This is a genomic window from Flavobacterium sp. (genome assembly GCF_046293665.1).
Classification (GTDB): domain Bacteria; phylum Bacteroidota; class Bacteroidia; order Flavobacteriales; family Flavobacteriaceae; genus Flavobacterium.
The window spans coordinates 115,344-173,014 of the sequence record NZ_JBKBOL010000001.1 but is presented as its reverse complement, the minus strand read 5'-3'; the positions used below and the strand labels follow the sequence as shown (position 1 = coordinate 173,014).

The 57,671-nt window shown below is 36.7% G+C and carries 54 protein-coding genes and 1 pseudogene (2 of these 55 cut by a window edge); 43 read left to right on the top strand and 12 right to left on the bottom strand.

Annotated elements, in window-relative coordinates:
* On the top strand, positions 1 to 702 hold the 3' end of the coding sequence (locus tag ACK4R1_RS00730) for a site-specific DNA-methyltransferase (RefSeq protein ID WP_409682251.1). 1,284 nt of this gene lie to the left of the window's left edge; 702 of the gene's 1,986 nt are visible here — the last part of the coding sequence; the start codon falls outside the window, past its left edge; the stop codon is at positions 700 to 702.
* 1 nt (position 703) lies between these two features.
* Positions 704 to 3,301 carry a DEAD/DEAH box helicase gene (locus ACK4R1_RS00725; RefSeq protein ID WP_409682248.1) on the top strand — a complete coding sequence of 866 codons (2,598 nt, stop codon included), beginning with the start codon at positions 704 to 706 and terminating at the stop codon, positions 3,299 to 3,301.
* Between the two features lie 212 nt (positions 3,302 to 3,513).
* On the opposite strand, the gene ACK4R1_RS00720 is transcribed toward ACK4R1_RS00725, so the two are convergent.
* Positions 3,514 to 3,855: a hypothetical protein gene (locus tag ACK4R1_RS00720; RefSeq protein WP_409682246.1), complete on the bottom strand. Its 342-nt coding sequence runs from the start codon at positions 3,853 to 3,855 to the stop codon at positions 3,514 to 3,516.
* Positions 3,856 to 3,858: 3 nt separating this feature from the next.
* Positions 3,859 to 5,556 carry a hypothetical protein gene (locus ACK4R1_RS00715; RefSeq protein ID WP_409682243.1) on the bottom strand — a complete coding sequence of 566 codons (1,698 nt, stop codon included), beginning with the start codon at positions 5,554 to 5,556 and terminating at the stop codon, positions 3,859 to 3,861.
* Between the two features lie 428 nt (positions 5,557 to 5,984).
* Between ACK4R1_RS00715 and ACK4R1_RS00710 the strand changes: the two genes are divergently transcribed.
* The 22 genes and pseudogenes from ACK4R1_RS00710 to ACK4R1_RS00605 all read left to right on the top strand — a co-directional run bounded on the left by ACK4R1_RS00710 (position 5,985) and on the right by ACK4R1_RS00605 (position 28,767).
* A complete protein-coding gene (locus ACK4R1_RS00710) occupies positions 5,985 to 6,368 on the top strand; it encodes a helix-turn-helix domain-containing protein (RefSeq protein ID WP_409682240.1) in 384 nt (127 codons plus the stop codon).
* A gap of 210 nt (positions 6,369 to 6,578) precedes the next feature.
* The gene (locus ACK4R1_RS00705) at positions 6,579 to 6,956 is read left to right on the top strand and encodes a hypothetical protein (RefSeq protein ID WP_409682237.1); all 378 of its coding nucleotides are present in this window, start codon (positions 6,579 to 6,581) and stop codon (positions 6,954 to 6,956) included.
* A gap of 191 nt (positions 6,957 to 7,147) precedes the next feature.
* The gene (locus tag ACK4R1_RS00700) at positions 7,148 to 8,020 is read left to right on the top strand and encodes a DUF3347 domain-containing protein (RefSeq protein WP_409682235.1); all 873 of its coding nucleotides are present in this window, start codon (positions 7,148 to 7,150) and stop codon (positions 8,018 to 8,020) included.
* A 6-nt stretch (positions 8,021 to 8,026) separates the two neighbouring features.
* Positions 8,027 to 8,497, top strand: a complete 471-nt coding sequence (locus ACK4R1_RS00695) for a TlpA family protein disulfide reductase (protein WP_409682232.1) — start codon at positions 8,027 to 8,029, stop codon at positions 8,495 to 8,497.
* Between the two features lies 1 nt (position 8,498).
* Positions 8,499 to 8,996 carry a heavy-metal-associated domain-containing protein gene (locus ACK4R1_RS00690; RefSeq protein WP_409682230.1) on the top strand — a complete coding sequence of 166 codons (498 nt, stop codon included), beginning with the start codon at positions 8,499 to 8,501 and terminating at the stop codon, positions 8,994 to 8,996.
* A complete protein-coding gene (locus ACK4R1_RS00685; RefSeq protein WP_409682227.1) occupies positions 8,996 to 9,820 on the top strand; it encodes a hypothetical protein in 825 nt (274 codons plus the stop codon). Before ACK4R1_RS00690 ends, ACK4R1_RS00685 begins: the two co-directional genes overlap by 1 nt.
* A gap of 16 nt (positions 9,821 to 9,836) precedes the next feature.
* Positions 9,837 to 10,091: a heavy metal-binding domain-containing protein gene (locus ACK4R1_RS00680; RefSeq protein ID WP_409682224.1), complete on the top strand. Its 255-nt coding sequence runs from the start codon at positions 9,837 to 9,839 to the stop codon at positions 10,089 to 10,091.
* 86 nt (positions 10,092 to 10,177) lie between these two features.
* Positions 10,178 to 10,738, top strand: coding sequence for a helix-turn-helix domain-containing protein (locus ACK4R1_RS00675; protein WP_409682222.1), 561 nt, complete (start codon positions 10,178 to 10,180; stop codon positions 10,736 to 10,738).
* Positions 10,739 to 10,816: 78 nt separating this feature from the next.
* The gene (locus ACK4R1_RS00670; protein WP_409682219.1) at positions 10,817 to 13,354 is read left to right on the top strand and encodes a heavy metal translocating P-type ATPase; all 2,538 of its coding nucleotides are present in this window, start codon (positions 10,817 to 10,819) and stop codon (positions 13,352 to 13,354) included.
* Positions 13,355 to 13,372: 18 nt separating this feature from the next.
* A pseudogene (locus ACK4R1_RS00665) lies at positions 13,373 to 13,711 on the top strand (MerC domain-containing protein); the annotation flags it as partial.
* A gap of 51 nt (positions 13,712 to 13,762) precedes the next feature.
* On the top strand, positions 13,763 to 13,981 hold the full coding sequence (locus ACK4R1_RS00660; protein ID WP_409684031.1) for a GDCCVxC domain-containing (seleno)protein: 219 nt from the start codon (positions 13,763 to 13,765) through the stop codon (positions 13,979 to 13,981).
* Positions 13,982 to 13,999: 18 nt separating this feature from the next.
* A complete protein-coding gene (locus ACK4R1_RS00655; protein WP_409682216.1) occupies positions 14,000 to 16,582 on the top strand; it encodes a multicopper oxidase domain-containing protein in 2,583 nt (860 codons plus the stop codon).
* A gap of 50 nt (positions 16,583 to 16,632) precedes the next feature.
* A complete protein-coding gene (locus ACK4R1_RS00650) occupies positions 16,633 to 16,983 on the top strand; it encodes a hypothetical protein (RefSeq protein ID WP_409682213.1) in 351 nt (116 codons plus the stop codon).
* A 73-nt stretch (positions 16,984 to 17,056) separates the two neighbouring features.
* On the top strand, positions 17,057 to 17,383 hold the full coding sequence (locus tag ACK4R1_RS00645) for a DUF6660 family protein (protein ID WP_409682210.1): 327 nt from the start codon (positions 17,057 to 17,059) through the stop codon (positions 17,381 to 17,383).
* A 94-nt stretch (positions 17,384 to 17,477) separates the two neighbouring features.
* Complete coding sequence (locus tag ACK4R1_RS00640) at positions 17,478 to 21,797, top strand: CusA/CzcA family heavy metal efflux RND transporter (protein ID WP_409682208.1); 4,320 nt, start codon at positions 17,478 to 17,480, stop codon at positions 21,795 to 21,797.
* An 11-nt stretch (positions 21,798 to 21,808) separates the two neighbouring features.
* Positions 21,809 to 23,008: an efflux RND transporter periplasmic adaptor subunit gene (locus ACK4R1_RS00635; RefSeq protein ID WP_409682206.1), complete on the top strand. Its 1,200-nt coding sequence runs from the start codon at positions 21,809 to 21,811 to the stop codon at positions 23,006 to 23,008.
* Between the two features lie 32 nt (positions 23,009 to 23,040).
* Positions 23,041 to 23,394 carry a heavy-metal-associated domain-containing protein gene (locus ACK4R1_RS00630; protein WP_409682204.1) on the top strand — a complete coding sequence of 118 codons (354 nt, stop codon included), beginning with the start codon at positions 23,041 to 23,043 and terminating at the stop codon, positions 23,392 to 23,394.
* A gap of 4 nt (positions 23,395 to 23,398) precedes the next feature.
* Positions 23,399 to 24,013 carry a class I SAM-dependent methyltransferase gene (locus ACK4R1_RS00625; protein WP_409682201.1) on the top strand — a complete coding sequence of 205 codons (615 nt, stop codon included), beginning with the start codon at positions 23,399 to 23,401 and terminating at the stop codon, positions 24,011 to 24,013.
* Positions 24,014 to 24,027: 14 nt separating this feature from the next.
* A complete protein-coding gene (locus ACK4R1_RS00620; protein ID WP_409682198.1) occupies positions 24,028 to 24,801 on the top strand; it encodes a TSUP family transporter in 774 nt (257 codons plus the stop codon).
* Positions 24,802 to 24,811: 10 nt separating this feature from the next.
* The gene (locus tag ACK4R1_RS00615; RefSeq protein WP_409682195.1) at positions 24,812 to 26,830 is read left to right on the top strand and encodes a heavy metal translocating P-type ATPase; all 2,019 of its coding nucleotides are present in this window, start codon (positions 24,812 to 24,814) and stop codon (positions 26,828 to 26,830) included.
* A 1,315-nt stretch (positions 26,831 to 28,145) separates the two neighbouring features.
* Entirely contained in the window at positions 28,146 to 28,565 is a 420-nt protein-coding gene (locus ACK4R1_RS00610) for a DUF6943 family protein (protein ID WP_409682192.1), read from the top strand.
* A 19-nt stretch (positions 28,566 to 28,584) separates the two neighbouring features.
* Positions 28,585 to 28,767, top strand: a complete 183-nt coding sequence (locus ACK4R1_RS00605; protein WP_162128031.1) for a hypothetical protein — start codon at positions 28,585 to 28,587, stop codon at positions 28,765 to 28,767.
* A 68-nt stretch (positions 28,768 to 28,835) separates the two neighbouring features.
* On the opposite strand, the gene ACK4R1_RS00600 is transcribed toward ACK4R1_RS00605, so the two are convergent.
* The 5 genes from ACK4R1_RS00600 to ACK4R1_RS00580 form a co-directional block, all read right to left on the bottom strand.
* Positions 28,836 to 29,012, bottom strand: coding sequence for a hypothetical protein (locus ACK4R1_RS00600; protein WP_202924450.1), 177 nt, complete (start codon positions 29,010 to 29,012; stop codon positions 28,836 to 28,838).
* Positions 28,999 to 29,187: a hypothetical protein gene (locus tag ACK4R1_RS00595; RefSeq protein WP_162128711.1), complete on the bottom strand. Its 189-nt coding sequence runs from the start codon at positions 29,185 to 29,187 to the stop codon at positions 28,999 to 29,001. The genes ACK4R1_RS00600 and ACK4R1_RS00595 overlap by 14 nt, the downstream gene beginning before the upstream one ends.
* Before the next feature lie 59 nt (positions 29,188 to 29,246).
* Complete coding sequence (locus ACK4R1_RS00590) at positions 29,247 to 29,642, bottom strand: DUF5675 family protein (RefSeq protein ID WP_409682188.1); 396 nt, start codon at positions 29,640 to 29,642, stop codon at positions 29,247 to 29,249.
* On the bottom strand, positions 29,642 to 30,403 hold the full coding sequence (locus tag ACK4R1_RS00585) for a hypothetical protein (RefSeq protein ID WP_162128028.1): 762 nt from the start codon (positions 30,401 to 30,403) through the stop codon (positions 29,642 to 29,644). The genes ACK4R1_RS00590 and ACK4R1_RS00585 overlap by 1 nt, the downstream gene beginning before the upstream one ends.
* 808 nt (positions 30,404 to 31,211) lie before the next feature.
* Positions 31,212 to 31,784 (bottom strand): DUF3109 family protein, encoded by a 573-nt coding sequence (locus ACK4R1_RS00580; protein WP_409682184.1) that lies wholly within the window; start codon positions 31,782 to 31,784, stop codon positions 31,212 to 31,214.
* Positions 31,785 to 31,869: 85 nt separating this feature from the next.
* Between ACK4R1_RS00580 and ACK4R1_RS00575 the strand changes: the two genes are divergently transcribed.
* The 3 genes from ACK4R1_RS00575 (at position 31,870) to ACK4R1_RS00565 (ending at position 33,402) form a co-directional block, all read left to right on the top strand.
* Complete coding sequence (locus ACK4R1_RS00575) at positions 31,870 to 32,445, top strand: MarC family protein (protein ID WP_409682182.1); 576 nt, start codon at positions 31,870 to 31,872, stop codon at positions 32,443 to 32,445.
* A gap of 38 nt (positions 32,446 to 32,483) precedes the next feature.
* Positions 32,484 to 32,681, top strand: a complete 198-nt coding sequence (locus tag ACK4R1_RS00570; RefSeq protein ID WP_409682179.1) for a hypothetical protein — start codon at positions 32,484 to 32,486, stop codon at positions 32,679 to 32,681.
* A gap of 112 nt (positions 32,682 to 32,793) precedes the next feature.
* On the top strand, positions 32,794 to 33,402 hold the full coding sequence (locus tag ACK4R1_RS00565; RefSeq protein WP_409682176.1) for an FAD-dependent oxidoreductase: 609 nt from the start codon (positions 32,794 to 32,796) through the stop codon (positions 33,400 to 33,402).
* A 2-nt stretch (positions 33,403 to 33,404) separates the two neighbouring features.
* Here the strand turns inward: ACK4R1_RS00565 and ACK4R1_RS00560 are convergent, their stop codons facing one another.
* The 3 genes from ACK4R1_RS00560 to ACK4R1_RS00550 form a co-directional block, all read right to left on the bottom strand.
* Positions 33,405 to 34,973 (bottom strand): S41 family peptidase, encoded by a 1,569-nt coding sequence (locus ACK4R1_RS00560; RefSeq protein ID WP_409682174.1) that lies wholly within the window; start codon positions 34,971 to 34,973, stop codon positions 33,405 to 33,407.
* Between the two features lie 18 nt (positions 34,974 to 34,991).
* A complete protein-coding gene (locus ACK4R1_RS00555; protein ID WP_409682171.1) occupies positions 34,992 to 35,420 on the bottom strand; it encodes a deoxycytidylate deaminase in 429 nt (142 codons plus the stop codon).
* A 200-nt stretch (positions 35,421 to 35,620) separates the two neighbouring features.
* Complete coding sequence (locus tag ACK4R1_RS00550; protein ID WP_409682168.1) at positions 35,621 to 36,214, bottom strand: HupE/UreJ family protein; 594 nt, start codon at positions 36,212 to 36,214, stop codon at positions 35,621 to 35,623.
* Between the two features lie 161 nt (positions 36,215 to 36,375).
* On the opposite strand from ACK4R1_RS00550, the gene ACK4R1_RS00545 reads away from it, so the two are divergent.
* On the top strand, positions 36,376 to 36,807 hold the full coding sequence (locus ACK4R1_RS00545; protein ID WP_409682165.1) for a TerB family tellurite resistance protein: 432 nt from the start codon (positions 36,376 to 36,378) through the stop codon (positions 36,805 to 36,807).
* 107 nt (positions 36,808 to 36,914) lie between these two features.
* On the opposite strand, the gene fbp is transcribed toward ACK4R1_RS00545, so the two are convergent.
* Complete coding sequence (fbp, locus tag ACK4R1_RS00540) at positions 36,915 to 37,922, bottom strand: class 1 fructose-bisphosphatase (RefSeq protein WP_409682162.1); 1,008 nt, start codon at positions 37,920 to 37,922, stop codon at positions 36,915 to 36,917.
* Between the two features lie 107 nt (positions 37,923 to 38,029).
* On the opposite strand from fbp, the gene ACK4R1_RS00535 reads away from it, so the two are divergent.
* The 13 genes from ACK4R1_RS00535 (at position 38,030) to ACK4R1_RS00475 (ending at position 52,182) form a co-directional block, all read left to right on the top strand.
* Entirely contained in the window at positions 38,030 to 38,530 is a 501-nt protein-coding gene (locus tag ACK4R1_RS00535) for an N-acetyltransferase family protein (RefSeq protein WP_409682159.1), read from the top strand.
* Positions 38,530 to 39,783, top strand: a complete 1,254-nt coding sequence (locus ACK4R1_RS00530) for an aspartate kinase (RefSeq protein WP_409682156.1) — start codon at positions 38,530 to 38,532, stop codon at positions 39,781 to 39,783. Before ACK4R1_RS00535 ends, ACK4R1_RS00530 begins: the two co-directional genes overlap by 1 nt.
* 35 nt (positions 39,784 to 39,818) lie before the next feature.
* Positions 39,819 to 40,028: an addiction module protein gene (locus ACK4R1_RS00525; protein ID WP_409682153.1), complete on the top strand. Its 210-nt coding sequence runs from the start codon at positions 39,819 to 39,821 to the stop codon at positions 40,026 to 40,028.
* A 2-nt stretch (positions 40,029 to 40,030) separates the two neighbouring features.
* Entirely contained in the window at positions 40,031 to 40,324 is a 294-nt protein-coding gene (locus tag ACK4R1_RS00520; protein ID WP_409682150.1) for a type II toxin-antitoxin system RelE/ParE family toxin, read from the top strand.
* A 47-nt stretch (positions 40,325 to 40,371) separates the two neighbouring features.
* The gene (locus ACK4R1_RS00515; protein WP_409682147.1) at positions 40,372 to 43,770 is read left to right on the top strand and encodes a hypothetical protein; all 3,399 of its coding nucleotides are present in this window, start codon (positions 40,372 to 40,374) and stop codon (positions 43,768 to 43,770) included.
* 68 nt (positions 43,771 to 43,838) lie between these two features.
* Complete coding sequence (locus tag ACK4R1_RS00510; RefSeq protein ID WP_409682144.1) at positions 43,839 to 44,360, top strand: hypothetical protein; 522 nt, start codon at positions 43,839 to 43,841, stop codon at positions 44,358 to 44,360.
* Positions 44,361 to 44,705: 345 nt separating this feature from the next.
* A complete protein-coding gene (locus ACK4R1_RS00505; protein ID WP_409682141.1) occupies positions 44,706 to 45,683 on the top strand; it encodes a ribonucleotide-diphosphate reductase subunit beta in 978 nt (325 codons plus the stop codon).
* 219 nt (positions 45,684 to 45,902) lie between these two features.
* Complete coding sequence (locus tag ACK4R1_RS00500) at positions 45,903 to 48,335, top strand: ribonucleoside-diphosphate reductase subunit alpha (RefSeq protein ID WP_409682138.1); 2,433 nt, start codon at positions 45,903 to 45,905, stop codon at positions 48,333 to 48,335.
* Between the two features lie 357 nt (positions 48,336 to 48,692).
* On the top strand, positions 48,693 to 49,535 hold the full coding sequence (dinD, locus tag ACK4R1_RS00495; protein WP_409682135.1) for a DNA damage-inducible protein D: 843 nt from the start codon (positions 48,693 to 48,695) through the stop codon (positions 49,533 to 49,535).
* A 76-nt stretch (positions 49,536 to 49,611) separates the two neighbouring features.
* Positions 49,612 to 49,833, top strand: coding sequence for a hypothetical protein (locus ACK4R1_RS00490; RefSeq protein WP_409682133.1), 222 nt, complete (start codon positions 49,612 to 49,614; stop codon positions 49,831 to 49,833).
* On the top strand, positions 49,834 to 50,334 hold the full coding sequence (locus ACK4R1_RS00485) for an RDD family protein (protein ID WP_409682130.1): 501 nt from the start codon (positions 49,834 to 49,836) through the stop codon (positions 50,332 to 50,334).
* 1 nt (position 50,335) lies between these two features.
* Positions 50,336 to 50,785 carry a GNAT family N-acetyltransferase gene (locus ACK4R1_RS00480; RefSeq protein ID WP_409682127.1) on the top strand — a complete coding sequence of 150 codons (450 nt, stop codon included), beginning with the start codon at positions 50,336 to 50,338 and terminating at the stop codon, positions 50,783 to 50,785.
* 62 nt (positions 50,786 to 50,847) lie between these two features.
* Positions 50,848 to 52,182 (top strand): deoxyguanosinetriphosphate triphosphohydrolase, encoded by a 1,335-nt coding sequence (locus ACK4R1_RS00475; protein ID WP_409682124.1) that lies wholly within the window; start codon positions 50,848 to 50,850, stop codon positions 52,180 to 52,182.
* 109 nt (positions 52,183 to 52,291) lie between these two features.
* On the opposite strand, the gene ACK4R1_RS00470 is transcribed toward ACK4R1_RS00475, so the two are convergent.
* Positions 52,292 to 54,085 carry a 1-deoxy-D-xylulose-5-phosphate synthase gene (locus ACK4R1_RS00470; RefSeq protein WP_409682121.1) on the bottom strand — a complete coding sequence of 598 codons (1,794 nt, stop codon included), beginning with the start codon at positions 54,083 to 54,085 and terminating at the stop codon, positions 52,292 to 52,294.
* 37 nt (positions 54,086 to 54,122) lie between these two features.
* Between ACK4R1_RS00470 and ACK4R1_RS00465 the strand changes: the two genes are divergently transcribed.
* Both ACK4R1_RS00465 and ACK4R1_RS00460 read left to right on the top strand, forming a co-directional pair.
* A complete protein-coding gene (locus ACK4R1_RS00465) occupies positions 54,123 to 54,566 on the top strand; it encodes a nucleoside deaminase (RefSeq protein WP_409682118.1) in 444 nt (147 codons plus the stop codon).
* 130 nt (positions 54,567 to 54,696) lie between these two features.
* Positions 54,697 to 57,671: the 5' portion of an alpha-2-macroglobulin family protein gene (locus ACK4R1_RS00460; protein WP_409682115.1), read on the top strand. 2,695 nt of this gene lie beyond the right edge of the window; the window shows 2,975 of its 5,670 coding nt (coding positions 1-2,975); the start codon lies at positions 54,697 to 54,699; the stop codon falls past the right edge of the window.

Genomic DNA, 57,671 nt, shown 5'->3' with positions numbered 1-57,671 from the left:
AAAGGTTATCAAATTAGCGGTGAGAGAAATGGTTCATATTGTTTTGTATGGGAGTTTTGGAAGTATCGTGAGGAGGCTAATGTAGATATCGATTTTTTGGAAGAATTACATTCAACCCTAAAAAATAGCATTGGTAAGCGATTTTATATTATTGCTCCTGCAAATGCAATTGATTTTATATCTGATTATTACGAAATTGAAGATGTTCGATATTACTTCCTAAAAGTGCCCTACCAAGTTATTCAGGAATTACATAAGGAGCAATTTAAGAAATTTAGACAGCCACAAAGTAAGAAAAAGATAAATGATGTTGAAGATTCCGTTGGATTTCATTTCACAAGACAACCTGAAGTAAAATCAAGTTTTAGTAATCAAATCTTAATGCTTCACGAATTTAAAAGTAATTATCCAGAAGAAGGTACTGAACGAGAAATGGAGAACTTTGAAAGTCTATCTATGATTCTAGTAGATAAAAATTTTGACGGTAAAGAATTTGTAATGTCTGACTTCTATTTTGCTGCCGATTTATTGGGCAAAGGAAAAAAAGATGATAACGAAGACGATGATGAGATTCAAGAGAAATTAAAACTACAAAGTGACTTACACATCAAATTAGAAAATTGCGGTGAAAAGATTTGTGTCAAATACATAGATATTTACGGAAATGAATTTACCGAAGATTTGAAAACTAATATCGAATAGTATGCAGGAAAAACTCACGTTTAACACGCAATCATTAGTCCTAAAAGTAAATCCAGCAGGATATAATCCTCTAACACTTAAACTTGATGATTGGGATCGCTATTTGGATATTTTATGTAAAAATAGACACTACCAGAAAGAAGCAATTAGGACTGCCATTATTTACCTTTTTGGAGGTCGGTATGAAAATATTGAGAAGCTTATACTAGAAAATTATAATATAAATAACGAACTCCGGGAGCGATATAAAACGGTAGAAGATTACTATAAAAAAGTCCAATTACCGAACCATATAGCTGCGACGATAGATTTAGCAACTGGAACTGGTAAAAGCTACGTTATGTTTGGCATAGCACAAATTGCCCTTGGCTTAGGATTGATTGACAAAGTACTAGTAATGTGTCCATCACTTACAATAGAAAGTGGCTTGAAAGATAAATTTCATACGTTAAATAATGATGCAATATTGGCAGCAGCGATTCCGAATTCGGCAATTATTAGAAATCCAAATATAATAGATGCTAATAACACTATAGCAGTTGGTGACATATGTGTGGAAAACATACATGCTGCATATTCAAAATCCCAATCGTCAATTGTGGACAGCCTGGGCTTTGGAAAGGGAGATAGATGTTTGGTTCTAAGCGATGAAGTCCATCATGCTTACAATCCAATGTCCGGTAACAGTGAAGATTCGAAGTATATAAAAAAATGGAAAGATTTTTTAATTAACGATGGTTATGGTTTCAAATATTTAATTGGTCTGACAGGAACTTGTTACGTTGACAATGAATATTTTAATGACGTGATATATAGGTACTCTTTGAAAGATGCTATGCAGGCAGGGGTTGTTAAAATGATTTATTATACCTCGAAAGACGAGATACAAAATGAAGCTAGTATAAAACTCCAAAAAATTTATCAAAATCACGAAGAGAATAGAGCAGTATATAATACATTAAAGCCACTAACACTTCTAGTTACTAAGGATATTCGTTTTGCAAAACAGCAATTCGAAATATTCTGCGAGTTTTTAGCAAAGCAGGAAAATATTAGTGAAGATGAGGCCGCAAAAAAAATATTAATAGTTACTTCGGCGAAGGAGCATACAAAAAACGTTCAAATATATTTACCGACTGTTGATCAATTGGATAATCCGTTTGAATGGATAATCTCAGTATCAATGTTAACTGAGGGTTGGGATGTAAAAAACGTTTTCCAGATTGTTCCAATGGAAGAACGGGCATTTAATTCTAAATTATTAATTGCGCAAGTTCTAGGGCGTGGTCTCAGGATTCCAGGAGGTTATCAAACTGCGCAAGTCACGATATATAATCACGATAGCTGGAGTAGCAAAATTAAATCGCTTGTAAATGAAATTTTAGAAATTGAATTAAAAATTGTTAGTTCAATTTTAAATACAGGTAATAGAGCTGATAATTACAATTTTGACTTATATAATATCGATTACGATCGGGAAGAAACTTTAAAAGAAACTCGGGAAACAGAAGTTTTTAAATATGAGAAAGAAGTAATAAAACTACAGTCGCAAACAGCAGAATTTACTACGTTTACGGAATTTGAAAACATAAATGGAAAAATAATTACAAAAAATTATCAAGTTTCGAAAGATACTGAAAGTGTAAGCAAAGTAGTTTCTAAAATTCATCAAGAATTCGTTAGTCGTAAGTTTGAAGGTATTGCTTTAAAACTAAAAGATGGTGAGTATACAGTGAATTCAATACCAAAGGAAACTATTGAAAGAATTATCAGAAATTCCATGGCCGAAGCTAAAATTGATGGTGATGAGTTAACACTTGCTAATAAACAAAATATTTTATCTTCATTTAATACGTTACTTAGAAAAAAACCTAAAAGTGTTACATTCACTCGTAAGCCGACTCCATATTTTATTGCGAATACTAATCATAGAGGCATAGAAACAATTTCGTTAGGATCTCTAAGGAGAGATGCTTCCGTTTTTTATTCCACAAACTACAATAGTGAAATTGTGAATGACGATACTCGAAGTATTTTTGATGAAATTAAAGATGATCGTGATTTCCGTGGGGCATTTAGAGAAATTAATGAACATCTATATAAAACGCCAGTTGACTTAGTATTTTCAAGCAGTGGTCCCGAAGAGTCGTTTATTATAGCACTTTGTAAACCCGAAAATGCCCAAATTATAACGTCCTGGCTAAAGTCGAGAAATCAAAGTTTTTATTTCATAGAATATAGTTTGACTAGGCAAGACAGTACACATACAAAAAAACAACAGCAATTTAATCCAGACTTCTTTATTTCTATTCATAATTCAGGAGTAAATTATATTGTTGTCGTGGAAATAAAAGCTGACGGTGATGATAGCGATGAAAACAAAGCCAAATCTAAATATGCAAAACAACATTTTGCCGATTTAAATCAAATTTTAAAAGATGCCGATATTCCACAAGAGTATATTTTCCATTTCTTAAGTCCGGGAAATTATACCGAATTTTTTGATCATTTAAGAAATGGTAAATTGATAAAAAGCGAGTTTACTAGTGAACTTGATAATTTGTTAGATAGCGATGAAACTATTGGCTCTTCGAATTGAAGACTTTTAAACACTTAGGTTGTACAACATAATATCACAATCAAGCAGTGCATGACTCGTTCCGTTCCACAGCACATACGAAAAGGCAATTGCAAACAGCTTTAAGAATGAGCACTTTTTGCAATTGCCTTTTTCGTCGAGGTCTTTACATGGCTCACCGTGCTTCAATGAAATACGCATGTTGTCCTTTACAAATATTTTAAAGGAGTAAATTAATCTTTCTTTTCTTCTTCCGGAACTTCCAAAATCATTTGGTGAATCTTATCCAAAAGGTCCATTTCCTCAAAAGGTATAATTTCAATTAACTTCTCAAGCACACCGCTTACAGCATTAGGAACATTCCGAACCGTACCCACACCTTCGCTATCTGCTTCAAGAGCAACGACTGACACCTTGATTACATCAATTAAAAAATAACTCAATTCTGCGTAGCTGTTTACAGGAATTTCTACTGTCGCTTTTCCTTTTCGATTTTTACAAGGCTTCAACACCTGAAAACTATTCTTTGCGAAGTCTTTTAATTCTTCAATCGATTTTATTTTATCATTTTCCATAATTCAAGTAGTTTCGTTTATAGCTTCATTTAGTAATTCTTGTCTTTCCAACTCCTTAGCCGCCAATTTATCAGCACGCTCCACAAACTCAAGGTAACGGTTATTTAACACTTCATAATCAAAATATTGCACATCATCAATAAACCCGTAACGTAGCGAAGTAGTATGCCCGGAAAGTATTTTTAGTAACTCTCTGTCTTTCTTGGTGACACGCGGAAATATTTCAGCCGTTAGTGGTGAAAAATATTCACACAATTCAAATAAATATTGCAAAGCAAATTGATTTGGCGAGTAACCAAGAAACAACCGTATCAATCCAAGACAAGTTTGCTCAATTACCAAATGCATCAAATACACATGTAATTTTGTAGCACCGCCGCCATCCAATCCTTCTGCATCCATCAAAAATGCTTTAGTTCGGTCTCTTTGCATGACATACATTTTAGCCGACTTTAAGTTCCGAGTTGGCGTTTCTTCAAAAGGTAAAAATGGTGGGTTGGTTGTCTCCTGATACAGTAATGTACCGCGTTGCAAAATCTGATAAAAAAAGTGCTGTTGGTCTCCTGCCTTTTGATGGAGTGACTTTTTGGTATGCATCAATATTGTAACTGTAGAACCACCGCCAGTGTTTTCCTTTATCATTTGAGCAACGTTGCCAAGTACATCATTTTGAAACTGCTTCACTATCAAAAACAGGTAATAGTGGGTACTTTCGAATTTCTCATTGTTATCAACCATTATTGAAATCTCCGTTGAGGTATGTCTAGTTTTTTGCCCAAAACAATACAGGGCTGATGTTTCAATTGTATCAGTAATAATCTTAGTAATCAACTTCAAAGGATTCCTATCTTCAATAGTAATCAAAGGACTTTTGCTTCTAGCAAATTCATAGCGGCATCTACAAGTACATTCTTTAAAAAGCCGGTTGACTTCAGTACGCAGCCGTTCTTTTTTAGCTTCAGCTGATTCGATAATTTCAGTAGAGAGTTCCGGAATATCATAGCCACTTTGTACTGCATAGCACGCAGCATTGAGTAGTTCTAAAAGCTGCATTTCCTCGTCAACTTCACTATTAAAAGTCTTGGCCAGTTCTTTAGAAAACATGCCTACATGCCGCTGATGAATTTTCAGGTCGTGTTCAACAAGCCATTCACCCGTTAGGAAATTTTCCGCAGCAATAAAAAGCCACCGGATATTTTGGTGTATGTTGTAGGCTGCTTGTAAATGATCCTCACGCCGTTGGTAATATTTAAGATTGATTCCCAAAACAAAAGCCGAATAATCCGCACTCTCAAATTTACTTTTCGCCTTTTTTAAAAAACGTTTAGGTTTGAGCCGCTCGACAAAATTAAATTCCGTACTTCCCTCAGTGCTGTAAACCAAACTGTTTTTGGTACAATGCATTGCAAAAAAGGGATTACCATCTTTCAATTCATCCTTTACCCAGTTGGCATCAAAAATCCGAAATGAGAATTGCGGAAAAGCTTCAAAAACTTTCCAATAATTATCGTTGAGGTCGTCCCACGAATGTGGGCTATCCTCTCCAATTATTACCATAATTATTCCGGCATTAAGGTCTTCTTCTATGTGAGGCGAAAAATAAATAGTATTGGCGTTTGAAAACGCCAACATAAGCTCAATAGCTTTTTCAAGTTCTGCCTGTTGCGGATGGTCTTTTTTGATTAAAGTGTTGTGATACATAATTTTAAAATTGAATGTTACTAAATTGATTTTAAATTTCCACTCTTTGTTTGTCTGGAATTTATATTGAGTTTTTTTTTATTAATAGCTTGATTGTCTGTTCATTTCGATTAGCAATTTAGAAATCCCTATAGTGCAAAAAAAACAACCATGTATTCAATTCCCGAATTACACATGTCTAATTCGCGAATTACATACCTTTAAAAATTTATTGATTTTCAAGTTTCGCCTGCTTTACTAATTAATCTGTTTTGATACATAATTCTTGATTTTTAGTGTGAAACATATCTGAAAAATTGTACTTTTGTTATAGCATCAAAGTAAAAAAGACTGTTTTATGTACCGAATCATTTTTTACTGTATTGCACATTAAAATTTTATGTTTTTTACATTTACAACGTTTCAATCACAATTAATATCTTTGAAGTATGACACCAACCAAAAATCACATAGGCCGAAAAATCAGTCGCATCCGCGAACTAAGAGATATGAAACAGGAAGCTTTAGCACAAGCTATGGGAACAAATCAACAAGCTATTTCTATTATGGAAAATAGCGAAACTATTGATGAAGAAAAATTAGTGGAAGTAGCAAAAGCACTTGGTGTCACACCCGAGGCTATCAAAAATTTCTCCGAAGATGCTGTGATTAATTATTTCAATAATATTTACGATAATGATTTCAGCCATAGTAGTGGTGCATTCGGCCATTATTGCACATTTAATCCTCTTGATAAGTTAATTGAAGCTTACGAGGAAAATAAAAAACTTTATGAGCGCCTATTGGAAGCTGAAAAGCGTAATAATAATTAATTTGTACTATATACAAATACCACAAGATTAAGGCCGCTAAGCGGCCTTTTTTGTTTGGGAGAGGACTGCACTTTAACAGTTTCAATAGTAACAAACCCAATTAGAGTATGCTACATTATTGAGTATCCACGGTAAAGCACAAGCATTTAACAAATTTTTAATGAAGAATTGATGCCATTTGATTATTTTTGTATTGTTTTAAATTTGTAAATGAAAAAATACCACTTTATATTAATTGTATTATTAGGCATATTCCTTATGCCTGATAATGCTATAGCCTGTGGTAGTGGAAAAGAAAAAAAATCCTGCAAAAAAGAAATGTCTGCTGCTAAATCATGTAAAAAGAGTTGTTGCGGTTCCGATGATTCCAAGGATAAAGACAACAAAGGTTGTGAAGGCAATTGCGGTCATTCAAAATGTGGATGTTCTTCAACCTGCCCACCCTCTTCAGTGAGTTTTCTATCAGAAATTAATTTTAAAGTCACCATGTTTAACTATTCTTCAATCGGGAAAGTTAAATTTTTATATGCAACACCATCAATCTCAGATGGTTTTTATTCCATTTGGCTGATACCTAAAATAAGCTAAATCCCCTTTTTGACAGCCATAAGTGTGTCAAATTCATAGCGTTTGCTATACAATTTACAACAGTTTTAGAATACCCATTACCACACCATAATTTGGTTTGTAATACCATTTCTTTCACAACTGTTATTCATTCAAATTTATTTTATCAATCAATCAAGGTAAATCACTTTGATTACTTAACATTATTTAAAATGAAAAACTCATTTATAAAAATAATGGTAGCAGCTGTAATGTTGCTATCAACTTCAATTCATGCACAAATTAAAAACGCCAAAACCGAGACGGTTAAAATTTATGGTAATTGCGGAATGTGCGAAACCAAAATCGAAAAAGCAGGAAACATCAAAAAAATAGCTAATGTCGATTGGAACCATGATACTCAAATGGCAACGATAACTTATGATGCTACCAAAACAAATCAAGACGAGATACTCAAAAGAATTGCATTAGTAGGTTATGATAGTGACAAGTTTCTTGCTCCGGATGATGTATATAATAATCTTCACGGTTGTTGTCAATATGATAGAGTAGCAAAAGTTCCTGTAAAAGAAGAAAACAAAACTACTGCTGGCAACGATGACCATTCCAATCATGGAAATCATTCTGAAACAACTACGGCAGTAATTCAAAATGAAAATCAATTAAAAGCGGTATTTGATAATTATTTCTTATTGAAAGATGCTTTGATAACCTCCGAAGGGACTAAAGCTGCTGCAGCGTCAAAAGAACTTTTAACAGCCGTAAATAATGTCAAAATGGAAAAACTTGATATGGAAGTGCACATGGTTTGGATGAAAGTTTTAAATCCGATAAAAGAAGATGCAGAACACATCGCCGATACAAAAGATGTAAAACACCAACGTGATCACTTCACTACATTATCCAAAGACATTTACGCGTTGATCAAGGTTTCTAAATATGAAACTCCGGTTTACTATCAATTCTGTCCTATGTTCAACGATGGTAAAGGTGCCAATTGGTTAAGCAAAGAAAACGCTGTAAAAAATCCATACTATGGGGCAATGATGTTAAACTGTGGAAAAACAATAGAAACAATTAAATAATTAAAAATGAGAAAAGTTGTTTTCGCGCTTTTTCTTCTGGTGAATATCATTAATGCTACTGCACAGATTAAAATTGGTGATACAATACCATCAATTATACTAAAAAGTAATAGTAACAACAATGTAAACACCTCATCTTTTAAAGGGAAATATGTGCTTGTCGATTTTTGGGCATCTTGGTGCGCACCTTGCCGATTGGGTAATAAAAAATTAGTGAAGCTGTACAACGAAGTTAGTTCAGGTAAAATTGAAATAATTGGAATATCAATCGATACCGATGCCAATAAATGGCTAAAAGCAATTGAAAAGGATAAAATAAAATTCACTCAATTGATAGACCCAAAGGGATTTGATGCCAATGCAGCATTACTATTCGGTGTAGAGGAATTACCATCCAAATACCTATTTAATCCCGAAGGGATCCTAATAGCAAAAAATCCAACTGAAGAAGAAATAATAAAATTAATAAAACTGTAAAATGAAGATAATTAATAAAGCGCATATAATAGTGGCATCAATCGTTTTGATGTTCTCAATAAAAAGTAATGCACAAATAGTAAAAGCCGAGATCAGGGCAACAGGTTTGACCTGTTCTATGTGCTCGAATGCCATAAACAAACAGCTAAAAACCCTGCCTGAAGTCGTTAATGTAGAAACCGATTTAAATAGCAATACGTTTACTGTAACACTAACTGAAGGAAATACATTAAGCCCGAAAGTGTTTAAGGAGAAAGTGGAAAAAGCAGGTTTTTTTATTGGAACATTAGTATTGACAGCAAAACCCAAAACCTTAACGCAAAGCTCTTACATTTTGGTTAATGACAACTCGGTAAACGGCAACGAAATACAATTTCAGGTAGTAGACAAAGGCTATGTGACAGAAAAGGAATTCAAAAAATTATCCAAATCATATAAGAATGTCGAAACTTACGCTTCAGGCAATGAAGATGATTTCCACATTAAAATTCTAAATTAATGAGAAAGGTTATTTTAATTCTTATTGCATTAAGTTACCAAAATATTTTTAGCCAGGAGTTATTCGTAGTAACTGATCCGGCTAGTAATGTTCCGGCGAATTCTTTGGCTGTTAATGTGATGCAGTCACTTTTCAAGGAAGAAATGAAATCAGGCTATAATTACCATTTCATGCCCGAAGTAACTTATGGCCTTAACAAGAATATTATGTTTCGGGCTTCTGCTTTTATAAGTAACCGAAGCAATAACCTCGTTACTGAGGGAGGTAGTTTTTATACAAAATATCGCTTCTATTCCTCCGATGACCTCAACAGTCATTTCCGAATGGCAGCTTTTGGTAGGTATAGTTTCAATAATGCTGACATTCACCAGGAACAAATAGAAATCTTAGGACACAATACTGGTTTCGAAGGAGGGTTTGTAGCCACAAAGTTGATAAAAAAACTGGCAATAAGTTCGTCCGTAAGCTTTGAAAAAGCATTGGATAACAAACCAGATTATCCATTTCCCGATAATATGGGCGACAATGCTACCAATTATACGTTATCATTTGGTAAACTGATGTATCCTAAAAAATATACCAGTTTCAAACAAACAAATATTAATCTAATGGTAGAATTTGTCGGACAGACCATTAATGAAAACGGCAAGTCGTATCTTGACGTTGTGCCGGCAATACAATTTATTTTCAACAGTCAGGCGCGATTAGACCTGGCATATCGCCAAGAACTAATCAGTTCAATGGTACGTTCAGCACCAAATGGCTTTTACTTCAATCTGTACTACACTTTCTTTGATTTAACCAATAAAACGAACAAAAAATAATTAAAAACAATATATCATGAAAACACTTTTTTTAACAGCTCTTTTAGCGATAACAATAGTATCGTGCAACAATAAAGCTAAAGAAACAGAAACCAACTCAACAGAGACCAACTCAACAGAGACCAACTCAACAGAGACCAAAGCAAATTCAAACGAATTATTTGCCTGTCCTATGCACCCCGAGGTACAAGGCAAACTGAATGATAAATGTTCTAAGTGTGGCATGGATTTAACCGAACCTGTTCCAGAAAAAAAGGAAGAAAGTAAATAATACCTAATTTTGGGTAAAAGCTAAAATTAACCTTGTTATCTGTTTAGCAAGGTTAGTTTACATTTTTAAATAAAAAACACTTTACTATGAAACTCTACGTCAAGAATATGGTATGCAGTCGCTGCAAGATGGTAGTAAAATCTGTATTTGAAAATATGGGCATTAGCCCTATGACAGTTGAATTGGGTGAGGTCGAATTGAAAAATGATATTCAGGAAAGTCAAAAAAATGAATTACTGAAAAATCTTCGGGCGGTTGGCTTTGATTTAATTGATGATAGGAAGAGCAAAACAATCGAAAAGATTAAAACATTGATCATTGATTTGGTTCAGAATAAAAACAATGATTTAAAAATAAATCTTTCAGAGTTTCTATTCCAACAGCTTCATCAGGACTATAATACTTTGAGCAATCTTTTTTCCGAGGTAGAAAACACAACAATTGAAAAGTACTTTATCAACCTAAAAATTGAGAAAGTAAAAGAATTGATTATTTATGATGAACTCTCATTAAGCGAGATTGCCTATTCTTTAAACTACAGCAGTGTTTCTCATTTAAGCAACCAGTTCAAGAAGATAACCGGATTTTCCCCAACCTATTTCAAGAATTTAAAAACTATAAAACGCAAACAAATCGACGATTTGTAAATCTTGCAAATCAAACCCAAAATTGTGCAAATGAAACAAGCAGTTATGACAGAAATTTGTATTAAAATAATATAAAAGATGATACATACTTACAGCATTACTGGGATGACTTGCGATGGTTGTCGCTCTAAAGTCGAGAAAGCATTGAATACTATTGATGGTATTGAGGCAACAGTTTCATTAAATCCATCCATAGCAACCATAACAATGGATAAGCACATTCCAACAACACAGATGCAGGAAGCATTAACCGCCGTTGGAAAATACACCATAGAGATGACTACCGGTAAAATCAACGAGCATGCAGCAACCGGCGAGACCTCCGAAAAATCCTGTTGCTCAATGCATTCCCATGATCATAAAAAAGAAACTATTATACCAGGCAATGCACAAGGAAAATATTATTGTCCAATGCATTGCGAAGGCGAAAAAGTATATGACAAAGCAGGTGACTGTCCGGTCTGCGGCATGGATTTAGTCAAAGCACCGGAGCTAACGGTTAGTAAAGCATTATATACTTGCCCAATGCATCCCGAAGTAATTAGCGAAACTCCAGGTTCATGTCCTATTTGCGGAATGGATTTAGTACCTATGGAACCCAGTGACACCGAAGACCAAAAGACCTATAAGGATTTGGTAAAAAAAATGAAAATTGCGGTTGTATTTACTGCTCCCATTTTCGCCATTGCAATGATAGAAATGGCACACAACAATCCTTTATTGCAACTAATGGATGCGGGTAAATGGAATTGGGTGCAACTACTACTATCACTTCCTGTGGTTTTTTATGCCTGTTGGATATTCTTTGTCCGCGCATGGAAATCAATTATTACTTGGAATCTGAATATGTTTACCCTTATCGGAATTGGTACGGGAGTAGCATTTTTATTCAGTCTGGTCGGAATGTTTTTTCCGGATATTTTTCCAAGTGAATTTAAGACCGAACACGGAACAGTACTTTTATACTTCGAAGCGACAACAGTTATTCTGACTTTGGTTTTGTTAGGACAATTACTGGAAGCAAGAGCACACAGTCAAACCAGCGGAGCTATAAAGGAATTATTAAAACTCGCACCTACCGAAGCTACCTTGGTTATTGATGGTGGTGACAAAGTAATCTCAATCCACGACATCAAAAAAGGCGATTTATTAAGGGTAAAACCGGGAGATAAAATTCCCGTTGACGGAAAAATAACCGATGGTGAAAGCAGCATCGATGAAGCAATGATTACCGGAGAACCAATTCCGGTAGATAAAAAGAAAGACGATACGGTTATTGCAGGAACAATTAACGGTAACAAATCTTTTGTGATGGTAGCCGAAAAAGTAGGTTCCGAAACCTTACTTTCGCAAATCGTACAAATGGTAAATGATGCTTCTCGTTCACGTGCTCCTATTCAGAAATTAGCCGACAGCATAGCCAAATATTTTGTCCCAATCGTTGTGATTATTTCGGTAATCACCTTTTTAGTTTGGGCAAAGTTTGGTACGGAACCGGCATTAGTATATGGGTTCATAAATGCCATAGCAGTATTAATAATAGCATGTCCTTGCGCTTTAGGTTTGGCAACGCCTATGTCGGTTATGGTTGGCGTGGGCAAAGGCGCACAATCGGGAATTTTGATAAAAAATGCCGAAGCTTTAGAAAATATGAATAAGGTCAATGTGCTAATTACAGATAAGACCGGAACCATTACGGAAGGGAAACCATCTGTCGAAAAAATTTATGCAGCTAATAACAACGAAGATGATTTGTTACAGAGCATTGCTTCTTTAAACCAACACAGCGAACACCCATTAGCACAGGCTGTAGTCAATTATGCTAAATCAAAATCCATTGCTGCAATCGAGGCAAAAGATTTTGAAGCCGTTGCCGGAAAAGGGGTTACAGGAATTGTAAATAATAAAAAAGTAGCATTAGGAAATAAAAAACTAATGGAGCAAGTCAAAGCAACCGTTTCTGACGATTTGGAAAGCAAAATCATTGCCGAACAAAAGCTCGGAAAAACAGTGTCATACATTGCCGTTGATGGTATTGCAGTGGGCTTTATATCCATTTCCGATGCCATTAAAAAATCAAGTGCTGCAGCCATTAAAGAGTTGATGGAACAAGGTGTCGAAGTAATTATGCTCACCGGTGACAATGAAAACACAGCCAAAGCAGTTGCGGATCAATTGGGGCTAACATCATACAAAGCAGGATGCCTGCCCGAAGACAAACTCAACGAAATTAAAAAATTACAGGAACAAGGCAAAATTGTAGCCATGGCAGGCGATGGCATAAACGATGCTCCGGCTTTAGCACAAGCCAACATAGGAATAGCTATGGGAACCGGAACAGATGTAGCTATAGAAAGTGCCAAAATCACTTTAGTAAAAGGAGATTTACAGGGTATAGTAAAAGCCAAGAATCTAAGCCATGCCGTTATGAAAAACATTAAGCAAAACCTGTTTTTCGCTTTTTTCTATAATGTGCTTGGGGTGCCAATAGCAGCAGGGGTTTTATATCCGTTTTTTGGAATATTACTTTCACCAATGATTGCCGCTTTAGCAATGTCTTTCAGTTCAGTATCTGTGATAGTAAATGCATTAAGATTAAGAAGTTTAAAACTCTAACAATTAATAATAACACGAATGAAGCTAACAAATAATATAGATAAATTAGGAACAATAGGAATGTTCTTTACAGCAGTGCTTTCTCCTTGCTGTTTCCCACTTTTTGCATTTGCAGCATCTGCTTTAGGTTTAGGCAGCTTTGAACTTTTTGGAGGCTGGACAATGTGGATTTTTCAAGGCATGGTTCTAATTTCCATTATTGGCTTTTTTCTTTCCTATCGCATCCATAGATGCTTATATCCTTTGTTGATAGCTATTCCGAGTACATTAATCATTTTTTACAGCTATTACTTTTGTGATAATGATTATCAGTCCTATTTTTTATATACTGGTATGTTTGGGTTGCTGATAGCTACAATAGTCAATTATTATAGAAACAAACTTCACTATGGTTGTAATACATGCACTATATACAACGGTAAATCAGTAGAGCTGAAATCAAAAATAACATGCCCACATTGCGGCCACAAAAAAGAAGAAATGATGCCTACTGATGCTTGCCAATTCTTCTATGAATGTGAAAACTGTAAAAAAATAATAAAACCTAAACAAGGCGATTGTTGCGTTTACTGTAGCTATGGTACTGTAAAATGCCCTCCAATCCAATCAGGTGATAAATGCTGTTAAAATATAAAGCCGTTTAAAATGAAAAAAATAACATTACTATTCATTCTCGCAATGTATTCTTTTGTCGAGGCAAAGGATATCAAAAGTGTAGGTTTACAAAATGTACAAACTTTTTACACTTGTGTTATGCATCCCGAAATCCATTCACCCAAACCGGGTAAGTGCCCAAAATGCGGAATGGCTTTGATAAAAGAAAAACCAAAAGCGGTTAAGCCAAAAGCAACTACAAAACCAAAAGCCGTCGTTCCCATTAAAAAGGAAACACCTAAAAAGGTTAAGTCCGATTCCATAGGTAAAATAGATTTGCATCAGGGTCATGACATGAAAAATATGGAAAAGGCAGCGGCTAATCCTCCTGCAAAAAAGAGAGTGATAAAAGATGAACCTCCAAAAATAGTCCGGTACGATTTATATGTTCGGGATACTGTGGTAAATTTCTCCGGCAAATCAAGAAGAGCGATAGCAGTAAATGGTCAGATACCAATGCCAACGTTAACTTTTACTGAAGGAGATACCGCAGAGATTTATGTCCATAACGAACTCGATGAAGAAACATCATTACACTGGCATGGATTGTTTTTGCCCAATAAGGAAGATGGTGTGCCCAATCTTACCCAAATGCCCATAAAGCCACACAGCACCTATAAATATTCCTTTCCAATCCGCCAGCATGGCACGCACTGGTACCATAGTCATTCCGGATTGCAGGAACAAATCGGTATGTATGGATCGTTTGTAATGAATAAAAGAAACTCCGATCCCAATTTTCGGGAAGGAATCGATGACCTTCCAACCATTCCAATTGTGTTAAGCGAATGGACCGATATCAATCCCGAGAATGTCCACAGGATGCTGCACAATGCCTCAGATTGGTTTGCCATAAAAAAGGGCACAACACAAAGTTATGGGGAGGCCATCAAACAAGGTTATTTCAAAACTAAGATTGTCAACGAATGGAAACGTATGAACGCCATGGATGTGAGCGATGTGTATTATGAGAAATTTTTAATCAATGGAAAAAATGAGAGCCAACTTTCACAGTTTAAAGCAGGTGATAAAGTAAGATTGCGCGTGTCTAACGGCGGCGCTTCCAGCAATTTTTGGTTGACCTACGCAGGAGGCAAAATTACCGTCGTCGCCAGTGATGGTAATGATGTTGCTCCTGTTGAGGTAGATCGTTTGCTAATCGCCGTTTCTGAAACTTATGATGTTGTCCTGACCATTCCTGCAGAAAACACATCCTATGAATTTTTAGCAACACCCGAAGACCGAACAAAATCCACTTCCCTATACATTGGTAGCGGTATCAAACAACTTATTTCACCATTACCAAAACTCAAATATTTTGAAGGGATGCAAATGATGAATGATATGATGAAGATGAATGGAGATTTGGATGACATGGGAATGAAGATGTCCTTGAACCAAATGGACATGAACGCCGTAATGTATCCCGAAATTACAGGCCCGCAAGAAAAGAGTTCCGAAGAAATGCCTATGGATAGGAATGATAAAAACGAACCTTCCACCGGGCATGATAGTCACAATATGGCAAACAAGTACAATCCCAATGAACTTGCCGATATCGTAACATTAAATTATGCGATGCTAAAATCACCAACAAGCACTGCACTATCAAAAGATGCTCCGGTAAGGGAACTCAAATTTGAGCTTACAGGGAATATGAATCGCTATGTTTGGAGCTTGGATAACAAAGTCGTTTCGGAATCTGACAAAATCCTGATTAAAAAAGGAGAAATTCTACGCATTGTTTTGCATAACAATTCCATGATGCGGCACCCAATGCACCTGCACGGTCACGATTTTAGGGTAATTAACGGACATGGTGATTATGCGCCTTTGAAAAATATCATCGATATCATGCCAATGGAGACAGATACTATTGAATTCGCCGCAAGCGAAGACGGAGGCGATTGGTTCTTTCACTGTCATATTCTATACCACATGATGTCCGGTATGGGAAGGGTTTTCTCTTATGAAAATTCACCTCCAAACCCCGAAATACCAAATCCAAAATTGGCACAGCGAAAATTATTTGCCGATGACAGAAAGTTTCATTTCATGGCGGAAAATGATTTTGCCACTAACGGAAATGACGGTATGATGATGCTTGCCAACACACGTTGGAGCATTGGCACAGAATGGAGGTTGGGATATAATAACATGCACGGTTATGAAACTGAAACCCATATTGGGCGCTATATTGATAAAATGCAATGGATTATGCCATTTATAGGCTTCGATTGGCGCTACAGGGAAATGGAAGATGGTGAAATGGAAAGAAATGTATTTGGACAATCCAACACAAAAGACAAACGTTCTGTTTTCAGTACCGGTTTAGAGTACACTCTGCCGATGCTTATAAAAGCACAAGCTGAGGTGTTTACCGATGGTAATTTCCGGTTTCAGTTAGAACGAATGGACATTCCGGTTTCCAAAAGAATACGAATGGATCTAATGTGGAATACCGATAAAGAATACATGGCAGGCCTACGGTATATAATTGCAAGAAATTTTAGTGCCAGAACTCATTACGACAGCGATATGGGATTTGGCGTGGGCTTAAACTTAAATTACTAAAAAAATCAATATATTAGCTAACTGTTTAATAATCAATTAAAAATAAAATTATGAAATATAAAGTAACCTCAATTATTTTGCCAGCCGTTACAGGCTTGTTTATTGCTAGTTGCAATAATTCTGATGATGCAGAAACTGAAAATTTAGAGGCAGCAAATGCCATGACAGAATCCGTAAATAAAATGGTTGATGCGAACGCTATGCTGACTACCCATCATTCCGGTCCTTTATACCATCATCACGACAGTATTTACCACCATCATGATTCAATATATATTCATCACCATACAATTTACCATCATGGCGATACAATTCATCATCATTCTGATGGGCACCATAATGAAGCACACCACCATCAGCATGATTCTATAGCAGTCTCACATCATAATATTGCGCATTAGTATGATGATATTTTTCAATAACGTTTTATTGGAAATTTAGCCGCAATAACAATTTTTTCCTATTTTTACAATCGTGAAACTCGTAAACTACATATTATCAATCTACTTGGTAGCATTATCATGCTTGCCTTGTGCTGATATTGAAGTAAGCAGTGCAGCGCATAAAGCTGCTGAAATTGCTTCCAATCACGATGAGCACTCACACGATAAGGAAAATGATTTGTGTTCTCCTTTTTGTAGTTGCAATTGTTGTGGATCACAAATAGTAACCTATTTTAAAACAACAATAATCAATTGTACTGTAGTTTCAAAAGGCATTAAAACCCAACTGCCGTCTTATACCTCTAAATTTACTTCTAATTTCTTCGGAAGTATTTGGCAACCACCTCAGATAGCTTAATGAAGCCCGAGTAATTTCGGGTTAGAGAGTTGTGGCTATCCACAACGTTTGAAGGACATCTACGTCCATTTTTCTCATTCATTATTCTATTAAAATGTTAGATAAAATTATACAATTCAGTATAAAGAACAAGTTCATTATACTACTGTTTACCCTGGTACTTATAGCTTGGGGCGGCTATTCTGTAAAAAATTTACCTTTAGATGCCTTACCGGATGTTACCAATAATCAGGTCCAGATTATCACTACCGCTCCAACATTGGCAAGTCAGGAAGTAGAGCAATTAATTACATACCCGTTAGAGCAATCCGTAAAAACCATTCCAAAAGTAATTGAGCTTCGCAGTATCTCACGATTTGGATTATCAGTAGTAACAGTGGTTTTCAAAGACGATGTAGACATTTATTGGGCAAGAGAACAAATTTTTCAGCGGCTTAATGAAGCCAAAGAAAATATTCCGGCTTATGCAGGTTCACCGGAATTAGCACCTATTACAACCGGACTTGGTGAAATATACCAATATGATGTTTATGCCAAAAAAGGTTATGAGGATAAATATGATGCTGTCAAATTAAGAACCATTCAGGATTGGATTATTATTCCACAATTACAAGGTATTGAAGGAGTTGCTGAAGTGAGTACCTGGGGCGGAAAGTTAAAGCAATATGAGATTGCCGTAAATCCAAACAAACTCAACAGTCTGGGCGTAACCATCACTGATATTTTTGATGCACTCGAAAAGAACAATCAAAATACAGGCGGTGCCTATATAGAAAAAGACCAATATGCCTATTTTATTAGGGGTGTTGGTATGGCTTCCGGGATTAAGGATTTAGAAAACGTGGTAGTTACCAATAGAAATGGTTCTCCAGTCTTGGTTCGCAATGTAGCCGAAGTCAGGGAAGGAATAGCACTGCGGTATGGTGCATCAACCAAAGATGGTAAGGGAGAAATAGTTTCCGGATTGGCATTAATGCTTAAAGGTGAAAATTCAAGTGCAGTTGTAGATCGGGTTCATGAACGAATGATCCAAATCAATAAAACATTGCCCGAAGGTGTTGTAGCTGAAGCCTTTATCGACAGAGGGAAATTGGTAGACAGTGCCATTGGAACCGTTACTACAAACCTACTTGAGGGAGCACTAATAGTAATCTTTGTATTAATATTATTCCTTGGAAATCTTCGCGCAGGATTGATAGTAGCCTCAGTTATTCCATTGTCAATGCTCTTTGCTGTAATTCTCATGAACTATTTCGGGGTAAGTGGCAATCTGATGAGTTTAGGGGCAATCGACTTCGGAATTATTGTCGATGGCGCAGTAATCATAGTCGAAGCCACTATGCACCATTTACAAAAACTCAAACGGCAAAAGAATTTAACCCAGGCCGAAATGGATAGTGAAGTATATAAATCAGCTTCAAAAATCCGTAACAGTGCAGCGTTTGGTGAAATTATAATCTTGATTGTTTACCTGCCAATACTAGCATTAGTAGGCACAGAAGGAAAAATGTTCAAACCAATGGCAATGACTGTTGGTTTTGCTGTTATCGGAGCATTTATTTTATCCTTGACCTATGTACCTATGATGAGCGCAATGTTCTTGTCAAAGAATACCAAACACAAAACCAATTTTAGTGATAGAATGATGGCATGGTTTGAAAAAATATACATCCCGTTTTTAGATAAGGCATTGAAATTAAAAAAGACTGTACTGGCAATTTCACTAGGGTTGTTTGTTTTGGCCCTAGTCGTTTTCCAAAATATGGGCGGCGAATTTATTCCAACCATTGAAGAGGGGGATTTAGCCATCAATGCAACTATTATGACAGGAAGTTCTCTTTCTCAAATGGTAAAAACCACGACCGAATACGAAAAAATTCTAAAAGCCAAATTCCCTGAAATAAAAACGATAGTAACCAAAATCGGTAGCGGTGAGATTCCAACCGACCCAATGCCAATTGAAAGTGGTGATTTGATTATCGTTTTGAAAGATAAAAGCGAATGGTCAGATGACTATGATAATTGGGAAGATTTAGCCAATGCAATGAAAGAGGAAATGGAAGCCATTCCCGGTGCCAACATCGAAATATCACAACCTATCCAAATGCGATTTAACGAATTGATGACAGGCAGCAGAAGTGATATTGCCATTAAAATTTTTGGTGACGACTTGGATGTCCTTGATACTAAAGCCACGGAACTGATTTCAAAAATCAATAAAATAGAAGGAATAGGTGATTTAAAAGCCGATAAGGTTACGGGATTACCACAAATAACTGTAAAATACGACTACAATAAAATAGCATTGTACGGTTTAAACATATCCGACATTAACCAAATCATTCGCTCCTCTTTTGCAGGTGAAAGTGCCGGCAAGATTTATGAAGAAAGCAAGCGATTTGACATAGTGGTTCGAATGGATGCAGAAAATAGAACTGATATTACCGATGTGAGTAATCTTTTCATACCATTACCAAACGGGCAACAAGTCCCACTTTCTCAGGTCGCTACGATTGAATATGAGCAAGGCCCGGTGCAAGTAACCCGCGAAGATGGTAAACGTAGGATTTCTGTAGGTTTAAATGTGCGTGGGCGCGATGTAAAAAGTGTTGTTGAAGAGATTCAGGAAAAACTCGACAAAGATTTTAAACTTCCGGCGGGCTATTATTTAACCTATGGTGGACAGTTCGAAAACTTGGTGGAGGCCAACAAAAGATTATCTGTCGCTTTGCCAATTGCATTGGGTTTAATAATCATACTATTGTTTTTTACTTTTAATAGTTTCAAACAGGCAGCCTTAATTTTTACAGCCATTCCATTATCAGCTATCGGGGGTGTGTTTGCTTTGTGGCTACGTGGTATGCCTTTTAGTATTTCTGCCGGAATTGGATTTATTGCGCTCTTTGGTATTGCAGTGCTAAATGGAATTGTATTGATTTCTTATTTCAACCAGCTAAAGGCAGAAGGAATGAATGACCCATTGCAAAGAGTCATTACAGGAACAAAGGTTAGACTTCGTCCCGTTTTAATGACGGCGGCAGTAGCATCGTTTGGTTTTTTACCAATGGCTTTATCTACCAGTGGCGGTGCCGAAGTGCAAAAACCATTAGCAACGGTAGTTATTGGCGGATTATTGTCAGCAACCTTACTAACATTAATTGTATTACCTATTTTGTATTTGTTATTTGAAAAAGGAATTAAAATGAAAAAAGGCGTTTCAAAACCCATAGCAACATTGATTATTGTACTTATCAGCACATTTTCGTTTGCTCAAAACGGTCAAACTGTGACCTTAGAACAAGCCATTGATTTGGCCAAAAAGAACAATATTGATTTAAAAATTGCCGATAAAGAAATTGAGAAACAAACAGTATTGAAAAAGACTGCTTTTCAGGCTGATCCCTTACAAGTGCAATACCAAGGTGGTCAATTTAATAGTGATGCCTATGACCACAATGTTTCTGTGCAACAATATTTCCCTATCGGTAAAATTACAAGAGCCAATCGCCAGTTGCAGGAAGAGTTAGCTAAACTCGCTGAAAAGCGAAAAGCACTATCCGAATATGAATTGGAAAAAGCGGTGGCTATTGCCTATTACCAGTACCTATACGGTGTTTCTATTCAAAAACTCAATAATGAGTTAAATGACATTTACACTAAGTTTCTAAAAAATGCTGAGCTTCGTTTTCAAACGGGTGAAAGTGGTAACATAGAAGTAATTAGTGCCAAAGCCAAAGTCAAGGAAATCGAAACACAGAAAGCACAGTTAGAGTATGATTTGGCAATTTATCAAAAGCAATTGCAGTTCTTTATCCAAACCGATGAAAATATCATTCCTGATGCCACAACAGCATTGCAATATCAAATGGCAAAAAAAGAGGATAACACTAAAATAGAAAGTTTGATAAACAGCTATTACGAACAACAGATTGCTGTCCATCAGAAAGAAGCCAATACATTTAAGGCTATGAGAACACCAAAAGTGGGTTTGGGTTACTTTGCGCAAACCATAGACACTAAATCGTATTTTCAGGGCTTCACAGCTGGGCTGCAAATTCCACTGTTTGGAGGTGTTAACTCTGCTAAGGCAAAAGCTTCTGCTATTAGTATTTCACAATCACAATTGGAATTAGACAAGAGTAAATTGACTTTAAAATTGCAAAGAGAGCAATTGCAAAATGATTTCGACAAACAAGAAAAAGCTTTATCCTATTACCAAAACGAAGGTTTGCAATATGCCAATCAAATCATAACGACAGCACAAAAAAGTTATGCTAACGGTGATATGAGTTATTGGTCCTACATCAGTTTTCTAAATCAGGCCATTGATATCAAAAAGCAAAATGCAGAAGCGATACATACTTTTAATCAAAGTGCTATTCAATTGCAATTTCCATCCATTTCTAACAACTAAAATTTCTTAAAATGAAACATATTAAAAATAGAGTAGCTTATTACATACTGCCTGTTGTGCTTTGCATGATAATTACTTCTTGCAATGACAAAAAAACCGAAGAAACCCACGAAGAAGAAAAAGCAGAAAATGAAGTAGCTTTAACCGCTGCCCAGTTCAAAACAGTCGGGATTGAATTCGGCAAACTAGAAAGCCGAAACCTGAATACTGTTATAAAAGCCAATGGTTATACTGCGGTTCCGCCACAAAATATGGCTAACATATCAACCTTAATTGGCGGAACTGTTAAAGATATTTTAGTTTTGGAAGGTACTTTTGTAAACAAGGGCAAAGTATTGGCGACTATTCAAAATTTAGAAGTCGTTGAAATGCAGGAAGATTATAATTCAGCTATAGCCAACATCGAATACCTGCAATTGGAATATAACCGCCAGAAGACATTAAGTGATGAAAATGTAAATCCGCGAAAAACATTTCAGGAAGTGAAATCTAAATTAGCTGTAGAAAGAGCAAGAGCACAGGCAGCTAAAAACAAATTACAGGCTTTGCATGTAAGCACTAATGGAGCCAATGCTTTAGTCCCTATAGTTTCACCTATTTCGGGCTATGTAGGGAAAATTAGTGTTGCCAAAGGCGCTTATGCCGAAACCGGAACTATTCTTTTTGAAGTCGTAGATAACAGCCAAATGCATTTGGATTTAAATGTATATGAAAAAGATTTAGGCTCAATCTCAATCGGCCAGGAAGTTGATTTTGTACTAACCAATCAATCCAACAAAGCTATTAAAGGCAAGATATTCGGTATCAATAAATCGTTTTCTAATGAAAGTAAAACGGTAGCGGTTCATGCCAAAATTAATCCGGGCGATGCCAAAGATTTAATTTCAGGGATGTACGTTTCTGCCAATATCAATATTACCAATGCAACGGTTCCGGCTTTACCCAAAGATGCTGTTGTCAGAAATGGAGATAAATATTATGTTTACATCCAGGAAGAAGTACATGAAGAAAAAGAAGAACAGAATGTTAAAAAAGAAGAAGCCCATAATGAAATACATTTCAAAGCCATTGAAGTAATTCCCGGAACAACCGATTTGGGCTATACTGAAGTAAAATTTGTAGAGGAAATTCCTTCCGAAGCAAAAATTGTTATCAAGGGGGCATTTTATTTACTTTCCGCTATGAAAGGCGGAGGCGAACACGAACATTAATAAACAAACATAAATTTTTAAATTCTATCAAAATGAAAAATGCATTAAAATCAGCACTATTAGTATTTACTCTATTTTTAATTTCCAATGCTGCAATGGCACAAAAAACCAATCAGAAAGCAGTAATAAAAACTACTTTAAACTGTGACCACTGCAAACAATGTGAAACCTGCGGTTTGAAATTCAAAACCGAAATGCTTAAAATCAAAGGCGTAAAAATGTATGAACTCGACGATAAGAAAATGACATTTACAGTCTATTACAATCCAAAAAAAACCGATTTACAAGCTATCAAAGTAGCTATTTCTAAACTAGGTTATGATGCCGATGAAGTAAAAGCAACTGAAGATGGTATTGCATCGTTAGACGGATGTTGTAAAATTTAAATTTATGCAAAACAATAAATCACATTGGGAAAATGTATTTGCAAATAAAAACCCAAATGAAGTGAGTTGGACACAAAAATATCCAACAACTTCAATGAATTATTTAGAGAGTTTAAACCTGTCAAAAACCGCCAATATTATTGATATTGGTGGTGGAGACAGTAAATTGGTCGATGCCTTGCTTGAAAAAGGGTATCAAAATATTTGGGTGTTGGATATTTCCGAATTTGCATTGGAAAAATCTAAAAAGCGTCTAGGCGATAAAGCCAGTTTAGTGCATTGGATTGTTTCCGACATAACAGAGTTCCAACCCGAAGTAACATTTGATTTTTGGCACGACAGAGCTGTTTTTCATTTCCTAACAGAACAGGAAAGCATCAATAAATATGTTACAATCATTAATAAGGCAATGGCTGATAATGGAAACTTTCTGTTAGGCACCTTTTCCGAAAATGGCCCTTTAAAATGTAGCGGATTGGAAATAAAGCAATATTCAGAAACTACAATGGAACAAACTTTTCAGGAAAACTTTGAAGTTATAAAATGCTTTACTGAAAACCATACAACACCATTTAACACAACACAAAACTTCCAGTTTTGTGGATTTAGAAAAAAATAAAATTATTACGTTCCATGGAAATAGTTATAATTTCAATAGTGGCGTTTTTTGTTTCAATACTCACATTCTTTTCAGGATTTGGTTTAGGCACGATACTTACCCCAATTTTTATGCTGTTTTTCCCTGTTGAATTAGCTATCGCTTTAACAGGTATAGTTCATTTTTTAAATAATATTTTTAAGCTGTTTTTAGTTGGCAAAAATGCAGATAAGGAAGTCCTTATTCGATTTGGCATTCCTGCTGTAATCGCTGCCTTTATTGGCTCATACATTTTGTTGAATATTGTTGATTTAAAACCATTGTTTACTTATCAAATCTCCAATAATACCTATGTAGTTTATCCTGTAAAGTTTATTATTTCAATTATTCTGATTGTTTTTGCCAGTTTGGACTTAATTCCTTATTTCCAAAAATTGGAATTCAGTAAAAGTAAACTCCCGATTGGCGGAATTTTTAGTGGTTTTTTTGGTGGTTTATCAGGAAACCAAGGCGCATTGCGAACTGCATTTTTAATCAAGGCAGGACTTTCCAAAGAAGCCTTTGTGGCAACTGCCGTTGTAGTGTCCACTTTTGTAGATTTTACAAGGTTATCCATTTATGCTACAAGACTGTCGGCAATTGATTTTTATGAAAATAAAATTTTAATAATTTCTGCTACACTGTCTGCCATTGCTGGCGCGTACATTGGTAACAAACTGCTCAAAAAAGTAACTTTAAAATCGCTTCAGATCTTTGTTGCAGTTATGGTGATAATCATTGCAATCGGTTTAGGAAGTGGAATTTTATAATACACAGTCTATGGCACATCAGCACAAATACGATGCAAACGGCAAACAGCTTTGTTGCACATTAGAGCAAAAAATAAATCATAAAACCGATAAACAATCAGGCTGTTGTTCAGTTCATAATGATAATGAACATTCAGACGATGATGGACATGATCATTCAGGCGGTAGCCAAACTATGATTCAAATGTTCCTGCCCGCCATCATAAGCTTTATTTTATTACTGCTTGCCATTGGCTTTGACAATTATTTTCCTCAAACTTGGTTTACGGGTTGGGTGAGAATTGTTTGGTATGCAGTGGCTTATATTCCTGTTGGGTTTCCCGTAATAAAAGAGGCATTTGAAAGCATAAAGCAAGGAGAAATATTTTCTGAATTTCTTTTGATGGTAATAGCTACTGCCGGAGCATTTGCCATTGGCGAATATCCCGAAGGAGTAGCCGTAATGTTATTTTATGCTGTCGGAGAAGTATTCCAGACTTTAGCAGTACAAAGAGCAAAATCCAATATAAAATTATTGTTAGACCAACGACCAGATGAAGCGATAGTAATAAAAGAAAAAATTGCTATTCTCAAAAAAGCTTCTGATATTACTATTGGTGAAATCATCCAATTAAAACCTGGAGAAAAATTAGCGTTAGACGGAAAATTACTGTCAGATAATGCCACGTTCAACACTGCGGCATTAACAGGCGAAAGTAAACCGGATAGCAAGCTAAAAGGGGAAACTGTCTTAGCAGGAATGATAAACTTAAACACCGTTGCTCAGGTAGAGGTTACAACTGCTTATACAGATAGTAAACTATCAAAAATTTTCGAAATGGTGCAGGAAGCAACCGCCAAAAAAGCACCAACCGAATTGTTTATCAGGAAATTTGCCAAAATCTACACACCCATTGTAGTGCTTCTTGCCGTTGCAATTTGTTTACTTCCTATGCTTTTCGTTGATAATTATATATTCAGGGATTTGTTATACAGAGCATTAGTATTCTTGGTTATTTCTTGTCCGTGTGCTTTAGTTATCAGTATTCCGTTAGGCTATTTTGGAGGTATCGGAGCAGCAAGCAAAAACGGAATTCTATTCAAGGGCTCAAGTTTTCTCGATATAATGGCATCCATTCAGGTAGTTGTTATGGACAAAACAGGAACACTAACCAAAGGGGTTTTCAAAGTTCAGAAAGTCGTCGCAGTTGATGTTTCAGAAGCCGATTTAGTAAAATGGGTTGCAGCACTCGAAACCAAATCAACACATCCGGTCGGAACGGCCATCATAGAATACGCAAAAGGAACTGAGAAAAATGCAACAGTTACCGATGTGGAAGAAATTGCAGGACATGGATTAAAAGGAAAAGTCGATGGAAACGAAATCCTGGCAGGAAACGTAAAAATGATGAACAAATTTAATATTAATTACGATGTTGAAATTGAGAATACTCCGTTTACTATCATCATCATTGCAATTAATCAAAAATATGCCGGTTATTTTCTAATTGCTGACGAAATTAAGGAAGATGCTAAAGAAGCTATTGAAAGTTTACACAAAATAAATGTGAAGACAGTAATGCTATCGGGCGATAAACAGGCTGTAGTAAATGCCGTAGCCAAAGAATTAAATATAGATTTAGCACACGGTGATTTATTACCGGAACACAAGGTTGAAAAAGTAGAGGAATTGAAATTGCAAAACCTCAAAATTGCCTTTGTTGGTGATGGTGTAAATGATGCGCCGGTAGTAGCCCTTGCCGATGCCGGAATTGCAATGGGCGGTTTAGGAAGCGATGCCACTATCGAAACTGCAGATATCGTAATTCAAAACGACCAACCTCATAAAATATTCACTGCCATAAACATTGGCAAGCAAACCAAGAAAATTGTATGGCAAAACATCACTTTGGCATTTGTAGTTAAAGGAATTGTTCTAATTCTTGGAGCCGGAGGTTTGGCCACTATGTGGGAAGCCGTTTTTGCCGATGTTGGCGTAGCTTTACTAGCTATTTTAAATGCAGTAAGAATACAGAGAATGAAATTTTAGAGTTAATTATTATTCGATAATCAAAGGGTGTTTGTTTTCATTAACAAGCATCCTTTTTTATTTGACGGTAGAAGACACTATGATTTTCTGTTGCATCTCCTTCCCAACGCTCCTAAAAAAATTACCGTCAAAGTTATTGATGCAATAACACGTACACTCCGTGACTTGCGCCGGTAATTTTTTCTCCCAAGCTTCTTTACATAATGTGGCGTTATAGTTCATAAAGAAACTCCCTGCATCTGTAGAACCCCTATCATGAACTATAACAACATTATGTAAAAAAGCCGCGCACCCAACGCTCTCGTCGGCGGTTCAGCGGCAACTTTTTTAATAGCTCCCATCGCATCACCCAGCTATTAAAAAAACCACCACTTCACCGCCGCCACCAACAACGTTAGCCTTTTCAATAGAAGCATTCCCGTTATCTCTATTTCTAATAACTTTCTCGTTAACTGTCTTTATCAGCTAACCGCTTAAATCGGTAGTATTTGCATTGCTTTTATAAGTGCCTTCCCGAATACCATTCAACACCCTTGCTACAATCTACATTCTGTCTTCTGCAGACTATTCAAGGCACCCATAAAACCAAACACCATGCAAGAGTATCATTTTTTATTTGCCTAGAACCTCAGTATAAATTGTTTTCACAATAGCCGATGCCACGCCGTTACAAAGCACATTTATTCTGATTACTAAACACTGCAATCTAAACACTATTTGTTGGCATCAGCTATTCATAAAAGCAATCACAAAATCCCGTTAAGCAAATAAAAAATGATACCCTTGCCAGAACGTCCGCTAATAAAAATAGGAACTATTTGCATTGCTTTTATAACTGCCTTCACGAATAATTTACAACCCACTAACTGAACACTGCCACCTGTAAACTGAACACTATCTCCGGCACCCATAAAACCAAACCAAAGAAAGAGTATAAAATCCGTTCCGGAATTTTATACCCTTTCCGACACGACCGCTATTCGATTGCACCAAGATTATCTAACAACAAGTGGATTTGGAAATCAAAATAAAAAAAAATAAAAAAAGAGAGCAAAGGTAAGTTCCGGGTATTCAAAAAAGCAAGTTCAAGCCCTTCGGGTTTTGAAAAAAATCTCCACCCATACCATTCCATAAAACATTTTTTTTTAGCTCGATGCCTAGCGTTCTTTAGAATTTATCGGGTAGTATTTTTTTCAAAAAACTTGCTTTTTTGAAACCCTCCACTTGGACGACCGGCTTTCTTTTTTTCTCTTTTTTCTTTTGAAAAATTTTGTGTGCGAAGCATAGCGGAGCACTAGACTTTAAAGCCGAAGCCATGACGAATTTCATCATCAAATCCCACCGTATAGGCACTTGTTATGCAAGTCCTCATATTTTTATTCTTAACAAAGGGCTGAACAGCGGTAAGCCTAATAAAGAGTCATATACAAACAGTTTTGCAATAATCTTCCAAAATGAAGAGGATTGCGAAAACTTCTATTTTGTTGCTTTCAGTCTATGGCAAACAAGATTTTGGCATAAATATCTAACCGGTTCAGTAATTCCGTATTTAAGGCTGCAGGATTTTAAAAAAGAATTCAATCCAAGAGCCAAAGCAATAATGGAAGAACACGAGCAACATCTTAAGCATGTAGCAGCCTTAAGGCTTCTGGAACAAAAAGAAAAACAATTCCAAGAAAATATAAACCTTATTAATGAAATGCGAAGAGTAATTCTTTACCGCTATTGCAAATAATCAACTAAAAGCAAATACTATGACACTTTTCATCCTTTACCAAACGGATATTTGGAAATCGAAAGCCTCACGCGTTTTCTTTGGCGTTTTTGACTGTCGAAAAAAAGCAACAGACTGCGCAAAATATCATGGACTTGTTACCAATACTTCTGCAGTAGTAGTCGAAGAAGTAATTCTGAACTTGTGTGAGGAATGCCAATAAAAAAAGCCTGGTCTAACGACTAGGCTTTCATCTTGTTTAACCCAAAGGTCACCACAACTAAGGTTAAACTATTCTTTGTGCTTCTTTAAAATTCTCTTTAGTACTAACGACACTATAAAACTGACTACAGCGCCTAATCCGGCCAAAACAACTGTTTTAAGAACATCCGCAGAGTGTATATTTGGCACTATGCTTAAAAATGTTCCTCCGGCAGTACCAATCAGAGTTGAATTATTTGTTGTCATTCTGAACATCTTGAGGATGGTCCTCTTTTGTGGTCAGCTGACTCACTGCAGAGAGAACTCCACCGGCTACTGCTACATAACCACCAACAGTAACTACTGCCACTGGTAAGGATATTGGTGCAGTTAAAATCGTACCGCCAACCGCTGCCAACACTAATCCAATATTTCGAAGCACTTTAAAAAATTTCGGTGTGGGTGATTTTGCTCTTTTAATTACATTCATATCAAATGGAATTAAGATTTAACAATTAACTCGACACTTTCCTTTCGTTTTAAAGATTTATAAACCATGTCCTTTAAACTTTTAAAAGCTTTTCGAGACATTAACCCTAAACCTGGTCCGGAAAGTTTCGTTACAGGAGCAATACAGCCATTCAATTCCTTTTGTGCATTATTCGCAGGGTGAAACAAAATCAAGCTTCTATTTTCAACACCTAAGATTTCCAAATGCCAACCAAATTTGACACTGTACCGCTTTTTAATAAAATATTTCCCCTCCGGAATACAGGAAACTCTCCTCACATTTTTCTTCCAAGGCAATTCAATTGTATTACAAATCTTCTTGCCCTCACATTCGAGTTTCCCATTGGTTCCTTCGGGGAAATAAGTTCTGGTCAATTCAAGAACCATTACACACCGCTATCAACTTTCACGATAGAAAGCGGATTGAATGCACCATTTTTCAATGGATACATTTGCCCGTTGATTTCCTGATAGAATTCAACACCCAAAGCCAAAAACAATGGCTTAGTACTTGCAGCGGTTACAGCGTTGGTTTGGCTGATAACTGCTGTTGCAGTGGCATCCCATGGCAAAATTGCTGTTTCAGAAGTTGCAACCACATACGTTTCAGCTTCAAAATCCACTTCGGCACCGGCAGAAATGATTTTAAAATGAGTGGTTCCACTCGGTGCTGCAAGCATATTTGATGGTACAAATGATGCTAAATCAACTGTGATTTCACCCGATACGCGGTCAATAGCTCCAACAAATGGTGCATACAAACTGGTACCCAGTTTACCTCTGATATTGAATTCAAAACCGAATAACAATTCAGCTTCTCCATCAATTACATTTCGTAATCCTCTGTCGCTAACCGTGTCAGCTTGGATTACTTTTACCATGGCTTGCGTCAATCGGCTTACCATTCTGCCATCGGCAGAATTTAGCAACAATGGGCGCAGCGCTGTTCTCAAAAGTTTACCGGCTTTTCCGGCTCTTCCGAACTCCGAACCATTCTCTCTGGTTCTCTGAAAAGCAGGATCGCTGTCGATTCTGCTTTTCTCAATTCCGCCTTTTTCACGAACTAAATGTCCATCTGCGGAAGTCTTGTAAAAGGTCATACCTCCGATAGTACCTTTCAACTTAATTATGCCTGTCTGTCTAGCCATAATTTCTACATTTTACGATTAATACTCCTTTTCATTTTCACTCCTCATTTCGATTATCGTTGCAACATAATTTCGACTGATTCAAGAACAAAATTTAGACAAACACAGCACATATAAAAGCTCACCCCATACCAGAAATACCAATGCGACAAAATTGTCAGCATTCGACAAAATTGTCACCTAATACAAGCAATAAAAGCCGGTAATTTGCCTTTGTCGAAGCAATTACAATTTTTATTAACTTTAGTCAGTTCTTAGAAAAAATTACTAGCACTTTGAAGGCAGTGAAAGACTAGTTAAAGGTATGGTTAGAGTATGAAAGCGATGAAAAGGCGTATATGCATCACCACAAACGACGTAGAGCTCGTTACAGGTCAAAGCTACCGCCAAAGTCTTAGATTATTGCATGAGATAGCAAAGAGCCATAATAAAGCCCTAAAGTTTGTTACAATTGAAGAATTCTGTAATCATACAGGATTGAATATTGAACAAGTTGAAAAAGCAATATTTGGATGATTATGCAAATGCAGAAAGTGGAGAAATATTAGTCTCCCGACTCTTTAACCACTTTAAAAACCACTTCATTTTTTAGTGTAGTTTTGCCCCAAATGTTTTGAATTTCAATAAGGATTTTGTAAATTTACAATTCACAAATTAATGCAATCTACTAGGATTAATTAATAGGGGATAAATTCGGTTACCCGGATTATATTAAATTTACAAAGCTACTGTTTACACCATATTGAGAGGTAAGTTACAAACCCTCTTTCTCCACAAAAAAGCCGAAATCATTTGATTTCGGCTTTTTTTATTTTCCGTTTTTCAAGTCTTCCGCTACTTTTTCCAATTCAGCATACCAATCTTCTCCGAATTTTCGAATCAATGCTTCTTTTACGAATTTGTAAACCGGCACTTGAAGTTCTTTTCCTAAGGTACAAGCATCGTTACAAATGTCCCAACGGTCGTAATTCACGGCAGCAAATTCACTGAAATCTTTGACTCTAATTGGGTATAAATGACACGAAACCGGCTTTTTCCAGTTGATGATACCTTGATTATAAGCTTGTTCAATGCCGCAAAGTGCAGTTTTCCCATCGAAAATTACATACGCACAATCTTTATTGTCAATTAGTGGCGTTTCTAAATCTTGGTCGGTTCCGACAACCCAAGTGCCTAATTTTTCTATGGCTTCAATGCCTTCTTTTCTTAGAAACGGTTTTACTTTCGGATAGATTTCTTCCAAAATTTTGGTTTCCTCTTGACTCAAAGGTGCACCGGCATCACCATCAACACAACAAGCGCCGTGACAAGCCGAAAGATTGCACACAAAATCTTTTTCGAGTATGTCTTCTGAAACGATGGTTTTACCTAATTGGAACATGGTCTTGTTTTAAGAATGCAAAAGTACAAATGAAATTTGGCTTAAGTGAATTATTAAAAACCTAATTTTGCAAAAAATAAACGTCATGAATTTAGATTTTAGAGAAATAGCCACAGCGACCATGGTGCTTTTTGCGGTGATAGACATCGTTGGAAGTATTCCGGTGATTATTGATTTGAGGACAAAATTTGGTCATATCCAATCAGAGAAAGCGTCGTTAGTTTCGGCCGGAATCATGATTGCTTTTCTTTTTGTGGGTGAAGAAATTCTGAAGCTAATTGGTATTGATGTGAATTCATTTGCGGTTGCCGGTTCGTTTGTGCTGTTCTTTTTGGCTTTGGAAATGATTTTGGGCATTAGACTATACCGCGATGAAGCCGCCACTTCTGCTTCGATTGTACCGATAGCATTTCCTTTGATTGCCGGTGCGGGAACGATGACCACCTTACTTTCTTTGCGTGCCGAGTTTCAATCGATTAATATAATCATAGCTATTTTGTTGAACATTGTACTGGTTTATGCGGTATTAAAATCGTCTTCAAAAATTGAAAGAATGTTGAGTAAAAACGGCTTGAGTATCATTAGAAAAGTTTTTGGAGTAGTTTTACTGGCAATAGCTGTTAAATTATTTGCGGCTAATGTTAAAGGGTTATTTGCCTAAACTTAAAAATTAGTATTTTTGTTCCATAAATTAATTTCATGAAAATTTTCACCAACATACTTATAATTTTGGCCGTTGCGTTAATCTTGGTCAATATTTATTTACTAGATTTTAATAATCCTTTTGAAGGTGACAGCATAGTGGCTTTGATCGGTATTGCCGCGTCTTTTTGTGCGGTCTTGATCCTTTTGATTTTTAGAATGTCTAAAAAAATTGAAGACAAACTAAAAAACTAAGGGTTTCTCAAATTCCAAAGAGGAAATGTCTAAAATCAAATGTTCGGGACTTTATATTTGATTTTGGTTCTTTTTTGGAATTTGCCATTTTATAATTTCTAATTTTTCTTCTATGTATGATGTTTTGATTATTGGCGGCGGTGTTTCAGGCATGTCTTGTGCTTTGATTTTAGGATCGGCAAAAAACAAATCTTTTGTTACAGATAAAAAAATAGGTATCATCACGCATCAAAAAGCTTCCTCATTGCAAGATGCTGTTTTTAATAACGCTTACGGAATTCATGCCGGAACGTTAGGATCGGAACTTTTGATGTACAGCGTTGAACACTTACATAATGTCTATCCGCACGTTCAGCAAATCCCAAACGAAAAAGTGATGAAGATAGAAGGTGAAGCAGGAAATTTTAGCGTAATCACCAATAAAAATACTTACCAAACTAAAATTGTTGTCATCGGAATTGGCGCAGGAAATCCATTCACTATTGAAGGTTTAGAAGACTATATCATGCCGCATCAAAAAGTGATTCCCGAGAAAAACAGAATCCAACTCAGAAACATCGACCACAAAGTAACTGAAGGAATCTACGCCACCGGAACTTTAGCCGGTTGGCGAAGCCAATTAGCGATTGCTGCCGGAAGTGGCGCTTCTGTGGCTACCGATATTTTGACTTTATGGAATAATGGCATTCATGTACAAGTGCATGATAGTATCAAAAAGTAAATTTACTTCAAAATCGCTTTTAACATCGCATCATCCTTTAACAGGATTTGGTAGTATTGGTTTTCACCAAAAAGTTGTCGGGCAAATTCAGCAGTTAGGTATTTTTTAACCAAAGCATCATTATTCGCCAAAGACATTTTTAGACCGGCATCTTTTAAATAACCTTCGAATAAGTTTACATAACTTTTGTCTTGTTGCATTTTGGTCAAAAACGCCTCAAATTTTTGTCCTTTAAACGAATCGCGGTTTTTATCTAATTGTTCGAAAACAAAATGACTCACCAAACCGGAGCTTAAAATATAGGCCAAACTTTCCTCACCTTTTTTCACTTCCAATGGCACAAAAACATCCGGAACGATGCCGCCACCGCCATAAACGATTCGGCCTTTTTTTGTTTTGAATTTTAAAGAATCAGCGACTTTGATTTTGTTTTTGGCATACAATTCTCCGTTTTCATATCGGGTTTCGAAATCATGACTGTAGGCTTCGCCTTGGCCTTTCACATAAGGCTTTTGGATAGAACGACCGCTTGGCGTGTAATATCGGGAAGTGGTTAATCGAACAGCCGAACCGTCAGCAAAATCGATTTCGCGTTGTACTAATCCTTTTCCGAAAGAACGTCTTCCGACAATAGTTCCGCGGTCATTATCTTGAATGGCACCGGCCAAAATTTCGCTCGCAGAAGCTGAGTTTTCATCGATTAAAACGAAGACTTTTCCGGTTTCAAAAATGCCTTCTTCCGTAGCAAAAGTTTTGTTGATTTCGCCTTTTTTGTTTTTGGTGAAAACGATTAATTCTTTGTCTTTCAATAATTCGTCTGCGATTTCAACCGCTTTTTCCAAATAACCACCGCCGTTGTCACGCAAATCGATAACTAAAGTGGTCATGCCTTGTTTTTTCAATTGCTCCAAGCCAACTCGGAATTCTGAGTACGTGCTTTCGGCAAAACGATTGATTTTGATGTAACCGGTTGTGGCGTTGAGTTTCAAATAAGTGTCAACACTTTTTATCGGAACAACATCGCGAATTACCGGAATTTTTAATTTTTTGTTGGTGCTTTTTCGGTAAATGGTCAGTAAAACACTGGAACCTTCTTCACCTTTTAGTTTGTTGAACAAACTGTCTGTTGGTAATTTTCGACCAAAAAGTTTGTCTTTATCGGCGTATAAAATGCGGTCACCGGCTAAGATGCCTGCTTTTTCGGCCGGACCATTTTCAAGAGGTTTTACAATGGTAACGGTATCGTTGAACATATAAAAATTCACGCCAATTCCTACGAAGTCGCCTTTCATCAATTCGGCTTCCGAAGATTGTTCACTTGGCGGAATATAAACCGAATGCGGATCAAGGTTGGCTAAAATGCTATTCACCGTCAAATCAACAATAGAATCAGAATTGACATCGTCAACATATTCGTCGTTGATGAAATCGATTAGTCTCTCAATTTTGGCTTTGCTGGCGTTTTGTTTGGAAAGCGTTCGTTTTGGAAAATTGAGCATACCGCCAATGATGATTCCCAAGGCCACGCAAGAGAACAATAATAAAGGCAAATATTTTTCCTTAGATTTCATAAGATGAATGATGAGGTGTTAGTCTAAATTTTCGATTTTAGTTACTTCAACACCGGCTTTTCTCAGAAAGTCTAAACCTGATTCATCGCGGTATCCGTTGTGATAAACGACACGTTTAATTCCGGATTGGTGGATGAGTTTGCTACATTCTTTACAAGGCGAAAGTGTTATATATAAAGTGGCATTTTCACAAGTTTGGGTAGAACGAGCGACTTTGGAAATGGCATTGGCTTCGGCGTGTAAAACGTACCATTTGGTTAATCCTTCGTCGTCTTCGCAACAGTTTTCAAATCCGGATGGCGTTCCGTTGTAGCCGTCGGAAATGATCATTCGGTCACGCACGATGATGGCGCCGACTTGTTTGCGTTTGCAATAAGACAATTTGCTCCATTCGGCCGCAATTCTTAGGTAGGCGACGTCGTATTTTTTTTGTTTGGCTTCTTTCATAACATGCTGAACTTGTTTACTGCGTCAGTTTGCTGCGCTCGGGTCAGAATCATTTGCAAGATTCTGTAAAATCAAATGGTTTTTCTCATAGCCCCGCTATCTGTTACAATCTTTTTTAAATTGAAACAATTTAAAAAAGATTGTAACAGATAGCGGGAAAATGGATAGCAAATATACCTAAACCTTTCGCTCCAAAACAATTATTTAACCCAAATTTCACTTTGTAAAATCATCGGAATCACAACACCAATGATGAAGGCAGAAATGATTAAAATCCAGTCGCGTTTCGAGAATTTTAATAGTGTTTGAAAGATAAAAGCGAGTATTAGCGCCGCGATGACTACTATAATTTGAGCCGCTTCAATACCAAGAGCAAATTCAAACATGGGCAATAATTTGTCGGTTGGTTTTCCGGAAAGAATGCTGTTGAAGTAGTTTGAAAATCCTAATCCGTGAATGATTCCGAAAAAAAGTGTGATGAAACCAATGAAAGTTGGGTTGTCTTTTTTAGCGGATTTTCCAGTGCTGTAAAGATTAAAAATGGCCGTAATTAAGATGGTAATAGGAATTAAAAACTCAATAAAAACGGGATTGATTTTTATGATTTCAAAAACAGAAAGAAACAAAGATAAAGTATGTCCAAGGGTGAATAAGGAGACTAAAATTAAAATTCGTTTCCAGGCTTTGGTGTCATAAGGAACGGTTAAGGCTAAAAGAAATAAAACATGATCGTAAGCAGAGATATCAAGCACATGTTTTAAACCGATATTGAAGTATATCCAGAAATCTGACATTATGGTTTGGTTGTTTTGTTTAGTGGTTTGGAACGTAAACTTACAATTAATTTTAATTGCGCTTTAAAAATAAACCTGAAAATCGATAAAAAACATTTTGGAAATAGGTTTTCTAAAAAAGGAAATTGGCTTATATTTGCAGTATTAAAACCAATAAAATTATGTCAATTTCAGATTTATTTGATAGCGAATTTAAAAGCAGAAACAAAGGCCATTTTTCGGCTATCGTTCGTGTTGCTACTGCCGACGGCGATATGAGCAAAGAAGAGAAAGAGTTTTTGGATAAATTGGCCGTTCGTTTAGAAATATCCGCAGCAGAATATGAAGAGATTTTAGAAAATCCTTTAAAATACCCAATCAATCCGCCGTATTTGCATGTGCAAAGATTAGAGCGTTTGTATGATTTGTCGCGTATGGTTTATGCGGATCATATTTTGGGACCAAAACAAAAAGAAATCCTAACCAAATTTGCTTTGGCTTTAGGATTTACTCCGGGGAATGTACCTTATATTGTTGATAAAGCGTTGTCGTTATTGGTGATGAATGTAGATTCGGATACGTTTGTGTACGAGATGACACATATGAATAAGTAAAAAGGCAAAAGGCAATAGCCAAAAGTTAACTTTAATATAAAAAGGCAGGAATAATTTATTTCCCTGTCTTTTTTGTTTTCTAATGCCTGGTGCCATTTGGCTAATGCCTAGACATATTTAGCCATAAATTCTTCCGCTTTTTCAACCATATTGTAGCTTCCACAGAAGAAAGGCACGCGTTGGTGCAATTCTGTTGGGTTGATTTCCATGATTCTGCCAAAACCGTCTGAGGCTTTTCCACCGGCTTGTTCAGCGATAAACGCCATTGGATTGCATTCGTATAGCAAACGCAATTTTCCGTTAGGCGATTTGGAACTCGTTGGATAAATATAAATCCCGCCTTTAATCATATTTCTGTGAATATCGGAAACCAAACTTCCGATGTATCTTGAAGTATAAGGTCGGTCGCCTTCTTCCAGCTGACAGTATTTCAAATAATCTTTCACGCCTTGAGGGAAATGCACGTAGTTGCCTTCGTTGATAGAGTAAATATTTCCGTCTTTTGGGAATTCCATATTCGGATGGGACAAATAAAACGTTCCAATCGCCGGATTTAAGGTAAACCCGTTAACGCCATGACCAGTCGTATACACTAACATGGTTGAAGTACCGTAAATCACATAACCGGCGGCTACTTGCTGAGTTCCGGGTTGGAGAAAATCTGCTGAAGTTACAGGTGTTCCAACAGGTGTTACTCTACGAAATACCGAAAAAATTGTCCCTACTGATACATTCACATCTATATTTGAAGAACCATCTAAAGGATCCATTAAAACTACATATTTGTTGCTGTGTGTTTTATCGGAACCGGCAACGGTGATGTAATCATCATTCTCTTCGGAAGCAATTCCGCAGACAATTTCGCGGTTGATTAAAGTTTGGATAAAAACTTCATTGGCATAAACATCCAACTTTTGTTGGTCTTCGCCTTGGATATTTTGGTCTCCGGCAGCGCCGATGATATCCACTAAACCGGCTTTGTTCACCTTATAGTTTACGACTTTCGCCGCCAATCGGATGGAATTGATGATTCGGGATAATTCTCCGGAGGAATATTTAAACTCTTCCTGTTTTTCGATGATAAATTCACCAAGCGTTTTGTTGCGTTCTTCCATTGCGAAATCGTTGTAGTTGTGGCTGCAAATATCGCTAAATTTGCCCAAGAAAAAATGTATTTCGCAAAGAAATTATTAATTGTATTTTTGCGGAAAATTTAATCCAAATGAACATCCGAAAAGGAACTAAAGCTGACATGCAAGCGGTACTCGATTTAATCCAAGAATTGGCAGTTTTTGAAAAGGAACCGGATGCTGTAGTGGTAACCGTAGCCGATTTAGAGCGCGATGGTTTTGGCGAAAATCCTTTGTTTCATACATTCGTAGCGGAAGTTGAAAATGACCCGAGCGATAGCGAACAGGCGAAGCAGATTGTTGGCATGGCGTTGTATTATTATCGCTATTCTACTTGGAAAGGAAGAACCATTCATTTGGAGGATTTAATAGTCAAAGAAAAAATGCGCGGCACCGGTTTAGGTTTGGCTTTGTATACCAAAATTATGGAACAAGGCAAAGCAGACAACGTTCGAAGAATCGAATGGAATGTCTTAGATTGGAATACGCCGGCCATAGAATTTTATAAAAAATCGGGGGCGAAAATTTTAGCAGATTGGGACGTCGTTCAAATGGACGAACAAGGAATAAATGAATTTTTAACTAATTTATAATGAGAATTTTCAAATTTGGGGGAGCATCCGTTAAAGATGCTGAAGGTATTAAAAACGTATTTAGTGTATTAGAAAAAGTAGGTCATGAAGACACGCTTTTGGTGATTTCCGCAATGGGAAAGACCACAAATGCTTTAGAAGTAGTCATCAAGAATTATTTTGAGAAATCGAATGAATTGCATTCCTCACTACAAGAAGTCAAGAAGTACCACTACCAAATTTTGATGGATTTGTTTGAAGACGAAGAGCACGATGTGTACTTTGCCGTAAACAATCATTTCGCCGATTTAGAATATTTTATCCGAAGCAGCAAATCGCCCAACTACAACTATGTTTATGACCAAGTGGTGAGTTATGGTGAGATTTTGTCCACTACGATTGTTAGTCATTATTTCAATCAAGCCGGTTTGAAAAACAATTGGATTGACGTTAGGAATTTCATCAAAACCGATAATACGTATCGTGATGCCAATGTCGATTGGGAAAAAACCCAGCAGTTGATTTCTAAAGGCGTAAAGAAAAAAGCACTCAATATTACGCAAGGATTTTTAGGGTCAGATGAAAATAATTTCACCACTACTTTAGGACGTGAAGGTTCCGATTATACGGCGGCGATTTTTGCCTATTGCTTAAACGCTGAAAGCGTAACCATTTGGAAAGACGTTCCGGGTGTGATGAATGCTGATCCGAGGTATTTTGAAAATGCGATTTTATTGAATCAAATTTCCTATCGTGAAGCCATTGAATTAGCGTTTTACGGAGCAACCGTGATTCACCCAAAAACGTTACAACCGCTACAGAAAAAAGAAATTCCGTTGCATGTAAAATCGTTTATCAATCCGCTTTTGCCGGGAACCAGTGTTTCTAAAGGAAAAGATTTAGAGCCACACACGCCTTGTTATATTGTAAAAAGAGACCAATTATTGATTTCACTATCGTCTATCGATTTCTCTTTTATTATGGAAGAAAACATCAGCGAGATTTTTGCTTTGTTTCATCAATACAAGATGAAAGTGAGTTTGATTCAGAACTCAGCCATTAGTTTTTCAGTAAGTGTGGAAGATAAATTTGGTAATTTCAATGAGTTGAAAGCCATTTTGTCTAAAAAATTCAAAGTTGCTTACAATGAAAATGTGTCTTTATATACGATTCGCCACTTCAACAAAGAAGCTGCCGAAATGGTGGAAAAAGACAAAACGGTACTGTTGAAACAGATTTCGAGAGAGACGATGCAGGTTGTGACAAAGGAATAATTCGATTTTATTTTATACTTTTATAAAAAAAAGACATGGAAATCAAAGATTTATCAAAGTATTCCAATGCTGAAAAAATTTTGTTGGCAGAACAATTATGGGACAGTGTTGCTAAGAGTGAAATCGAATTGTCTTGTGAAATCGAAATGGAATTAGACCATAGACTTCAATTGTTGGAAGAAGGTAAAACGACTTTATATTCTTTGGATGAGGTAAAAAGCCACATCAACAAAATCAGAAAATAATAATGCATAAAATTAGTTTTACTAAAGAAGCATTATTTGACGTTGAAGCTATAGTTCTTTGGCACGAAGAACATAGAGTTGGACTTTCTTACGATTTTGAATTGTGTCTTGAAGTAGGATTGACCGAAGTTTCCAGAAATCCCAATCATTTTCAAAAGCGTTATAAAAACGTAAAAGTTAGATTTATTTCCCGATTTCCCTTTGGAATTCATTATCTCATTAAAGAAAATGAAGTTGTAGTTTTGGGTGTTTTTCACACATCTCGTTCGCCAAAAAATTGGTCTAAAAGAATTTAAATCCTAACAAAACATACATTTTCAATGGTTTTTACGTTTATATATGTATGCTGAAAAAAGGGCTATTATTATTGGTGCTACTCGGTTTTTCCGGTCTTTCGGCTCAGGAAATCAAATCGTTGTACCAAACCAAAAAAATAGCGGTTTCTACTGATACTATCGCTATTGAAAAAGTAAGCATAAGCCCGAGTTTTTTCAAATTACTAACAAGAGAAGGCAAAGAAATTGATACCGCTTTCTACAAAGTCGATTTCAAAACCGGAAAATTGTTTTTCAAGAATGGTTTTACTTCCGCAGATAGTTTGACCATTCGCTATTTCAAATACCCCGAACATTTAACCAAAACTTATAGTATTTACGACCAAGACAAAGTGGTTCCCAATGAAGCCGGAAATCTTTACCAAGTCAACCGTTCCATCAAAAAATTTGTCCCATTTGAAGGCTTGAACACCTCCGGAAGCATTACTCGTGGCGTAACGATAGGCAACAATCAGAACGCTTCGGTAACTTCGAATCTCGATTTACAAATCACCGGAAAAATTTCGGATAAAGTCTCACTCCGTGCGTCGATTCAGGATTCTAATATTCCTTTGCAAGACAATGGTTATTCGCAACGATTAGATGAGTTTGACCAAATTTTCATCGAATTATTTACCGACAAATGGAATATCCGCGCCGGCGATTTATTTCTTGAAAACCGACAATCTCGCTTTTTGAATTTCAACAAGAAAGTACAAGGATTGTCAACGCGTTTTACTTTTGGTGGCGAAGAGAATAAGACGGAAATCTTTGCTTCAGCGGCTTTGGTTCGCGGACAATATGCTAAAAGCGCTTTTACCGGACAAGAAGGCAATCAAGGGCCGTATAAATTGCGTGGGAATAATGGCGAATTGTATGTCCTAGTAATCTCAGGTTCGGAACGAGTTTATGTCAATGGCATTCTAAAAAAACGTGGCGAAAACAACGATTACATCATCGATTATAATGCCGGAGAAATCACGTTTACGTCTTTGTTTCCTATTACTTCCGAAATGCGAATCGTCATCGAATACCAATATTCGGACAGGAGTTATACCCGATTTGTAACTTATGGCGGTGCCAATTATACGTCGAAAAACTGGAGCTTGGGCGGTTATTTGTATTCTGAAAACGATGTCAAAAACCAACCGTTGCAACAAAGTTTGTCACCTGAGCAAGTCGCTATTTTGGCCAATGCCGGAGACGATGTCAACCTCATGAACGCGCCATCAGCGTATTTGGATACGTATTCAGAAAATAAAATTTTGTACAAAAAAGTCTTCGTCAATGCGGTCGAAGTTTTCGAATATTCGAATAATCCCGAAGACGAATTATACAACGTAAGATTTACATTAGTTGGTAATAATCTCGGGAATTATATTTTAACCAACACCGGTGCAATTGGTAAAATTTACCAATATGTCGAACCGATAGCCGGTATTCCGCAAGGCAATTATGAACCGATTACCCGATTAGTCGCGCCAACAAAAATCCAGATTGCCACGGTTTTAGGAAAATACAATCCGAACGAGAAGACTTTGGTAGATTTTGAAGTTGGTATCAGCAATAACGACCAAAACTTATTCTCTTCTATTGATGATGCCAATAATAAAGGTGTCGCCGGAAAACTGAATTTCAAGCAAAGATTATTTTCTAAAAAATGGCGAATTGATGCGTTTGGAAATTACCAATATGTACAAGAAAATTTCAGAACCATTGAGCGTTTGTTCAATATCGAATTCAATCGCGATTGGAATTTAACCACTTTTGAAGGCAATCAGAGTTTAATTATTAATGGGTTAGATTTCTCTTTACCCGAAAAAGGCAAACTAACTTACCAATTCGAGAAATTGGATTTCTCCGAAAGTTTTTCAGGAAACCGTCATTTGGTTAATGGTTTTTTCAAACTCAAAGATTGGAATTTATCCCAAAACACCAGTGTTTTAAATAGTGATGGTAGTTATGCAAAGTCTACTTTCATTAGAAATCAATCGCAAGCACGTTATCATTTTAAAAAGAATTGGATTGGCGGTAGCTTGAGTTTGGAGGATAATAAAGAAAGATTAGTGTCAACGAACCAACTGTCGGTCTTGAGCCAAAAATTTACCGAATATGGCGCATTCCTCGGGCGTGGAGATAGTACAAAAGTTTTTGTCGAATTAGGTTATTTGCATCGTGTCAACGACAGTTTACAAAACGGCTTCTTGCAAAAAGTTAATACTTCACATTCCTATTATTTAAAATCAAAATTGATTCAAACCGACAAAACTAATTTGGCTTTATTTGTCAACTACAGAAATTTGAAATTTGAAGATCAGACAAGAGGTAGCGAACCGTCCTTAAATTCAAGGTTATTGTATAACGATCAATTTTTCAAACAATTTGCCCAAGTTACGACAGCTTATGAAACTACCTCCGGAACGATTGCCCAACAAGAATTCACTTATCTGGAAGTTGAGCCCGGACAAGGTGTTTACACTTGGATTGACTACAACAACAACGGAATTCAAGAATTACAAGAATTTGAAATCGCTCCGTTTCCTGATCAAGCTCGATATGTTCGCGTGTTTTTGCCGAATCAGATTTTTGTTAAAACCCATCAGAATAAATTTTCGCAATCGTTGACCTTGAATCCGGCGCAATGGCAAAATACTAAAGGTCTTAAGAAAGTGTTGTCTCATTTTTACAATCAAACCTCGTTTTTAATCGAGCGAAAAATTCGTCGAAACGGGGATAATTTCGACCTAAATCCTTTTTCTAAAGATGAAGACAATTTATTAGGATTGAACACCAGTTTCCGCAATAGTTTGTTTTACAACCGCGGTAAACAAAAGCACTCAACGACTTATACTTTTAACCAAAACGAACTCCAAACGTTACTTTCTGTAGGTTCTCAAGAAAGCGAAAACAAGTCGCATCAATTGCAATACACGCATTTGGTTCAAAAATCTTGGTTGTTTAATTTAGGTGCTAAAACTATTAAGACTACTTTGTTTTCTGAAAATTATGAGAGCAAAAATTTTGAAGTTAAAGCATACCAAATCAATCCAAAAATCTCCTATTTGTTTAATAAAAATGCCAGTTGGGATGTTTTTTACGAATACCAAAATAAAGAAAATCAAATTGGCAATTCGGAACAATTGAAGCAAAATCGTTTCGGCACATCTTTTTCTTATGCCAGCGAAAAGAAATTTACGATGAATGGAGAATTCTCATTATATGACAATAAGTTTGTTGGCGATGCCTTATTGCCGGTGGCTTTTCAAATGTTAGAGGGTTTACAGCCGGGTAAAAACCTAACATGGCGATTGTTGTTGCAAAAGAATTTGACTCAATTTTTAGATATTAACATCAATTACCAAGGAAGAAAAACAGAAACCAGCAAATCCATTCACACCGGAAATGTTCAATTGAGAGCATATTTTTAATGTTAATTAGTACTTCGCATTTATTTTTTTCTTACTTTTAATCAAGCTAAATATTTAAATTAATCACCATGAAAAAACTAATTTTAATTTGTTTTCTTTTTGCTTTTATAGCAAATACCAATGCGCAAGAAAAGCTTACTGATCAAATGAAGACGGCTAAAGCAACCTCAGAAAAAGCAGCAATAGAAAAAGCAGCAAAAGAAAAAGAGGCTAAAATTAAAGCAGAGAATGAAGCCAAAGTGCGTTTGAAAAAAGACGGAACGCCGGATAAACGCTATAAAACAGAAGCTAAAGTGCCATTAAAGAAAGACGGCACGCCTGACAAGCGTTACAAAGCAAAAGAGAACAATGCCTCTGCCACCGGAAAAGCCAATTCAGCAGCCGGAAAAGCCAAAGCAGCAGCTAATAAAACAGAAGCTAAATCTAAAATAGCTATAAAAGAAAGAGTTTCCAGCGAAAAAGCACCTAAAAACAATAAGGATAAGGTCACAGGAACCTATAATGGTAAAAAAGTGTATACCGGGCCAAGAGGAGGAAGATATTATATCAACTCTAATGGTAATAAAACCTATATTTCGGATGACAAATAAGAAATAAAAGTACACTTTGCAGAGAGCGGTTTTTTCAAGCGAAAAACCGCTCTTTTTTTAGCCCCAAAAAACCGATTTCAGAAGAGGCTAAAATGTTAAAATTTCGGCATCAGTAAATTCTTAACTTCCTTTGTTTTAGGGCTTTTTCATGTTTTTTTAAAAATTATAATATTGAAAATCAACAAGTTAATAATAAATCAAAAAGATCAAACAAAAGCCTTTTTTGTTAAAAACTAGACCCGATTGTGAATAAGTTTGGCTTTCTTTTTACGTTTCGTTTGACAATCTTTGTAACAGACAGATTTTAGATAAAATCTCCCCAATAATCCAAATAATAATTTCAAAATGGCTGCTATCGAACCAATTTTACAAGAAAACAAAAACCGCTTCGTGATTTTCCCAATCAAACACCATGATATCTGGGATTGGTACAAAAAAATGGAAGCCAGTTTTTGGACTGCCGAGGAAATCGACTTACACCAAGATTTATCAGACTGGAATAACAAATTGAATAGCGATGAAAAATATTTCATCAAACACATTTTGGCCTTCTTTGCCGCTTCTGACGGAATTGTAAACGAGAATTTAGCAGAAAACTTCGTAAACGAAGTGCAGTATCCGGAAGCCAAGTTTTTCTACGGTTTCCAGATTATGATGGAAAACATCCACAGCGAAACCTATTCGCTATTGATTGATACGTATGTTAAAGATGAAGCTGAAAAAAATCAATTGTTTAACGCCATTGATGTATTTCCGGCGGTAAAGAAAAAAGCAGATTGGGCTATGAGATGGATTAGTTCTGATTCATTTGCAGAAAGATTAATTGCTTTCGCAGCGGTAGAAGGCATCTTTTTCTCAGGGGCATTCTGTTCGATTTTTTGGTTGAAAAAACGCGGTTTAATGCCGGGATTGACTTTCTCCAACGAATTAATTTCACGTGACGAAGGTGTTCACTGCGATTTCGCCGTGCATTTGCACAACCACCATTTGGTAAACAAAGTGTCTAAAGCCAGAATCACCGAAATTATCACCGACGCTTTAACTATCGAAAGAGAATTCATCACCGAATCACTTCCGGTAAGTTTAATCGGGATGAACGCCAACTTAATGACACAATACCTAGAGTTTGTAGCCGACAGATTATTGGTGGAATTAGGATGCAAAAGAGTCTACAACTCCAACAATCCTTTCGATTTCATGGACATGATTTCGTTACAAGGAAAAACCAATTTCTTTGAAAAACGCGTGGCCGAATACCAAAAAGCCGGCGTAATGTCAAAAGATACCGACGATCAAAAAATTAGCTTCGACGCTGATTTCTAATTTGAAGATTTTAAAATTTGAAAATGCTGCTTAAGCGTTGAATAATTATAAACACTTCGGATTTAAAAAAAATAAAGATTTGAATTGTTGCTGAAATTCATTTTCAAATCTTCACACGAGCGTTAGCGAACTGACGTAAGTAAATTGCCGAATTTTCAAATCAATTACAATTAACCCGAAATAGCGAAGGGATTCCCTATTTCACAAAACAAAACAAGTATGTACGTAGTAAAAAGAGACGGTCACAAAGAACCGGTAATGTTTGACAAAATCACAGATAGAATTAAAAAACTATGCTATGGTTTGAATGAATTGGTCGACGCTGTAAAAGTAGCGATGAAAGTTATCGAAGGATTGTATGACGGAGTAACCACTTCCGAATTAGACAACCTAGCCGCAGAAACAGCCGCGTCCATGACCGTAACACACCCGGATTATGCGCAATTAGCCGCTCGTATTGCTATCTCCAACTTACATAAAAACACCAACAAATCATTCTCGGAAACGATGAATGAAATGTACCATTATGTTAATCCTAGAACCAACCAACAAGCTCCATTGCTTTCGGATGAGGTTCACCAAGTGATTCAGGAAAATGCCGAGTTTTTAAACTCTCACATCATATACAACCGAGATTTTAACTACGATTATTTCGGTTTCAAAACCTTAGAGCGTTCGTATTTGTTAAAAATCAACGGTAAAATCGTAGAGCGCCCACAACATATGTTGATGCGTGTATCGGTTGGAATTCACTTAAACGACTTAGAATCGGTAATAGAAACTTACGATTTAATGTCGAAAAAATTCTTTACTCATGCGACGCCAACGCTTTTCAACGCCGGAACACCAAAACCACAAATGTCATCTTGTTTCTTGTTATCCATGAAAGATGACAGTATTGATGGTATTTACGATACGTTAAAAAATACCGCGAAAATTTCCCAATCTGCGGGCGGAATCGGTTTATCAATTCACAACGTTCGTGCAACCGGTTCATACATCAGAGGAACTAACGGAACATCCAACGGAATTGTTCCAATGCTACGTGTATTCAACGACACCGCGCGTTACGTTGACCAAGGCGGCGGAAAAAGAAAAGGAAGTTTCGCCATTTATCTAGAAACTTGGCATGCCGATATTTTCGAATTCCTCGATTTGAAAAAGAACACCGGAAAAGAAGAAATGCGTGCACGTGATTTGTTCTTCGCGATGTGGACCTCAGATTTGTTTATGAAACGTGTAGAAGAAGATGCGCAATGGACTTTAATGTGTCCAAACGAATGTCCAGGCTTATGCGACGTTTACGGAGACGAGTTTGAAGCCATGTACACGTCTTACGAAGCACAAGGAAAAGGAAGAAAAACGGTAAAAGCGCGTGAACTTTGGGAGAAAATCCTCGAATCACAAATCGAAACCGGAACACCATACATGTTGTACAAAGATGCCGCGAACAGAAAATCGAACCAAAAGAATTTGGGCACCATTCGTTCATCCAACTTGTGTACCGAAATCATGGAATACACCTCGGAAGACGAAATTGCGGTTTGTAACTTGGCTTCTATTTCGTTACCCATGTTTGTCAACAACAACAGATTTGATCACGAATTGTTATTCAACGTAACCAAACGTGTAACCCGCAACTTAAACAAAGTAATCGACCGCAATTACTATCCTGTAAAAGAAGCCGAAAACTCTAACATGCGTCACCGTCCGGTGGGATTAGGCGTACAAGGTTTGGCCGATGCGTTCATCTTATTGAGAATGCCGTTCACCAGCGATGAAGCCAAACAATTGAACCAAGAAATATTCGAAACGCTATACTTCGCCGCCGTAACCGCTTCGATGGAAATGGCGAAAGAAGAAGGTCCATATTCAAGCTTTAAAGGGTCGCCAATTTCAGAAGGTTTGTTCCAACACAACCTATGGAACATCAAAGACGAAGAATTATCAGGCCGTTGGGATTGGGCAAGCTTGCGCAAAGAAGTAGTAAAACACGGGGTGAGAAACTCCTTATTGGTAGCACCGATGCCAACTGCTTCAACATCACAAATCCTTGGAAACAATGAAGCTTTCGAACCCTATACTTCTAACATTTACACGCGTCGTGTATTGTCAGGAGAATTTATTGTGGTAAACAAGCATTTGTTGATGGATTTGGTAGAAAGAGGTTTGTGGGACGAAAGCTTAAAGCAAGAAATCATGCGCAACAACGGTTCCGTGCAAGGCATCGACAGAATTCCTGAAGACTTAAAAGAACTATACAAAACCGTTTGGGAAATGTCGATGAAAGACATTATCGACATGTCGCGTCACAGAGGTTATTTCATTGACCAATCACAATCGTTGAACTTGTTTATGCAAGATGCCAACTATGCGAAACTAACGTCAATGCACTTCTACGCTTGGAAAAGCGGCTTGAAAACCGGAATGTATTACCTAAGAACCAAAGCTGCGGTTGACGCCATCAAGTTCACGTTGAACAACGATAAAAAAGCGGAACCAATCTTATCCGAACCGGAAGCTGTAGGCGTTGAAGTAGTAGCACCAACCGAAAACGGAGAAATGACCGCCGAAGATTTTGCCGCCATGGTAGAACAAGCCAGAGCCGCTGCCGCAAATGGCGGTGATGATTGCGAAATGTGTGGTTCTTAATTGATATAAATAAAAAAAGCTTCAATTGCAGTTGAAGCTTTTTTTAAGAATGTAGATAATATAACTGAAGTTCTATTCTACAGCCAAAAAGTTATTAAGTTTTGACAAGCAAATATAACATAATTTGGTAAAAAAAGGACTTCTCTAGTATAAATTTCTAAATACACACAAGATGAGTACAAAGAAACCAACCACAGTTGGATACAGAAGCGCAGTTACCGGTAGATACGTTAAGCCTAGCTATGCAGCAAGTCATCCAAGAACTACTGTTAGTATCACTAAAAAAAAGTAGTTTAAACTTTAGGGAGTTAGTAATAACTCCCTTTTTTAACTAAATTATATTAATATTAAGCAAATATGAAGAATGAATTGATTAAGAGTTTGACAAATGATTTCGAAGATCATTCACAAACGACAGAGAACGGAATAGAGTTTTGGTTTGCAAGAGATATTCAACATCTATTGGGATATTCTGAATGGAGAAATTTCAACAAAGTAATTTTAAAAGCAAAAACTTCTTGTGAAGCTTCTGGAAATCTAATTTCAGACCATTTTGTTGACGTCAACAAAATGGTTCCAATTGGTTCAGGGACCGATAGAGAAATAGATGATATAATGTTAACTAGATATGCATGTTATTTAGTTGCTCAAAATGGAGACCCAAGAAAAGAAGAGATTGCTTTTGCGCAAAATTATTTTGCAATACAAACACGAAAATTTGAGGTAATAGCCAAAAGAATAGATGATTGGGAAAGATTAAATGCAAGGCAAAAGTTGACATCGTCTGAAAAAGAACTTTCAGAACTTATTTATGAAAAAACAGGCAATGATAAGAACTTTGGAATAATTAGAAGCAAAGGAGACCAAGCTCTTTTTGGAGGTAGAAATACGAATCAAATGAAAAAAAAGCTTGGAATTCCTGATAATAGACCTTTGGCTGATTTTTTACCAACTATTATTATAAAAGCTAAAGATTTTGCTACAGAAATAACTGTTTATAATACAAAAGGAAAAGGATTAGCAAGCGAGAGTTCAATTTCAAATGAACATGTGAAAAATAATAAAGGAGTTCGAAAGCTTTTATTAGAAAGAGAAATCGTTCCAGAAAATGTTCCAGCTGAAGAAGATATCAAAAAGCTAGAAAGAAGGGTTAATTCTGAAACAATTAACCTAAGTAAAAATCCAGATAAATTATCTTAAATCTAGTTAGTAAAAAACAGCTGTCAACTTGATAGCTGTTTTCATTTTAACTACTTTTGAAACAAATAGAATTACCATGTCAAAAGAAAAAGGAGTTTACACCGGAATCATAGAAAAAGACGCAGACGGCAATTATTTCTGTGGCGAATATTTATTGGATTATAAATACACCGAAGCGAGTTTCAAAGTTGGAGATGAAATCAATATCAAAACCGTGATTGCCAATCCGAGTGATAAAAGTTTCAATCAATATCCAAAGAAATCCAGAAATTTCTTTTTGGCCAATCAGAAAGAATAGATGGAACATCGAAAGCAGTTTACCGTATCCGAGGAACTTTTAGCTTCTCATGGTCAAAGGTTTCTAAATTTGTTAATCGATACAATTATCCAAGTTGTTTTGCTTTTTATTGCATTGGTTTTCGCTGTAGCTATAGCAGAGTCAAATGGAAATAAGAGCTTTATCACTAATTTGCCTGCCAATACTTTGGCTCAATATACTTTCACAGCTTGTATAGCGTTATTTTACTACAATGTTTTTGAAATATTCTCAGCAAGAACAGTCGGAAAATGGATTACCCAAACAGTTGTAGTTGATCAAAACGGTGAAAAACCCAATAGCGAAATGATTATGGTGCGTTCTTTATGCCGATTGATTCCGTTTAATGCATTATCCATCATTGGTTTTCCGGCAAGAACTTGGCACGACAGCTTGTCCAAAACGTATGTAGTCGATAAAAAAGCATTAGAAGAAGAAAAACGATTGTTTTACAAACCAAAATCAAATCATAACGAAGAATAATATGATTGCAATGGTTAGAACAACTTCTGATAACAAAGATTTTGGCCATTTGGTCATACAACTTGATGCTTATTTGAAAATTCTCGACGGAGAAGATCACGGTTTTTATGCCCAATTTAATAAAAGCAATTTGCTCAAAAATGCATTAGTTTGTTATGAAAATGAAGTGGCAGTTGGCATTGGTGCTTACAAAGAATACGACTCCGAAACCGCTGAAATCAAACGCATGTATACTTTGCCCGAACATCGCGGAAAAGGCATTGCCAAAGCCATTTTAGCCGAACTAGAACTTTGGGCCAAAGAAGAAGGTTACAAATTCGCCATACTCGAAACCGGTTATTTACAAAAAGACGCTATCGGTTTATACCAAAAACTGGGTTACGAAATCACAGAGAATTTCGGACAATACATAGGCGTTGAAAACAGCGTTTGCATGAAGAAAATAATTTAATCAGTATATTTGGTTTTCAAACTTCATAAATCAAAAATCTCTAATCTTCAATCAAAAATCATATGACCTGGGAACAACTTTTATCTCTAAAACGCCAAGGCGACACCGGCAAAAGATTGCGCATCGAACAAGACGATACACGTCTCGGCTTTGAAGTCGATTATGACCGTATTATCTTTTCGTCGGCTTTCCGCAGTTTACAAGACAAAACCCAAGTGATTCCATTGTCGAAAACCGATTTTGTGCACACGCGATTAACGCACAGTTTAGAAGTTTCGGTTGTTGGGCGTTCCATCGGAAGATTGGTTGGTAAAAAAATCATCGAAAAATATCCGTATCTCAAAGAAATCCACGGTTATCACATGAATGATTTCGGAGCGATAGTCGCTGCAGCGGCTTTGGCACATGACATTGGCAATCCTCCATTCGGACATTCGGGTGAAAAAGCTATTGGAGAATATTTTTCGATTGGAAAAGGACAACAATACAAAGATCAACTAACGCCCAAACAATGGCAAGATTTAATCGATTTTGAAGGCAATGCCAACGGTTTTTCAGTGCTAACGAGTTCGCGTCCCGGAATTGAAGGCAGTTTGCGTTTGTCTTATGCCACACTCGGCGCTTTTACCAAATATCCGAAGGAAAGTTTACCTAAAAAACCCACCAAAAATATAGCCGATAAAAAATACGGTTTCTTCCAATCCGACGTGGCTTTTTTCCAAGAAGTGGCCGAAGAATTGGGCATGATTTCCAACAAAATAGGAGACGATGTTGGTTACGAAAGACATCCGTTAGCGTTTTTAGTCGAAGCCGCCGATGATATTTGCTACACGATAATCGATTTTGAAGACGGAATCAATCTCGGCTTAGTTTCCGAAGATTACGCTTTAGAATATTTGATCAAATTAGTCAAAGACACCATTGATGCCGCGAAATACCAAACCTTAACCACTAAAGAAGACAGAATAAGTTACTTGCGAGCGTTAGCCATTGGCAACTTAATCAATGATGCGGTTCGGGTATTTGTCGAAAATGAAGAAGCCATTTTGCAAGGGAAATTCCATTTCGCTTTAACCGACAAAAGCAAGTACAAAGCCCAAATGGATGATATTATTAAACTCAGCGTAAAGAACATTTACCAAAGTCGGGAAGTGATTGAAAAAGAGCTTTCGGGTTACCAAATCATCAACAATTTGTTGGACAAATTCATCACGGCTTACAACAATACTTATGACGGAAAAGCCACCAATTACGATAAGTTGTTAATGAAAATTCTTCCGGAGAAGCACCATTTGGAAAAAGAAAGTTTGTACGACAGGTTGTTGCACATTTGCCATTTCATCTCGATGCTAACCGATGGAAAAGCGGTGCAGTTGAATAAAATAGTGACGGCTTAAGTTTCTTTGAGTCTTTGTTTTTCTTTGTTCCTTTTGTGGTTAATAAGTTTTGAACCACAAAGAATCAATAGGTTTCAAAGCCACAAAAGAAGATGAATAGCTTTGAAATCTAATCTTCTTCCTCTTCTTCCAATAAAGTAGCAAAAAGCGATTTTAAACCATCGACATCAATGTTGCAGAATTGTTGCAGCTCGTCAACCGTGCCATGTTCTATAAAATAATCGGGCACGCCGCATAGGAAAATCTCATTGACATAATCGTTTTTGGCAGCAAATTCCAAGATAGAGCTACCAAAACCACCAGTAGTTACACCATCTTCCACGGTAATAATCGTGGAGAATTTATCACAAATTTTATGTAATTTCTTTTCGTCTAAAGGTTTGATAAACCCAAAATGATAATGCGCAAAATGACCGTCATCTTCTATTTCAGCTAAGGCAACTGCGACATTGTACGCAATCGTTCCGGTAGAAAGAATCGCTACTTTTTTGCCTTTTTTCAACTTTTGCGCTTTCCTGATTTCAATTTTTTGAAAATCCGTCGGCAGTTTCCAATCCGCATTTTTCCCACGACCACGAGGATAACGAATCGCAATCGGATGTTTCAATCCTAAAGAAGCGGTGTATAAAATATTTTGTAAATCGATTTCATCTTTAGGTGCGTAAATCATCATATTCGGAATACAACGTAAGTAAGCAATATCAAATACCCCGTGATGCGTCGCACCATCTTCACCTACTAATCCGGCTCGGTCCAAACAAAAAATCACTGGCAGGTTTTGCAAAGCGACGTCGTGTATCACTTGGTCATAAGCGCGTTGCAAAAAAGTCGAATAAATGTTGCAAAAAACCACCATGCCTTGGGTCGCCATTCCGGCCGAAAGCGTTACGGCGTGTTGCTCAGCAATCCCAACGTCAAAAGCGCGTTTCGGGAAAGCTTCCATCATGAATTTCATCGAACTGCCGCTCGGCATTGCCGGAGTAATTCCGATAATTTTTGGGTTGGCTTTGGCCAATTCTACTAAAGTCAATCCAAACACATCCTGAAATTTCGGCGGTAAATGTTCTTCCGATTTTTTTAATATTTCTCCCGTAGCCGCATCAAATTTTCCCGGCGCATGGTATTTTACTTGGTCTTCTTCGGCTTTTTGCAAACCTTTGCCTTTGGTGGTTATGATGTGCAGGAATTTCGGACCTTTAACTTTTTTAAGCCTTTCTAATTCTTTAATCAAAGTAGGCAAATCATGACCGTCAATCGGACCGGAATAATCAATATTAAGCGATTTAATCATGTTGTTTTGCTTCGGGTTTTTACCTTCTTTGACTGCAGTCAAATAGTTCTTTAAAGCGCCAACGCTTGGGTCAATTCCAATAGCATTATCGTTTAAAATTACTAATAAATCCACATCGGTAACACCTGCATGATTCAAACCTTCAAACGCCATTCCGCTCGCAATCGAAGCATCGCCTACAACCGCAATATGGTGTTTGTTGTCGCCTTTGAGTTGGGAAGCAATCGCCATACCCAAAGACGCAGAAATGGCCGTGGAAGAATGGCCTACGCCAAAAGTATCATAAACACTTTCGCTCCGTTTAGGAAAACCCGAAAGGCCACCCAATTGTCTATTGGTATCAAATTTTTGTCGCCTTTCGGTTAAAATTTTATGTCCGTAAGCTTGATGGCCAACATCCCAAACCAACAAATCTTCGGGCGTGTTGAACACATAATGCAAAGCTATCGTTAATTCTACTACGCCTAAACTCGCGCCGAGATGACCTTCTTTTACAGCAACAATATCAATGATAAACTCGCGCAACTCTTTGGCCACTTCGGGCAATTGAGCCACGTCTAATTTTCGCAAATCTGCGGGATTGTTTATCTGTTCAAGCAATTTTTTCGACATGCCACAAATGTACGAATTGAAATTGTATTTTTGTTTTATGGAAAACCCTTTCACCGACGAGTATTTTATGAAGAAAGCTTTGCAAGAAGCAGAACTGGCTTTTGAAAAAGGCGAAATTCCGGTAGGAGCCGTAATTGTAATCGATAATAAAGTCATTGCTCGAACGCACAATCTCACCGAAATGCTCCATGATGTAACTGCGCATGCGGAGATGCAAGCAATAACATCGGCGGCGAATTTTATCGGCGGCAAATACTTAAAAGGCTGTACTTTATATGTCACTTTGGAACCGTGTCAAATGTGCGCCGGTGCGTTGTATTGGAGTCAAATCTCCAAAGTGGTTTTTGGTGCTTCGGATGAGCAAAGAGGTTTTCAAAATTTGGGCACTCAACTCCATCCTAAAACCCAAGTAATTAAAGGGATTTTGGCCCAAGAAGCTTCCGATTTAATGGTGCGTTTCTTTGCTTCCAAACGCAAATAAAAGGTTAAGAAAAATATTCCTAAAAAATATTCCTCCACGTAAATAATAATTTAATATTTTTAACGTTATAATGCTAATTGGGAAAAATTTTCCAAGGCATAAGTTCTAACAAATAATCTCTTATTAAACGATGAAAACCAGCAAGATTCTCGGTTTGCTTGTTGCAATTTTATTATTGCAATCCTGTTCTAAAAAATCGGCTTCCGATTTTGATTCAGATCCATTACTCTACAAAGATTACATTACAGGATTTTCATCGGGATTTGTCTCGGTCAATTCGGATTTTAGGGTCCAATTGGCATTCAACAAAAGCGATTGGAAACCCAATCAGGAATTAGACGAAGATTTATTCGATATTTCACCCAGAGTGAAAGGAAAGGTGGTCGCCTTATCGCCAAATACTATTGCGTTTATTCCCAAAGACAAATTGGAACAAAATACTTTGTACCAAATCACTTTACATCTATCGGACATCACTAACAAAGTGCCGAAAGAACTCAAGGATTTCAACTTTTCGGTAAAAACCATCAAACAGGATTTTATAGTCAATACTCAGGATTTGCAATCCTACAGTAAAGATTGGTATTATTTACATGGGAACTTAAAAACGGCCGACAATCTTAGTTTTGAAGAAGCTCAAAAGATAATCGAAGCTACTCAAAACGACAAAAAACTCAAAATCAAATTCGACAAAGCTGTTAGTACGGCTACCGATTTCAAATTCATAATCGACAGTATTCAACGTTTTGACGATGACACGGAAATCCTTATCAATTGGGATGGAGATGATGTGGATATCGACCAAAAAGGCGTCGCCAAATTCCCGGTTCCGGGTAAAAATCAATTTAAGGTTTTAAAGATTGAAGTCGGCGATGCGAATAACCAATCGGTACTGATTAATTTTTCCGATCCATTAAAAAAAGACCAAGATTTCAAAGGATTAGTAGCGATTGAAAACACCAGTAATTTGAAGTTTGCTACCATGGGTAACGTACTGAAAGTATTTTACAATAAAGAACCCGATTCTAAAATTGACAAAGGTTCAAGATCAGTGGCGGTCGCTGTCGAAGAAGTGTATGATTCAACAGCAGTTGATACAGTTGCTGCTGCTTTTGAGGAAATTGTTGAGGCAGTTCAATCTTCAGAAACCGGTTTTTCAGGAACTAAATTGATTGAAGTTTTTCAAGGAATTGAAAATATCGATGGGTTTAAAATGAAAAATAATTATTCTGAAAGGTTACAGTTTGACCAAATCAAACCAGGTGTAAAGTTGTTAAAAAGTGGGACTATTTTACCAAGTTCTAATAATCTAAAAATCAATTTTGAAGCCGCGAATTTGAATGCAGTAGATGTAAAGGTTTTCAAAATCTATAAAAATAATATACTACAGTTTTTGCAAAATAATGAACTCAACGGCACTCGAAATCTGAGACAAGTGGGTCAATCTATCGCGAAATCTAAAATCGAATTAAAACAAAATAATCTCATCGATTACACCAAATGGAATACCTATGCTTTAGACCTTTCCAAAATCATCAAACCGGAACCCGGAGCGATTTACCGTGTGGAATTCTCGTATAAAAAGGACTATTCAATGTACAAATGTACTTCGCAAACTACTTCAGAGGACGAAGAAGACGAAGGCTATTATGAGGAAAGCAATAACGATGAAGAAGTTGATGAAAATGATGTGAATTACAGCAATAGTGGATATGACTATTACTATGAACAAGATTACGAATGGCGCGAAAGCCAAGATCCATGCTCGGATTATTACTTCTACAACACGAGATTAGGGACTAATATTTTAGCCAGTGATTTAGGCGTAATTGCCAAACGCGGTACCGATAAATCTATAGTGATTGCGGTAAGTGATATCATTTCTACCGAAGCCGTTCGTGGAGCTAAAGTTGATTTATACAATTACCAACAACAAAAAATAGCTTCTTCAACCACGGATAGTGATGGAATAGCTTCTTTTCAATTAGAGAAATACGCTTACTTCGCTATAGTTAACGATGGTGACCAAAGTACTTATGTAAAGTTGGATGATGAATTGTCTTTGTCTGTAAGTAACTTCGATGTTTCAGGCGAAAGATTACAAAAAGGTTTGAAGGGCTATATCTATGGTGAGCGCGGCGTTTGGCGCCCGGGCGATACCGTATATTTGTCTTTTATTTTAAATGATAATGCGAATAAACTGCCGGCATCACATCCGATTAAACTAAAAATGAATGATCCGAACGGCAAAACCGTTTACGAAGCAGTGCAAAAATTGAATGACCTTAATCATTACAAATTTATCATTCCAACCGAAGCCGAAGACATTACCGGAAATTGGGAAGCCGTAATCAGTATTGGTGGTGCTCGTTTTTACAAAAGCATCAAAATTGAAACCATCAAACCGAATCGTTTAAAAATCAAAAACAGTTTCAACGAGCCCATTCTTTCAGCAAGCAAAGACAACGTAAATAACATCCAAGTGTTATGGCTTCACGGCGCTGTCGCTAAAGATTTAAAAACGGAAGTGCAAGCTAAGTTCTCGCAACAGGTAACTACTTTCAAAGGTTTTGACAAATACGTTTTTGATGATCCAATGAAAAGTTTCTACACCGAAGAGATTAATATTTTCTCCGGAAAAGTCAATGCGCAAGGTCGCGCTTCTATTCCTATTAAACCAAGTATTCAAGGTCAAGCACCCGGAATGTTGCGTGCTGCTTTCATAACTAAAGTGTATGAAAACGGCGGTGATGTGAGCACCGATGTAGCTTCAACTTCTTATTCACCATACCAAACTTATGTCGGAGTAAAATCACCGGAGCCGAATAAATACGGCATGATTGAAACCGGCAGAAGCAATCGTTTCGATATCGTAACCGTAAATGAAAACGGTCGTCCGCGTTCGGTTAAAAATTTACAAGTGAGCGTTTACCGTTTACAATCGCGTTGGTGGTGGGATGCTTCCAATGACAATTTGTCGAACTATAATACTTCTAATTCAACAATTGGGTACAAAAATTTCTATACCAATACTGATGCGTCCGGAAAAGGAAGCATATCCTTTGTCGTTCCCGATGAGGATTGGGGCAATTATTTAATCCGTGT

Bases quoted from the DNA above. Each gene is read 5' to 3' on its own strand.
- ACK4R1_RS00710 (WP_409682240.1), top strand. From the start codon at position 5,985: ATGACACCAACCAAAAATCACATAGGCCGAAAAATCAGTCGCATCCGC.
- ACK4R1_RS00510 (WP_409682144.1), top strand. From the start codon at position 43,839: ATGAAAAAACTAATTTTAATTTGTTTTCTTTTTGCTTTTATAGCAAAT.
- ACK4R1_RS00655 (WP_409682216.1), top strand. From the start codon at position 14,000: ATGAAAAAAATAACATTACTATTCATTCTCGCAATGTATTCTTTTGTC.
- ACK4R1_RS00585 (WP_162128028.1), bottom strand. From the start codon at position 30,403: ATGGCTAGACAGACAGGCATAATTAAGTTGAAAGGTACTATCGGAGGT.
- ACK4R1_RS00535 (WP_409682159.1), top strand. From the start codon at position 38,030: ATGAACATCCGAAAAGGAACTAAAGCTGACATGCAAGCGGTACTCGAT.
- ACK4R1_RS00465 (WP_409682118.1), top strand. From the start codon at position 54,123: ATGGAAAACCCTTTCACCGACGAGTATTTTATGAAGAAAGCTTTGCAA.
- ACK4R1_RS00625 (WP_409682201.1), top strand. From the start codon at position 23,399: ATGCAAAACAATAAATCACATTGGGAAAATGTATTTGCAAATAAAAAC.
- ACK4R1_RS00700 (WP_409682235.1), top strand. From the start codon at position 7,148: ATGAAAAACTCATTTATAAAAATAATGGTAGCAGCTGTAATGTTGCTA.
- ACK4R1_RS00605 (WP_162128031.1), top strand. From the start codon at position 28,585: ATGACACTTTTCATCCTTTACCAAACGGATATTTGGAAATCGAAAGCC.
- ACK4R1_RS00475 (WP_409682124.1), top strand. From the start codon at position 50,848: ATGACCTGGGAACAACTTTTATCTCTAAAACGCCAAGGCGACACCGGC.
- ACK4R1_RS00610 (WP_409682192.1), top strand. From the start codon at position 28,146: ATGACGAATTTCATCATCAAATCCCACCGTATAGGCACTTGTTATGCA.
- ACK4R1_RS00675 (WP_409682222.1), top strand. From the start codon at position 10,178: ATGAAACTCTACGTCAAGAATATGGTATGCAGTCGCTGCAAGATGGTA.
- ACK4R1_RS00480 (WP_409682127.1), top strand. From the start codon at position 50,336: ATGATTGCAATGGTTAGAACAACTTCTGATAACAAAGATTTTGGCCAT.
- ACK4R1_RS00715 (WP_409682243.1), bottom strand. From the start codon at position 5,556: ATGTATCACAACACTTTAATCAAAAAAGACCATCCGCAACAGGCAGAA.
- ACK4R1_RS00615 (WP_409682195.1), top strand. From the start codon at position 24,812: ATGGCACATCAGCACAAATACGATGCAAACGGCAAACAGCTTTGTTGC.
- ACK4R1_RS00555 (WP_409682171.1), bottom strand. From the start codon at position 35,420: ATGAAAGAAGCCAAACAAAAAAAATACGACGTCGCCTACCTAAGAATT.
- ACK4R1_RS00515 (WP_409682147.1), top strand. From the start codon at position 40,372: ATGCTGAAAAAAGGGCTATTATTATTGGTGCTACTCGGTTTTTCCGGT.
- ACK4R1_RS00600 (WP_202924450.1), bottom strand. From the start codon at position 29,012: ATGACAACAAATAATTCAACTCTGATTGGTACTGCCGGAGGAACATTT.
- ACK4R1_RS00635 (WP_409682206.1), top strand. From the start codon at position 21,809: ATGAAACATATTAAAAATAGAGTAGCTTATTACATACTGCCTGTTGTG.
- dinD (WP_409682135.1), top strand. From the start codon at position 48,693: ATGAAGAATGAATTGATTAAGAGTTTGACAAATGATTTCGAAGATCAT.
- ACK4R1_RS00485 (WP_409682130.1), top strand. From the start codon at position 49,834: ATGGAACATCGAAAGCAGTTTACCGTATCCGAGGAACTTTTAGCTTCT.
- ACK4R1_RS00580 (WP_409682184.1), bottom strand. From the start codon at position 31,784: ATGTTCCAATTAGGTAAAACCATCGTTTCAGAAGACATACTCGAAAAA.
- ACK4R1_RS00705 (WP_409682237.1), top strand. From the start codon at position 6,579: ATGAAAAAATACCACTTTATATTAATTGTATTATTAGGCATATTCCTT.
- ACK4R1_RS00500 (WP_409682138.1), top strand. From the start codon at position 45,903: ATGTACGTAGTAAAAAGAGACGGTCACAAAGAACCGGTAATGTTTGAC.
- ACK4R1_RS00650 (WP_409682213.1), top strand. From the start codon at position 16,633: ATGAAATATAAAGTAACCTCAATTATTTTGCCAGCCGTTACAGGCTTG.
- ACK4R1_RS00690 (WP_409682230.1), top strand. From the start codon at position 8,499: ATGAAGATAATTAATAAAGCGCATATAATAGTGGCATCAATCGTTTTG.
- ACK4R1_RS00640 (WP_409682208.1), top strand. From the start codon at position 17,478: ATGTTAGATAAAATTATACAATTCAGTATAAAGAACAAGTTCATTATA.
- ACK4R1_RS00670 (WP_409682219.1), top strand. From the start codon at position 10,817: ATGATACATACTTACAGCATTACTGGGATGACTTGCGATGGTTGTCGC.
- ACK4R1_RS00545 (WP_409682165.1), top strand. From the start codon at position 36,376: ATGTCAATTTCAGATTTATTTGATAGCGAATTTAAAAGCAGAAACAAA.
- ACK4R1_RS00525 (WP_409682153.1), top strand. From the start codon at position 39,819: ATGGAAATCAAAGATTTATCAAAGTATTCCAATGCTGAAAAAATTTTG.
- ACK4R1_RS00620 (WP_409682198.1), top strand. From the start codon at position 24,028: ATGGAAATAGTTATAATTTCAATAGTGGCGTTTTTTGTTTCAATACTC.
- ACK4R1_RS00725 (WP_409682248.1), top strand. From the start codon at position 704: ATGCAGGAAAAACTCACGTTTAACACGCAATCATTAGTCCTAAAAGTA.
- ACK4R1_RS00590 (WP_409682188.1), bottom strand. From the start codon at position 29,642: ATGGTTCTTGAATTGACCAGAACTTATTTCCCCGAAGGAACCAATGGG.
- ACK4R1_RS00685 (WP_409682227.1), top strand. From the start codon at position 8,996: ATGAGAAAGGTTATTTTAATTCTTATTGCATTAAGTTACCAAAATATT.
- ACK4R1_RS00720 (WP_409682246.1), bottom strand. From the start codon at position 3,855: ATGGAAAATGATAAAATAAAATCGATTGAAGAATTAAAAGACTTCGCA.
- ACK4R1_RS00695 (WP_409682232.1), top strand. From the start codon at position 8,027: ATGAGAAAAGTTGTTTTCGCGCTTTTTCTTCTGGTGAATATCATTAAT.
- fbp (WP_409682162.1), bottom strand. From the start codon at position 37,922: ATGGAAGAACGCAACAAAACGCTTGGTGAATTTATCATCGAAAAACAG.
- ACK4R1_RS00570 (WP_409682179.1), top strand. From the start codon at position 32,484: ATGAAAATTTTCACCAACATACTTATAATTTTGGCCGTTGCGTTAATC.
- ACK4R1_RS00680 (WP_409682224.1), top strand. From the start codon at position 9,837: ATGAAAACACTTTTTTTAACAGCTCTTTTAGCGATAACAATAGTATCG.
- ACK4R1_RS00550 (WP_409682168.1), bottom strand. From the start codon at position 36,214: ATGTCAGATTTCTGGATATACTTCAATATCGGTTTAAAACATGTGCTT.
- ACK4R1_RS00565 (WP_409682176.1), top strand. From the start codon at position 32,794: ATGTATGATGTTTTGATTATTGGCGGCGGTGTTTCAGGCATGTCTTGT.
- ACK4R1_RS00505 (WP_409682141.1), top strand. From the start codon at position 44,706: ATGGCTGCTATCGAACCAATTTTACAAGAAAACAAAAACCGCTTCGTG.
- ACK4R1_RS00630 (WP_409682204.1), top strand. From the start codon at position 23,041: ATGAAAAATGCATTAAAATCAGCACTATTAGTATTTACTCTATTTTTA.
- ACK4R1_RS00520 (WP_409682150.1), top strand. From the start codon at position 40,031: ATGCATAAAATTAGTTTTACTAAAGAAGCATTATTTGACGTTGAAGCT.
- ACK4R1_RS00490 (WP_409682133.1), top strand. From the start codon at position 49,612: ATGTCAAAAGAAAAAGGAGTTTACACCGGAATCATAGAAAAAGACGCA.
- ACK4R1_RS00470 (WP_409682121.1), bottom strand. From the start codon at position 54,085: ATGTCGAAAAAATTGCTTGAACAGATAAACAATCCCGCAGATTTGCGA.
- ACK4R1_RS00560 (WP_409682174.1), bottom strand. From the start codon at position 34,973: ATGAAATCTAAGGAAAAATATTTGCCTTTATTATTGTTCTCTTGCGTG.
- ACK4R1_RS00575 (WP_409682182.1), top strand. From the start codon at position 31,870: ATGAATTTAGATTTTAGAGAAATAGCCACAGCGACCATGGTGCTTTTT.
- ACK4R1_RS00530 (WP_409682156.1), top strand. From the start codon at position 38,530: ATGAGAATTTTCAAATTTGGGGGAGCATCCGTTAAAGATGCTGAAGGT.